Annotated in this window: 47 protein-coding genes and 1 tRNA gene (1 of these 48 only partly in view); 21 read left to right on the top strand and 27 right to left on the bottom strand. The window is 63.9% G+C overall.

Features of this window, described 5'->3' with window-relative positions:
• The first annotated feature begins 54 nt into the window (after nucleotides 1-54).
• Nucleotides 55-570, top strand: a complete 516-nt coding sequence (locus Lysil_RS09985; protein ID WP_103076014.1) for a glycine zipper 2TM domain-containing protein — start codon at nucleotides 55-57, stop codon at nucleotides 568-570.
• An 80-nt stretch (nucleotides 571-650) separates the two neighbouring features.
• Here Lysil_RS09985 and Lysil_RS09980 read toward each other — a convergent pair whose 3' ends face one another.
• Entirely contained in the window at nucleotides 651-860 is a 210-nt protein-coding gene (locus tag Lysil_RS09980; protein WP_103075443.1) for a cold-shock protein, read from the bottom strand.
• A 210-nt stretch (nucleotides 861-1,070) separates the two neighbouring features.
• Between Lysil_RS09980 and Lysil_RS09975 the strand changes: the two genes are divergently transcribed.
• Genes Lysil_RS09975 through Lysil_RS09965 form a run of 3 tightly spaced genes read left to right on the top strand, consistent with a single transcriptional unit; the run spans nucleotide 1,071 to nucleotide 4,023 of the window.
• Nucleotides 1,071-1,580 (top strand): DUF456 domain-containing protein, encoded by a 510-nt coding sequence (locus tag Lysil_RS09975; RefSeq protein ID WP_103076013.1) that lies wholly within the window; start codon nucleotides 1,071-1,073, stop codon nucleotides 1,578-1,580.
• 50 nt (nucleotides 1,581-1,630) lie between these two features.
• Nucleotides 1,631-2,902: a mechanosensitive ion channel family protein gene (locus Lysil_RS09970; protein ID WP_165782464.1), complete on the top strand. Its 1,272-nt coding sequence runs from the start codon at nucleotides 1,631-1,633 to the stop codon at nucleotides 2,900-2,902.
• Nucleotides 2,899-4,023: a phospholipase A gene (locus Lysil_RS09965; RefSeq protein ID WP_103075441.1), complete on the top strand. Its 1,125-nt coding sequence runs from the start codon at nucleotides 2,899-2,901 to the stop codon at nucleotides 4,021-4,023. The genes Lysil_RS09970 and Lysil_RS09965 overlap by 4 nt, the downstream gene beginning before the upstream one ends.
• Nucleotides 4,024-4,035: 12 nt before the next feature.
• Here the strand turns inward: Lysil_RS09965 and Lysil_RS09960 are convergent, their stop codons facing one another.
• The 3 genes from Lysil_RS09960 to Lysil_RS09950 form a co-directional block, all read right to left on the bottom strand.
• Nucleotides 4,036-4,422, bottom strand: coding sequence for a VOC family protein (locus Lysil_RS09960; protein ID WP_103075440.1), 387 nt, complete (start codon nucleotides 4,420-4,422; stop codon nucleotides 4,036-4,038).
• 29 nt (nucleotides 4,423-4,451) lie between these two features.
• Complete coding sequence (locus Lysil_RS09955; protein ID WP_103075439.1) at nucleotides 4,452-6,005, bottom strand: fumarate hydratase; 1,554 nt, start codon at nucleotides 6,003-6,005, stop codon at nucleotides 4,452-4,454.
• A gap of 108 nt (nucleotides 6,006-6,113) precedes the next feature.
• On the bottom strand, nucleotides 6,114-9,362 hold the full coding sequence (locus tag Lysil_RS09950; RefSeq protein ID WP_103075438.1) for a TonB-dependent receptor: 3,249 nt from the start codon (nucleotides 9,360-9,362) through the stop codon (nucleotides 6,114-6,116).
• Between the two features lie 254 nt (nucleotides 9,363-9,616).
• Here Lysil_RS09950 and Lysil_RS09945 point away from each other — a divergent pair, with 254 nt between their 5' ends.
• The 4 genes from Lysil_RS09945 to Lysil_RS09930 all read left to right on the top strand — a co-directional run bounded on the left by Lysil_RS09945 (nucleotide 9,617) and on the right by Lysil_RS09930 (nucleotide 15,154).
• A complete protein-coding gene (locus Lysil_RS09945) occupies nucleotides 9,617-10,150 on the top strand; it encodes an SRPBCC family protein (RefSeq protein ID WP_103075437.1) in 534 nt (177 codons plus the stop codon).
• A 78-nt stretch (nucleotides 10,151-10,228) separates the two neighbouring features.
• Nucleotides 10,229-12,082, top strand: coding sequence for an ABC transporter ATP-binding protein (locus Lysil_RS09940; RefSeq protein WP_103075436.1), 1,854 nt, complete (start codon nucleotides 10,229-10,231; stop codon nucleotides 12,080-12,082).
• 56 nt (nucleotides 12,083-12,138) lie between these two features.
• Entirely contained in the window at nucleotides 12,139-12,939 is an 801-nt protein-coding gene (locus Lysil_RS09935; RefSeq protein ID WP_103075435.1) for a ferredoxin--NADP reductase, read from the top strand.
• A 40-nt stretch (nucleotides 12,940-12,979) separates the two neighbouring features.
• Entirely contained in the window at nucleotides 12,980-15,154 is a 2,175-nt protein-coding gene (locus tag Lysil_RS09930; protein ID WP_103076012.1) for a M3 family metallopeptidase, read from the top strand.
• 72 nt (nucleotides 15,155-15,226) lie between these two features.
• On the opposite strand, the gene Lysil_RS09925 is transcribed toward Lysil_RS09930, so the two are convergent.
• The gene (locus tag Lysil_RS09925) at nucleotides 15,227-16,039 is read right to left on the bottom strand and encodes an RsiV family protein (RefSeq protein WP_103075434.1); all 813 of its coding nucleotides are present in this window, start codon (nucleotides 16,037-16,039) and stop codon (nucleotides 15,227-15,229) included.
• Nucleotide 16,040: 1 nt separating this feature from the next.
• On the bottom strand, nucleotides 16,041-16,313 hold the full coding sequence (locus Lysil_RS09920; protein ID WP_103075433.1) for a GNAT family N-acetyltransferase: 273 nt from the start codon (nucleotides 16,311-16,313) through the stop codon (nucleotides 16,041-16,043).
• 190 nt (nucleotides 16,314-16,503) lie between these two features.
• Between Lysil_RS09920 and Lysil_RS09915 the strand changes: the two genes are divergently transcribed.
• Genes Lysil_RS09915 through Lysil_RS09905 form a run of 3 tightly spaced genes read left to right on the top strand, consistent with a single transcriptional unit; the run spans nucleotide 16,504 to nucleotide 19,179 of the window.
• Nucleotides 16,504-18,273, top strand: coding sequence for a M14 family metallopeptidase (locus Lysil_RS09915; protein WP_103075432.1), 1,770 nt, complete (start codon nucleotides 16,504-16,506; stop codon nucleotides 18,271-18,273).
• Nucleotides 18,274-18,295: 22 nt separating this feature from the next.
• Nucleotides 18,296-18,784 (top strand): guanyl-specific ribonuclease, encoded by a 489-nt coding sequence (locus tag Lysil_RS09910; RefSeq protein WP_103075431.1) that lies wholly within the window; start codon nucleotides 18,296-18,298, stop codon nucleotides 18,782-18,784.
• The gene (locus tag Lysil_RS09905) at nucleotides 18,781-19,179 is read left to right on the top strand and encodes a barstar family protein (RefSeq protein ID WP_103075430.1); all 399 of its coding nucleotides are present in this window, start codon (nucleotides 18,781-18,783) and stop codon (nucleotides 19,177-19,179) included. Before Lysil_RS09910 ends, Lysil_RS09905 begins: the two co-directional genes overlap by 4 nt.
• 15 nt (nucleotides 19,180-19,194) lie before the next feature.
• Here Lysil_RS09905 and Lysil_RS09900 read toward each other — a convergent pair whose 3' ends face one another.
• The gene (locus Lysil_RS09900; RefSeq protein ID WP_103075429.1) at nucleotides 19,195-20,754 is read right to left on the bottom strand and encodes a protein adenylyltransferase SelO; all 1,560 of its coding nucleotides are present in this window, start codon (nucleotides 20,752-20,754) and stop codon (nucleotides 19,195-19,197) included.
• Nucleotides 20,755-20,897: 143 nt separating this feature from the next.
• Between Lysil_RS09900 and Lysil_RS09895 the strand changes: the two genes are divergently transcribed.
• Nucleotides 20,898-22,730 carry a DEAD/DEAH box helicase gene (locus Lysil_RS09895; RefSeq protein ID WP_103075428.1) on the top strand — a complete coding sequence of 611 codons (1,833 nt, stop codon included), beginning with the start codon at nucleotides 20,898-20,900 and terminating at the stop codon, nucleotides 22,728-22,730.
• Between the two features lie 12 nt (nucleotides 22,731-22,742).
• Here Lysil_RS09895 and Lysil_RS09890 read toward each other — a convergent pair whose 3' ends face one another.
• From Lysil_RS09890 to Lysil_RS09875, 4 genes are read right to left on the bottom strand one after another with little or no spacing between them, the layout of a single operon-like run.
• Nucleotides 22,743-22,940, bottom strand: coding sequence for a hypothetical protein (locus tag Lysil_RS09890; protein ID WP_103075427.1), 198 nt, complete (start codon nucleotides 22,938-22,940; stop codon nucleotides 22,743-22,745).
• A complete protein-coding gene (locus Lysil_RS09885; RefSeq protein WP_103075426.1) occupies nucleotides 22,937-23,695 on the bottom strand; it encodes a sulfurtransferase in 759 nt (252 codons plus the stop codon). The genes Lysil_RS09890 and Lysil_RS09885 overlap by 4 nt, the downstream gene beginning before the upstream one ends.
• 27 nt (nucleotides 23,696-23,722) lie before the next feature.
• Nucleotides 23,723-24,085, bottom strand: coding sequence for a DMT family protein (locus Lysil_RS09880; protein ID WP_205756929.1), 363 nt, complete (start codon nucleotides 24,083-24,085; stop codon nucleotides 23,723-23,725).
• Nucleotides 24,082-25,752, bottom strand: coding sequence for a M1 family metallopeptidase (locus Lysil_RS09875; RefSeq protein WP_165782463.1), 1,671 nt, complete (start codon nucleotides 25,750-25,752; stop codon nucleotides 24,082-24,084). Before Lysil_RS09875 ends, Lysil_RS09880 begins: the two co-directional genes overlap by 4 nt.
• Before the next feature lie 176 nt (nucleotides 25,753-25,928).
• Here Lysil_RS09875 and Lysil_RS09870 point away from each other — a divergent pair, with 176 nt between their 5' ends.
• Entirely contained in the window at nucleotides 25,929-26,366 is a 438-nt protein-coding gene (locus tag Lysil_RS09870; RefSeq protein ID WP_103075424.1) for a response regulator, read from the top strand.
• A gap of 10 nt (nucleotides 26,367-26,376) precedes the next feature.
• Nucleotides 26,377-26,742 (top strand): DNA-binding transcriptional response regulator, encoded by a 366-nt coding sequence (locus Lysil_RS09865; RefSeq protein ID WP_165782462.1) that lies wholly within the window; start codon nucleotides 26,377-26,379, stop codon nucleotides 26,740-26,742.
• A gap of 7 nt (nucleotides 26,743-26,749) precedes the next feature.
• On the opposite strand, the gene Lysil_RS09860 is transcribed toward Lysil_RS09865, so the two are convergent.
• Both Lysil_RS09860 and Lysil_RS09855 read right to left on the bottom strand, forming a co-directional pair.
• Complete coding sequence (locus Lysil_RS09860) at nucleotides 26,750-27,661, bottom strand: M48 family metallopeptidase (protein WP_103075422.1); 912 nt, start codon at nucleotides 27,659-27,661, stop codon at nucleotides 26,750-26,752.
• 20 nt (nucleotides 27,662-27,681) lie between these two features.
• Nucleotides 27,682-29,523, bottom strand: coding sequence for a formylglycine-generating enzyme family protein (locus Lysil_RS09855; RefSeq protein ID WP_165782461.1), 1,842 nt, complete (start codon nucleotides 29,521-29,523; stop codon nucleotides 27,682-27,684).
• Nucleotides 29,524-29,577: 54 nt separating this feature from the next.
• Between Lysil_RS09855 and rnd the strand changes: the two genes are divergently transcribed.
• Both rnd and Lysil_RS09845 read left to right on the top strand, forming a co-directional pair.
• Nucleotides 29,578-30,699, top strand: coding sequence for a ribonuclease D (rnd, locus tag Lysil_RS09850; protein ID WP_103075420.1), 1,122 nt, complete (start codon nucleotides 29,578-29,580; stop codon nucleotides 30,697-30,699).
• Nucleotides 30,692-32,056 carry a C40 family peptidase gene (locus Lysil_RS09845; protein ID WP_103075419.1) on the top strand — a complete coding sequence of 455 codons (1,365 nt, stop codon included), beginning with the start codon at nucleotides 30,692-30,694 and terminating at the stop codon, nucleotides 32,054-32,056. Before rnd ends, Lysil_RS09845 begins: the two co-directional genes overlap by 8 nt.
• 9 nt (nucleotides 32,057-32,065) lie before the next feature.
• On the opposite strand, the gene Lysil_RS09840 is transcribed toward Lysil_RS09845, so the two are convergent.
• From Lysil_RS09840 to lexA, 7 genes are all read right to left on the bottom strand, one after another.
• Nucleotides 32,066-32,863 carry a class I SAM-dependent methyltransferase gene (locus tag Lysil_RS09840; RefSeq protein ID WP_103075418.1) on the bottom strand — a complete coding sequence of 266 codons (798 nt, stop codon included), beginning with the start codon at nucleotides 32,861-32,863 and terminating at the stop codon, nucleotides 32,066-32,068.
• A gap of 38 nt (nucleotides 32,864-32,901) precedes the next feature.
• Nucleotides 32,902-32,994 (bottom strand) — tRNA-Ser (locus Lysil_RS09835).
• Nucleotides 32,995-33,079: 85 nt separating this feature from the next.
• A complete protein-coding gene (gene csrA, locus Lysil_RS09830; protein WP_103075417.1) occupies nucleotides 33,080-33,271 on the bottom strand; it encodes a carbon storage regulator CsrA in 192 nt (63 codons plus the stop codon).
• A gap of 159 nt (nucleotides 33,272-33,430) precedes the next feature.
• Nucleotides 33,431-36,064, bottom strand: coding sequence for an alanine--tRNA ligase (gene alaS / locus Lysil_RS09825; RefSeq protein ID WP_103075416.1), 2,634 nt, complete (start codon nucleotides 36,062-36,064; stop codon nucleotides 33,431-33,433).
• 105 nt (nucleotides 36,065-36,169) lie between these two features.
• Nucleotides 36,170-36,691: a regulatory protein RecX gene (locus Lysil_RS09820; protein ID WP_103075415.1), complete on the bottom strand. Its 522-nt coding sequence runs from the start codon at nucleotides 36,689-36,691 to the stop codon at nucleotides 36,170-36,172.
• Complete coding sequence (gene recA / locus Lysil_RS09815; protein WP_103075414.1) at nucleotides 36,691-37,716, bottom strand: recombinase RecA; 1,026 nt, start codon at nucleotides 37,714-37,716, stop codon at nucleotides 36,691-36,693. Before recA ends, Lysil_RS09820 begins: the two co-directional genes overlap by 1 nt.
• Before the next feature lie 163 nt (nucleotides 37,717-37,879).
• Nucleotides 37,880-38,530 (bottom strand): transcriptional repressor LexA, encoded by a 651-nt coding sequence (gene lexA, locus Lysil_RS09810; protein WP_103075413.1) that lies wholly within the window; start codon nucleotides 38,528-38,530, stop codon nucleotides 37,880-37,882.
• Between the two features lie 190 nt (nucleotides 38,531-38,720).
• On the opposite strand from lexA, the gene Lysil_RS13415 reads away from it, so the two are divergent.
• The 3 genes from Lysil_RS13415 to Lysil_RS09795 are packed head-to-tail and all read left to right on the top strand — an operon-like array spanning nucleotide 38,721 to nucleotide 39,462.
• Nucleotides 38,721-38,879 (top strand): hypothetical protein, encoded by a 159-nt coding sequence (locus tag Lysil_RS13415; protein ID WP_165782460.1) that lies wholly within the window; start codon nucleotides 38,721-38,723, stop codon nucleotides 38,877-38,879.
• On the top strand, nucleotides 38,879-39,085 hold the full coding sequence (locus Lysil_RS09800; protein ID WP_103075411.1) for a helix-turn-helix domain-containing protein: 207 nt from the start codon (nucleotides 38,879-38,881) through the stop codon (nucleotides 39,083-39,085). Before Lysil_RS13415 ends, Lysil_RS09800 begins: the two co-directional genes overlap by 1 nt.
• On the top strand, nucleotides 39,082-39,462 hold the full coding sequence (locus Lysil_RS09795; RefSeq protein ID WP_103075410.1) for a YchJ family protein: 381 nt from the start codon (nucleotides 39,082-39,084) through the stop codon (nucleotides 39,460-39,462). Before Lysil_RS09800 ends, Lysil_RS09795 begins: the two co-directional genes overlap by 4 nt.
• Here the strand turns inward: Lysil_RS09795 and Lysil_RS09790 are convergent.
• The 4 genes from Lysil_RS09790 to Lysil_RS13410 all read right to left on the bottom strand — a co-directional run bounded on the left by Lysil_RS09790 (nucleotide 39,459) and on the right by Lysil_RS13410 (nucleotide 52,358).
• A complete protein-coding gene (locus Lysil_RS09790) occupies nucleotides 39,459-39,959 on the bottom strand; it encodes a CinA family protein (RefSeq protein WP_103075409.1) in 501 nt (166 codons plus the stop codon). The genes Lysil_RS09795 and Lysil_RS09790 overlap by 4 nt on opposite strands.
• Nucleotides 39,960-40,019: 60 nt before the next feature.
• Nucleotides 40,020-43,739 (bottom strand): hypothetical protein, encoded by a 3,720-nt coding sequence (locus Lysil_RS09785; RefSeq protein ID WP_240600489.1) that lies wholly within the window; start codon nucleotides 43,737-43,739, stop codon nucleotides 40,020-40,022.
• 12 nt (nucleotides 43,740-43,751) lie between these two features.
• The gene (locus Lysil_RS09780; protein WP_165782459.1) at nucleotides 43,752-50,123 is read right to left on the bottom strand and encodes an OmpA family protein; all 6,372 of its coding nucleotides are present in this window, start codon (nucleotides 50,121-50,123) and stop codon (nucleotides 43,752-43,754) included.
• A gap of 87 nt (nucleotides 50,124-50,210) precedes the next feature.
• Nucleotides 50,211-52,358: a DUF11 domain-containing protein gene (locus Lysil_RS13410; RefSeq protein WP_165782458.1), complete on the bottom strand. Its 2,148-nt coding sequence runs from the start codon at nucleotides 52,356-52,358 to the stop codon at nucleotides 50,211-50,213.
• A gap of 624 nt (nucleotides 52,359-52,982) precedes the next feature.
• Here Lysil_RS13410 and mutS point away from each other — a divergent pair.
• Complete coding sequence (gene mutS / locus Lysil_RS09770) at nucleotides 52,983-55,577, top strand: DNA mismatch repair protein MutS (RefSeq protein WP_103076010.1); 2,595 nt, start codon at nucleotides 52,983-52,985, stop codon at nucleotides 55,575-55,577.
• 28 nt (nucleotides 55,578-55,605) lie between these two features.
• Here mutS and Lysil_RS09765 read toward each other — a convergent pair whose 3' ends face one another.
• The 3 genes from Lysil_RS09765 to Lysil_RS09755 form a co-directional block, all read right to left on the bottom strand.
• Entirely contained in the window at nucleotides 55,606-56,010 is a 405-nt protein-coding gene (locus Lysil_RS09765) for a GFA family protein (RefSeq protein WP_103075406.1), read from the bottom strand.
• 10 nt (nucleotides 56,011-56,020) lie between these two features.
• A complete protein-coding gene (locus Lysil_RS09760) occupies nucleotides 56,021-56,653 on the bottom strand; it encodes a glutathione S-transferase family protein (protein WP_103075405.1) in 633 nt (210 codons plus the stop codon).
• A 67-nt stretch (nucleotides 56,654-56,720) separates the two neighbouring features.
• Nucleotides 56,721-57,413, bottom strand: a complete 693-nt coding sequence (locus Lysil_RS09755) for a helix-turn-helix transcriptional regulator (protein ID WP_103075404.1) — start codon at nucleotides 57,411-57,413, stop codon at nucleotides 56,721-56,723.
• A 158-nt stretch (nucleotides 57,414-57,571) separates the two neighbouring features.
• Between Lysil_RS09755 and Lysil_RS09750 the strand changes: the two genes are divergently transcribed.
• Nucleotides 57,572-57,671 carry the start of a DUF937 domain-containing protein gene (locus Lysil_RS09750; protein WP_103075403.1) on the top strand. 509 nt of this gene lie beyond the right edge of the window, so 100 of the gene's 609 nt are visible here — the first part of the coding sequence; it begins with the start codon at nucleotides 57,572-57,574; its stop codon lies off the right edge, out of view.

The following is a 57,671-nucleotide window of genomic DNA, read 5'->3' as shown; positions in this document are numbered from 1 at the left end:
ATTCATCAACTCGTCCACATGATCGACCACGCCCTCATCCATCTGGAGTTCGACATGAAGCTGCGCAATGCAATGCTTGCCACCGCTGCCGCGATGACGCTTGGCGCCTGCGCCACCACCGGCCCCGGCAATGGCTACGGCGGCGGTTATGGCAATGGTGGCTACAACAATGGCAACGGTGGTTACAACAACAATGGCGGCTACAACAACGGCTATTGCGCCGACTGCGGCGTGGTCACGCGCATCGACATGAACGGCAACGGCAGCAGCGCGCCAAACCCGACGGGCGCCATCATCGGCGGCGTGGTGGGTGCGGTGGCGGGTCGCGAGATCGCCGATCAGAACTCCCGCAGCCAGAGCAAGCGCAACGTGGCGACGGTCGCCGGCGCCGCGGCGGGTGCATTGGTCGGCAACGCGATCCAGCAGAACCGCGCACAGGGCCAGGGCCAGTACCTGCTGACGGTGCGCATGGACGATGGCCGCGTCGTCACGGTATCGCAGTCCGACGTCAACAACATCCAGGAAGGATCGCCGGTACGCGTGTACAACGGCCGTGCCTGGGCGCGTTGATCAGCGGCATCATCCACGCCAGGATCATTCACAAAAAAAGGCCCGCTCGCGCGGGCCTTTTCCTTGCAGCGTCGGATTGCTTACGCGGCTTCGACAGCGTCGGCCTGCAGGCCCTTCTGGCCCTGGACGACGGTGAAGCTGACGCGCTGGCCTTCTTTCAGGCTCTTGAAACCGGGCATCTGGATGGCGCGGAAGTGCACAAACACGTCCTCACCATTTTCGCGGCTGATAAAGCCAAAGCCCTTGGCATCGTTGAACCATTTGACGGTTCCAACTTCGCGGTTCGACATCGGTGTTGCTCCTTGTAACGTTTATTAGCGAGTAATGCTGGTCGCAAGGAGGAACGGGCAACGATGGACAAATCACACGATCTGGCGCACCGGCGGGCCACGATTCACGGTGACCCTTGAAACTCAGCAAGCGCACGGTAACTCCGCTAGTGTTAAAAATCAATCATATTCTTGACATTGGCGCAAAATCGGTCTCCAAACTCCATGAATATCGACAATTCTTTTGTTTTTCAGTTGCTTGCGGCGATACTGGTGCTGGCAGGCCTGATTGGAGTGATGTTGCCGGTCCTTCCGGGGCTGCCACTGGTGTTCGCCGGACTGCTGCTTTCGGCCTGGGCGGACGGTTTCCAGCACGTCGGAGCAGTCCGGCTGACCCTCCTCGCCCTGCTCACCCTGGCCTCGCTCGGGATCGATTTCTGGGCCGCTGCGCATGGCGCCAAGCGGGTCGGCGCCAGCCGCACGGCGCTGATTGGCGCAACCCTCGGCATGCTGATTGGCGCCTTCGTGTTCCCCCCGTTCGGGTTCTTCCTCGGTCCATTCGTCGGCGCGCTGGCTGGGGAATTGCTGCATCGGCGCAGCCTCACCCAGGCGGATCTCGGCGCGGCGACGCGCATCGGCGTCGGCACCTGGCTGGGCATCGCGCTGGGCGTCGCGCTCAAACTCGCCATCGCCGGATTGATGCTGGGACTGTTCGCATCGGGATGGCTGTTCAACCACTGATCCAGCACGGATGTCGCGGTTCAAGCGATTGCCGGCACAATGAGCGGATGATGATCGATCGCCTTCGCACCCTCGCCTTCCTGCTGGCCACCACCTTCGCCGCCATGGCGCCGGCGCTTGCGCAACCGGTTCCCGACGACGCCACCATCCAGCGCAAACTGGCGCATCAACTGCAGGCGCGCGAAGACCTGAAGCAGGTCTCGGCGCAGGTGACGGGCGGCGTCGCGACCCTCAACGGCCAGGTGGTGGACACGCCGCAACGGCAGGCCGCGGCGGAAATCGCCACCAGCGTCGATGGCGTCCGCCAGGTCAACAACCAGATCATGCTGGACCCCGACCTGCCGGTGCGCATTCGCGCCGCCGTCGACGAACTCAAGGGCAAGCTGGTGCGGCTGGTGGTCAATCTGCCGCTGCTGGTGCTCGCGATCCTGGTGATCATGTTCTCCGTGTGGCTGGGTGGATTCATCAGCCGGCGGATGCAATTGGTCAAGCGCCTCAGCAGGCACAACCCCTACATGGATGGCCTGGTCCGCAATATCGTCAAGACGCTGGTGGTGTTGAGCGGCGTGCTGATCGCGCTCAACCTGCTGGGCGCGACGTCACTGGTGGGCGCGGTGCTGGGATCGGCCGGTGTGGTCGGGCTGGCACTCGGCTTCGCCTTCAAGGACATCGCCGAGAACTACATCTCCGGCATCCTGCTGTCGTTCCGGCAACCGTTCTCCCCCGGCGACCTGGTGCGGATCGACAGCAGCGAAGGCCGCGTGGTGGCGCTGACGTCGCGCGTCACCGTGCTGATGACCGCCGACGGCTTGAACCTGCAATTGCCGAATGCGCTGGTGTTCAAATCGGTGATCACCAACTACACGCGCAACTCACGCCGTCGCTTCGATTTCATCACCAACGTCAGCACCAGCAGTTCCTGGAACGACGCGATGGACCTCGGCATCGGCGCGATCCGCGGCGTCGCGGGCGTGCTTGCCGATCCGGCCCCGAGCGCGTGGATCCGCGATCTCTCCGACAGCGGCGCGACCATCCAGTTCGCCGGCTGGATCGACCAGGCCAACAACGACTTGGCGAAGACCCGCAGTGAAGCGATGCGGATGGTCCGTCGCACCTTGCGCGGAGCCGGCATCCTGCCGCCAAGTTCGGTGCAACAGATCCAGTTGGTCCGGAGCGATGGCGACGCGCATCCGCCACCGGTGGCCCAGGAAGTCCAGGAGAAACGCGACACCTCGGTCGATCGCGAGATGGACGCATCGGTGCAGGAGGCGCGCGCCGAGGAGATCGGCAGCAACTTGCTCAACCAGGCGCCACCGAAATGACGGCACGCCTGCCCGCCCTCGCCGTCGTGGCCTTGGCGACCACGCTGGCACACGCGCCAGCACGCGCACAGGCTGCGGCGCAAGCGGACATCACCGCATGCATGGCGATCGAAACCGACAAGGAACGCCTCGCTTGCTACGACGCAGCGACGAAACGCGACACCCCCACGCCCGCAGCTGCCGATGCCGCCGCAACGCAGGCGAAACAGCAGGAGGCCGCGCGCGCTGCGGAGCGCGCGGCACAACCGCATAGCGACCTGTATGCCTCGGAAACCGACGACGCGACCGCGATCGCCAATTCCGGCAAGGGCTCCCTGCTCGATCGTCGCTGGGAATTGGCGAAGGATTCCAAACTCGGCACCTGGAATTTCCGCGCCTACAAGCCGGTCTACCTGTTGCCGGTGTTCTGGACCAACGATGCCAACACCATGCCGCATTCGCCCAATCCGAACAACACGGTGACCACGCCGCAGCCCCTGCAGAACATCGAAGCGAAGTTCCAGCTCAGCTTCAAGACCAAGGCGATCGAGAACCTGTTCGGCGACAACGGCGACGTGTGGATGGGTTATACCCAGAGTTCGCGCTGGCAGGTCTACAACTCGGGCGACTCGCGGCCGTTCCGCGAAACCAATTACGAACCCGAAGTGCTGCTGGTGTTCCGCACCAACTACGCCATCGGCGGATGGAAGGGCCGGCTGGCGGGAATCGGCGTCACCCACCAGTCCAACGGCCGCGCCGATCCGCTATCGCGCAGCTGGAACCGGGTGATGACGAACATCGGCTTCGATCGCGACAACTGGTCGCTGATGTTGCGACCATGGTTCCGCATTCCCGAAAGCCGCGCCAAGGACGACAACCCCGATATCGAGGATTACATGGGCCGCGGCGACATGACCCTGGTGCACACGGTCGGTCGCAACGAGTTCTCGCTCACCGCGCGTCATTCGTTGCGCGGCGGCGATCGCTCGCACGGCGCGCTGCAGTTCGACTGGGGCTTCCCGATCACGCGCCAGCTGCGCGGCCATTTCCAGCTGTTCGACGGCTATGGCGAAAGCATGATCGACTACAACCACCGCGCGGCCTACATCGGCCTCGGCGTGTCGTTGCTGGAGTGGTATTGATCAGGCATCGCGCTAAGGACTGATTCGGTGGAAGCCGCATAGCTTGTTGCCGGAAGGATCGCGCAGATAGGCCAGATACAGCACGCGCCCCTCGGTGGCGTGGCGGACTCCGGGCGGATCCTCGATGCTGGTGCCACCATGGGCAATGCCGGCGGCATGCCAGGCATCGACGGCTGCCGGTGATGCACCCAGGAACCCGATCGTGCTGCCGTTGCCGTGCGTTGCCGGCTGACCGTCGAGCGGTTTGGTGATCAGCAAGCGACCACCACCGTGGTGATAGACCAGTCGCCCCTTCGCATCGATCACGCCTGCCTGAGCGCCCAGCACGCCAAGGATGGCGTCATAGAATTCTTTCGTGGCATCGATGTCGTTGGCACCAAGCGTGATATGGCTGAACATTCAATTGCTCCTTATGCGATAGCGGCGAGTCATGCGACGACGACCGGAATCCTGCCGATCTTCGCCTGCCATTCCTTCGGGCCGGTCTGGTGGACCGAGCTGCCGCGGCTGTCGACCGCGACGGTGACCGGCATGTCCTCGACTTCGAATTCGTAGATCGCTTCCATGCCGAGGTCCTCGAACGCGAGCACGCGCGCGGCCTTGATCGCCTTCGAGACGAGATAGGCCGAGCCGCCGACCGCCATCAGGTAGACCGCGCCGTTGTCGCGGATGGCATCGATCGCGGCGGGACCACGCTCGGCCTTGCCGACCATGCCGATCAGGCCGGTCTGCTCCAGCAATTGACGGGTGAATTTGTCCATGCGCGTGGCGGTAGTGGGACCGGCGGGACCGACCACTTCATCGCGCACCGGATCGACCGGGCCGACGTAGTAGATGAAGCGGCCGTTGAGATCGACCGGCAAGGTTTCACCCTTGTTGAGCATGTCGACCATGCGCTTGTGGGCGGCATCGCGCCCGGTGAGCAGCTTGCCGTTGAGCAGCAGCGTCTCGCCCGGCTGCCACGTCGCGATCTCTTCCTTCGTCACCGTATCGAGATTCACCTTGCGACCCTTGCTGGCGTCGTAAACGATCTGCGGCCAATCGGAGAACGATGGTGGATCGAGCGTCACTGGTCCGCTGCCATCGAGGGTGAAGTGCGCGTGGCGTGTCGCCGCACAATTCGGGATCATCGCCACCGGCAGGTTGGCGGCGTGGGTCGGATAGTCCTTGACCTTGACGTCGAGCACGGTGGTGAGCCCACCCAGGCCTTGCGCGCCGATACCGAGCGCGTTGACCTTGTCGTACAACTCGAGGCGCAGTTCCTCGGCGCGATTGGATGCACCACGCGCCTGCAGGTCGGTGATGTCGATCGCTTCCATCAGTGACTCCTTCGCCAGCAGCATCGCCTTTTCCGCGGTGCCGCCGATGCCGATGCCGAGCATGCCCGGCGGGCACCAGCCGGCGCCCATGGTCGGCACCGTCTTCAACACCCAGTCGACGATGGAATCGGAGGGATTGAGCATCGCGAACTTCGATTTCGCTTCGGAACCACCGCCCTTGGCCGCGACGATCACCTCCACCGTGTTGCCGGGCACGACGCTGACGTTCACCACCGCCGGCGTGTTGTCGCCGGTGTTGCTGCGCTTGCCGGCGGGATCGGCCAGCACCGAGGCGCGCAACTTGTTGTCGGGATCGTTGTAGGCGCGGCGCACGCCTTCGTTGGCCATGTCCTCGACGCCCATGGTGGCGTCATCCCAACGCACGTCCATGCCGATCTTCAGGAACACGGTGACGATGCCGGTGTCCTGGCAGATCGGGCGGTGGCCTTCGTAGCACATGCGCGAATTCACCAGGATCTGCGCCATCGCGTCTTTCGCGGCCGGCGATTCCTCGCGCGCGTAGGCGGCAGTCAGGCCGCGGATGTAGTCGGCCGGATGGAAATAGCTGATGTACTGCAGCGCATCGGCGACCGACTGGATCAGGTCGGCCTGGCGGATGGAAACCGGGCCGGATGCGCGGGAAGCAGAGGATTCGGCGCTCAAGGGGAAGCTCGTGGGGAGGAACGAGCCCGATATTTTACGGGATACGCAAAAAGAACCGGGGGTAGTCGCCCGCCCCCGGTTCGTGTCACTGCGATTGGCGCCGTCCGATCAGAACGTGTAACGCACCGTCGCCATCAGCGACCAGCGCGAAACCACGCGGCTGGGATCGTAGAAGCCGCCGTCATACACCTGCAGCGCCTGCGGCGCGTAGTTGCCGTTCTTGTCGGTCGGCAACGAATACAGGTACTGGCCCTGGGCATTCACGCCGGCGTAGTTGACCAGCGTGCGCGCCGGATAGGTACCGACGGTCGAGGTCTGCCCCCAGTGCTTGTTGAGCAGGTTCAGCAGATTGTGCAAGTCGAGACGGAACTCGCCCTTGTTGCCCTTGAAGATGCCCGGCAATTCCTGGGTGAAGCCGAAGTCCAGCGTGTTGCTCCACGGCGCATGCGCGCCATTGCGATCGGCGATCTGGCCACGGTGCGTGGCGAGGTAATAATCGCCGGCAAGGTAGTCCTGGAACTGGCTGATGGCCTTGGCGCTGGTGCCAGCGGCGTAGGCGACCTTGGGATCGTTCACGCCCGGAATGTAGGCCGGATCCCAACCGGCAACGCTGTCGCCGTTGGCATCATTGCCAAACACCCAGGTGTACGGATTGCCGCTGCGGCCGGAATAGAACAGCGACGCCTGCGTGCGGTAGTTGCCGAAGAATTTATGCTCCCAGTTCAACGCCAGCTTGACCGTACGCGGGATGTTGTAGTTCGACACGGTGGCGATGTCGCTGTTGGGATTGGTGCGGGCGTTGCGGCGGTAGCCGTCGAACGCAACCGTGTCGGCACCCGGATCGACTTCCGTGGCGTGGCTCAGCGTGTAGCTGAAGCTGCCGGAGAAGCCGTGCGACAGCGGCTTGGTGAGTGCCAGCGTCAGGCTGTCCGACTTGCCCTTGTGGGTGTTGCCGAGCAGCGTCGACGCCGTGTTGTACGCACGATTCTGGTTGTACAGCGCGTCGGAGCCGGCAGGCGCCTTGCCCGGCGCGAGATTCGGGTTCCAGTACGACAGGCGCCCATCGGGCAGCGTGCCGGTCGGCGCGCCGAAATTGACAGCTTGGTAGAGGACGCCGTTTTGCACCTGGATATGCAGGTATTCCGCAGAGGCGACCAGGCCCCACACCGGCGTTTCACGATCGATCGCCAGGCTGGCCTTCCACACCGTCGGCAGCTTGAAGTTGGGATCGATCACATCGATCGAACCGGCGGGATTGCTGCCTGTCGGGATCGGCTGGTTCATCGGATCGGCGCTGAACGGTGCCGTGGCCGGAGCGAACGAGGTGTAGCTCGCCAACGTGACGCCGTTGTTCTGGTACGGATTGGTCATCCACACCGTCGGCGGCGAAGTCTGGAACAAGCCGACGCCACCACGCAGCTGTGTCTGGTACTTGGTGTTGAAGGTGTAGTTGAACGAGAAGCGCGGCTCGATCACGTAATTCTTCGCGCCCACCGTCGTGTTGTTGGCATAGCCGAAGGTGTTCGCGAAATTGGCGTTGTACACCGGCTTGGCCGAGGCGCGCGGAACGTCGACGCGAACGCCGTACTGCATCGACAGGCGATCGTTGACTTGCCAGGTGTCCTGGATGAACGGGCTCAGCTGGCTGTATGTCCATGCGCCCGCGATGTCATTGAGCGCATACCCCGGCGCCGGGTGGTACAGGTCGTAACGCTGGTATTGCGCGTTGGCGAAATTGGCCAGGCCATAGAAGCTGTACACGCCGAATTCGGCCTGCCCGAACATGTTGTAGATCTTGTTGCGCTGGTAGTCGAAACCGCCCTTGATCGCATGGCTGCCCACGGTATAGGTGCCGGCCGCGAACAGGGTGAACTTGCGCGTGTCGATGTGGTTGTAGTGGCGATAACGTTCCTCGCCCAGGTTCACCGTCGGGCCCTTGCCAGCCGGATCGAGGTTGACCGACACCGCCGGCTGCTGCCATGGCGCGGTGGTGTCCTGCACGAAATGCTGCAGGCCGATCTTGGTTTCGGTGGTGAAGCTGTCGGTCCAGTCATCGAACAGGTGCACCACGTAGTTGTCGGTGGTGATCGCCTTGGTATAGGTGTAGCTGGTCAGGCCGACACTGTTGGGGCCGTTGCCGCCCACTGCGGGCTGCAGGTTCTTGTTGCGCTGCAGGGCCAGGCTGACGCGATGGTTGTTGTTGATGTTCCAGTCGAACTTGGCGAGGTAGCGCTTGTCGTCATAGGCCAGTGCCGAAGCGCCGCCGAACACGCCCGGCTTCAGGCCGAGCTTCGTGGCGATATCGATCACTTTCTGCAGATCGCCCGGCGACACCTTGCCGCTGGTCGACGCGCCTTGTCCGAGGCTGGGATCGAGACCGTTGAGGGAATCGGCGCCGATGCCGGAGGTCTTCTCATGCTCGGCCGAGAGGAAGAAGAACAGCTTGTCCTCGATGATCGGGCCGCCGAAAGTGAAGCCGTACACACGATCGCGATCGAAGCCGGTGTACTTGTAGCCGCGCGTGTCCGGCTGCAACCAGCCGGCCTTGCCCATCAGCTTGCCGGAATCGCGATAGGAGTAGTAGAGCGAACCGTGGTACTGGTTGCCGCCCGACTTGGTCACCGCATTGACATCGGCGCCGACGGAATCGGAGATCACGTCGTAATTCGACGGCGAGATGTTGTACGCGGCGATGGTTTCCGCCGAGATCGGCGACTTCAGGTACGGCAGGCCGTTGGCATTGAGGCCGAACGGATCGGACTGCGACACGCCGTCCACGCTGACGCTGTTGTAGCGGTTGTTCATCCCCGCGATCGAGATCGTGCCAAGGCCCGGGTCGAGCACGTTGACGCGCGGATCGAGGCGCGCCACGTCATCGATGGAACGGTTGCCCTGCGGCGTGTCGTGCAACTGGCGCGTCGACACCACGGTCGAAAGCCCCTTGTTGTCGGGCTTGAAGATCTGTGCCAGCTTCGAGCCGGTCACCGTGACCGTCCCGAGTTCGCTGCCAGCCGCGGCATTGAGGTTGAAATTGACCGGGGTGGTCTGGCCGAGTTGCAGGAACACGCCTTCCTGGTCCGCAGTGCCCGCGCCGGACTTCACCTTGATGTCGAACGGTCCGCCCACGCGCAAGCCTTGCGCGCCGAAGCGGCCTTCACCATCGGTGCTGACTTCCTTCACCGTGCCCGTGGGTTCATGGGTGATGGTGATGGTGGCGCCCGCGACAGGCTTGCCGCTGGCATCGAGCACGCGACCGGCCACCGCCGAGGTGGTGACGTTCTGGGCCAGCAGCGGCGTTGCCGCCAGCAGTGCCGCGATGGAAAGTGACAGACGGGCAGCCCGCAGACTGTGTGCCATGGATTCGATTCCTTAGTGAAAAACAAATGGGAAACCTGGCTGCGAACGTGACCCGCGCAGCCCAAGCTGGACGAGACATTGCATGGCCATTTCGACAAGCGTGTGACGGGCGCCCGCCGATATTCCCCCGGACGGGGCGCCTGCACAGGATAAAGGAAATCGCCACCGGGACGGGAATTTCGGCCTGCCGCATGAGTCCTCGACGTGCCATCATCGCCGCACGACCGATGGGAATGGATCCCGGGGAGACCGCAATGTTCAAGAAAATCGTGATCGTGCTGGTGGTGGTGATCGCCGCGTTCCTGGCCTATGCCGCTACGCGCCCTGCCACCTTCGAAGTCAGCCGCAGCACCGTGATCGCCGCACCGCCCCAGCGCGTGTACGACTTGATCAACGACTTCCACAATTTTCCACAATGGTCGCCGTGGCAGAAGCTCGATCCCGCCATGCAAGTGACGTATTCCGGCCCGCAGAACGGCGTCGGTTCCAGCTACGCGTGGTCGGGCAACAAGCAGGCCGGCAAAGGCTCGATGAAGATCACCGAGGCGACGGCGCCGGGCAAAATCAAGATGGACCTCGATTTCATCGAACCCTTCGCCGCCAGCAATACCGTCGATTTCGTGCTGGCACCGGAAGGCAGCGGCACCCGCGTGACGTGGACGATGCGCGGCCACAGCAACTTCATGGTCAAGGTGATGAGCATGTTCGTGTCGATGGACCAGACGATCGGCCCCGATTTCGAGCGCGGACTGGCCAATCTCAAGACCGTGGCGGAAACTGCGCATTGACGAGCGCGTGCATCGTTGCGGGCGGTGATCATGGATGTGCTCACCGCCGAATGACCTGCTGACCGGCAGACTGCGACGATGGCGCCGCCCCTGCCCCCGGTCGATCTGTCGTTGCGCGAACGCTTCAAGGCGTTGCGCAACCTGCCGCCGTTCCTGCGCGACATCTGGGCCACCAGTCGCCCGCTGACGCTCGCCAATATCGTGTTGCGGTTGATCCGCGCGGTGCTGCCGGTCGCCCTGCTCTATGTCGGCAAGCTGATCATCGACGAAGCGGTGCACCTGTCGCGCCTGCAGGTGCCGCATTGGCTGGTCGATGCCTGGCACTCCGGCCTGCTCGATCACTTCGCGCTGCTGCTGGCGCTGGAACTCGCGATCGCGGTGCTGTCGGATCTGCTGGGGCGCCTGGTCGGCTACGTCGATGGCCTGCTCTCCGATCTGTTCACCAACCGCATCGGCGCGCGCCTGATGGAGCATGCGGCGACGCTGGATCTGGAGGATTTCGAGGACCCCGACCTGCAGGATCGCCTGCAACGCGCGCGCATCCAGACCATGGGCCGGATGAACCTGATGGGCCAGTTGTTCGGGCAGGCGCAGGATGCCATCACCGTCCTCACCTTCGCCGCCGGACTGGTCGCCTATGCGCCGTGGCTGATGGCGCTGCTGGCGTTGGCGCTGGTGCCGGCCTTCATCGGCGAATCGCACTTCAACACGCTCGGCTACACGCTCAACACGATGTGGACGACCGAGCGCCGCGAACTGGAATACCTCAAGCAACTCGGATCGAGCGTGGAAAGCGCGAAAGAGGTCAAGATCTTCGACCTCAACCGTTTCCTGATCGAGCGTTTCCGCACGCTCTCCGACAAGTTCTACCTGGCCAACAAACGCCTCGCTGCACGCCGCGCGTTCTGGGGCACGATCCTGACCGCACTCGGCAGCATCGCCTACTACAGCGCCTACGGTTACATCGCCTGGCGCACGGTGCGCGGCGACTTCACCATCGGCGACCTGACGTTTCTCTCCGGCAGCTTCCTGCGCCTGCGCAGCCTGCTGGAATCGTTGCTGTCGGGATTCGCGCAGGTGGCGAACCAGTCGCTCTATCTCGACGATCTGTATTCCTTCTTCCGCATCCAGCCGGAAATCACCAGCAAGCCCGGCGCGTTGCCGGTGCCGCATCCGATCCGCGACGGCTTCGTGTTCGAGAACGTCGGCTTCCGCTACGACGGCTCCGAACGCTGGGCGTTGCGTGGTTTGTCATTCCAGTTGCATGCCGGCGAAGTGCTGGCACTGGTCGGCGAGAACGGCGCTGGCAAGACCACGCTGGTGAAGCTGCTGGCGCGACTCTACGATCCCGATGAGGGACGGATCCTGCTCGATGGCATCGACCTCAAGGATTACGACCTCGACGACCTGCGCGCGAACATTGGTGTGATCTTCCAGGACTTCGTGCGCTACCACCTCAGTGCCGGCGAGAACATCGGCGTCGGCCAGATCGATGCCTTGCGCGACCGCGCGCGGATCGTCGAAGCGGCGCGCCGCGGCATGGCCACCGAAGTGATCGAAGCATTGCCGAACGGCTACGACCAATTGGTGGGACGGCGCTGGAAAACCGGCGTCGACCTCAGCGGCGGCCAGTGGCAGAAGATCGCGATCGCGCGCGCCTACATGCGCGATGCCCAGGTCATCATCCTCGACGAACCGACCGCCGCGCTGGACGCCCGCGCCGAATTCGAGGTGTTCGAGCGCTTCAAGGAATTGGGCGCGGGCCGCACCGCGGTGCTGATTTCCCACCGTTTCAGCAGCGTGCGCATGGCCGACCGCATCTTGGTGCTGGCCGACGGCAAGGTCGAGGCGCAGGGCAGCCATGCGGAACTGATGGCGCAGGGCGGCCGCTACGCCGAATTGTTCGAATTGCAGGCCGCCGGCTACCGCTGAACGCAGCGAAACCCCATCGGCCTTAAAATGGCGGGCTTGCCCCTGCCGTGGTCCGAATGTCCAACCCGCTGCCCCATTTCACTGAAACCGTGCTCGATGTCCATCACTGGACCGATGCCTATTTCAGTTTCACCACCACCCGCGACCCCGGCCTGCGCTTCGAGAACGGCCAGTTCGTGATGATCGGGCTGCCGGGCGAAGGCAAGCCGCTCGTGCGCGCCTATTCCGTCGCCAGCGCCAACTGGGCGGAAACGCTGCACTTCTTCAGTATCAAGGTGGAGGACGGCCCGCTCACCTCGAAGCTGCAACACCTCAAACCCGGCGATCCGCTGCTGGTCAGCCGCAAGCCGACCGGCACGCTGCTGATCAGCGACCTCAATCCCGGGCGCAACCTCTATCTGCTCGGCACCGGCACCGGCCTCGCGCCGTGGTTGTCGGTGGCCCAGGACCCGGAAACCTACGAACGTTTCGAGCGCGTGATCGTCTGCCACGGCGTGCGCAGCGCGGACGATCTCGCCTACCGGGAGTTCTTCGAACACGCATTGCCGAACCATGAATTGCTGGGCGAATTGGTCCGCAACAAGCTGCTGTACTTCCCGGCGGTGTCGCGCGAACCCTTTGAGTATCGCGGCCAGGATCACCACGGCCGCATTACCGACATGCTCGCCGATGGCCGTATCGCGCAGTCGCTCGGCATCGAAGCGCTCGATCCGGCGCATGACCGCGCGATGATCTGCGGCAGCCCGTCGATGCTGGCCGATTTCCGCACCTTGCTGGATGCACGCGGCTTCAAGGTCTCGCCGAAGATCGGCCAGGCCGGCGACTACGTGTTCGAACGCGCCTTCGTCGAAAAATGATTCTCTCCGCCTGATCCCAAAGGGGAAACGCTCCATGCCCATGCCCTCCCGCACCCCGCTTGCCGCAGCACTCGCCATCACCCTGCTGTTCGGCGCCACGTTCGATCATCCGGCCAATGCCGCCGCGAAACCCGGAACTTCCATGCCCGCCAACAGCACCAACCCGTTCTTCAGCAGCAGTCCGCTCGAATTCGGCTATCCGCAATTCGACAAGATCAAGGCCGGCGATTTCGCCCCCGCCTTCGACCGCGGCATGGCCGAGCAGAAGAAGGAAGTGGAAGCGATCGCCAACAACAAGGCCGCGCCGACCTTCGACAACACCATCCTGGCGATGGAGAAAAGCGGGCGCATCCTCTCGCGCGCGACCTACGTGTTCTCCAACCTGACAGCCGCCAACACCAACGCCGATCTCGACAAACTCGACGCCGAGTATTCGCCGAAGTTCGCCGCGCATCGCGACAGCACCTATCTCAACGGCAAGCTGTTCCAGCGCATCAAGACGCTGTACGACCACCGCGCCACGCTGGGGCTGGACGCGCAGGGCACGCGCCTGGTCGAACGCTATTACGAGGACTTCAAGCACGCCGGCGCCGACCTGACGGCGCAGCAGAAGGAACGCGTCAAGGCGATCAACGCCGAGATCGCCGGCCTGCAGACCAAGCTGACGCAAAACGTGCTGGCCGAAGCCAATGCCTCGGCGGTGCTGGTCGATTCGCGCGCGGAACTCGCCGGCCTCAGCGACGAACAGATCCAGGGCCTGGCCGACGATGCCAAGGCGAAGGGCATGCCCGGCAAATACCGGATCGCACTGGTCAACACCACCGGCCAGCCGCTCGAAGCGCAGTTGGAAAACCGCGCGTTACGCGAAAAAATCCACAACGCCTCGATCATCCGCGGCAGCCGCGGCGGCGAGTGGGACAACACCGCGCCGATTTCGCGTCTGATGAAGCTGCGCGCCGAACGCGCCGCGATCATGGGCTATCCGGATTACGCCTCGTTCGCGCTGGCCGATGAAACCGCGAAGAACCCGCAGGCGGTGAACGCGATGCTCGACAAGATCGCTCCGATCGCCGTCGCCAATGCCCGCAAGGAAGGCGCGGTGCTGCAGGCGATGATCGACAAGGAACAGAAGGCCAAGGGCCAGCCGACCTTCAAGCTGGAACCGTGGGACTGGGCGTTCTACACCGAGAAGGTGCGGAAGGCCCAATACGACTACGACGAAAACCAGATCAAGCCCTATCTCGATTTCAACAACGTGCTCAACAACGGCGTGTTCTTCGCCGCCAACAAACTGTACGGCCTGACGTTCAAGCGCCGCACCGATCTTCCGGTCTACCAGGAAGACGTGCAGACCTATGACGTCTTCAACGAGGACGGCAGCAAGCTCGCGATCATCATCGTCGATCCCTATGCGCGCGGCTCCAAGCAGGGCGGCGCGTGGATGAGCTCCTACGCCGACCAGGCCGACCTGCTCGGCACCAAGCCGGTGATCGCGTTCCACCTCAACGTCACCAAGCCGACCGCGGGCAAGCCGTCGCTGATGACCTGGGATGACGTCAACGGCGCCTTCCACGAGTTCGGCCACGTGCTGCACGGGATGTTCTCGAACGTGAAGTATCCGTACTTCTCCGGCACCAACGTGCCGCGCGACTTCGTCGAATATCCGTCGCAGGTCAACGAGATGTGGATGGACGATCCGACCGTGCTCGCCAACTATGCGAAGCACTGGCAGACGGGAGAACCGCTGCCGAAGGCCTTGCTCGACAAGGTGATGGCCGCGTCGAAGTTCAATGAGGGCTTCAAGACCACGGAATACCTCGGCGCCGCGATGCTCGACCAGAAGTGGCACCAGATCCCGGCATCGGCGGTGCCGGATGCATCGGGCGTGATGGCCTACGAGGCGAAATCGCTGAAGGACATCGGCCTCGACTACGCGCCGGTGCCGCCGCGTTACCGCACCCCGTATTTCAAGCACATCATGGAAGGCTACGCCGCCGGCTACTACGCCTACATCTGGTCGGAAGTGCTGGACGCCGATACCGCGAAATGGATCCGCGACCACGGTGGCCTGACCCGCGCCAATGGCGATCGTTTCCGTTCGATGTTGCTGTCGCGCGGCGGCAGCGTCGACGCGATGGAATTGTTCGAGAAATTCTACGGCGGCAAGCCGGACATCCAGCCGTTGCTGGAGCGTCGTGGATTGACGAGCAAGTAGCGCTCGCTGCAAGGTTCTGCACAACGAAAGCGCCGGCATTGCCGGCGCTGTTCGTTTCAACGCTGTGGCCAGCTACTGGAACAGGGTGCGATAACGCGGCGCAAGGTACGGCAGCAAGACCGACGCCGGCACATCGGCGCGCTGGATGCCGTCGGAATACCCGGCGACTTGGTACGGCGGGAACACGAAGGTCAGGCCGATCAGCTTGCCCTGCGCATCGATCATCGGTTCGAACTCGCTGAACTCGCTGGCGGCGGGTTCGGTGCCGGATTCCACGATCGGACCCATCAGCTTCAAGGCCTTGTCGACCTCCTCCGGTGTCTGCTTGTCGTCTTCCAGGCGCGCGCGGATCTGTCCCATCAAGGTCTCGCGCACACTGGCCGAGACCGCAGCCCAACCGGCGGGACCGGCAAGCAGATCCTGCGAACGGATCAGGTTTCCAGCCTGCGTGTCCCACACGAAACGCCGGATCAGCGGATCGCCTTGCGCGCCGCCGGTATACAGGCTGCCGTCGGCGGCAATCGCGATCAACCCGCGCGCTGGCGGCGCGATCTGGCGGAATTCGAGGCTCATGTCATAGGGGACGCCGGCATCGCCGGCCTTGTGTGGCTTTGCCGCATCAACCAGGCGCTTGCGGGATGCATCGGCATACGCCTTGATTTCCTGCGCCAATCCCGCCGGCAACGACGCACCCTTGGGATAGGTGATGCCCAGCAGATACACCGGCGTGTGTTCGACCTGATCCTGCAGCGTCACCGGCGCAACGGCAGCCGGCGGCGGCGTGGTTCCATTGGCCGGTTGCGCATCATGCTTGCCGCAACCCGCGAGCGCGACGACGACCAGCAGTGCAATCCCATGTTTCGCGCGAGTGTGGCCTGCGCTCATGTCAGGCCCACGATGCAGCATCAGGATGCCGGCGCATCCAGGCCTCGGCATAGGAACAGGCCGGATGCACTTTCAATCCTTCGGCGCCTGCGTATTCGACGGCCGCCTTGACCAGATCGCCGGCGATGCCGCGTCCACCGATGGCCGGGGGCACGATGGTGTGGTCGATCGACAACACATCGCCATGCCGCGAATATTCGACATATCCCTCATGACCGTCGACGGAAGTGACGAATCTCCGGATCTCCGGCACGTGATGGATCGTGATTGCCATTGCACAGCCCGCCATGTTGCGTTTGAGTGGAACCCCCGCGGCGGTGCCCTGTCGCCACGCGCATATTGTGCGGGAGCACGCCCGTGACTTGTGTGAGCGCGGCGTGAAATCAACCCGATCCAAAGACTTCGAACCCCGCGCCACCACGCCGCGCTAACATCGGCGCGATCCGACCGCGAAGACTCCCGCCATGCGCCGTGTTGTCCTGCCCTCCCTGCTGTTGAGCGCCGCTTTGCCCGTTGCCGCGCTTGCTGCCAATGATCTCTCCACCGTGTCGGAACGCAGCGGCTTTCAGCGCACCGGCCGCTACGACGAAGTGATCGCGTTGTGCCGCGATTTCCAGACGAAATACCCCAAATCGGTACGCTGCTTCGATTTCGGCACCACACCGGAAGGACGACCGATGAAGGCGTTGGCGGTGTCGACGTCGGGCGCACTGACGCCCGCGGCCGCGCGCGCGAAAGGCCTGCCGGTGGTGCTGGCGCAGGGTGGCATCCACGCTGGTGAAATCGATGGCAAGGACGCCGGGTTTCTTGCGATTCGCGAGATGCTGCAAGGCAAGGCCGCCAAGGGTGCGCTCGATCATGCCGTGTTGCTGTTCGTCCCGGTCTTCAACATCGACGGCCACGAGAATTTCCGCGCGTGGAACCGCCCCAACCAGCGCGGCCCGGAGGAAATGGGCTTCCGCGTCACCGCGCAACGCTACAACCTCAACCGCGATTACATGAAGGCCGATGCGCCGGAAATGCAGGCGATGCTGCGTCTCGTCAACGCCTGGGATCCGCTGGTGGAGATCGACCTGCACGTCACCGACGGCGCCAAGTTCCAGCACGATGTCTCGATCACCGGCGAACCGGTGAATTCCGGCGACATGGAATTGCGCAAGGTCGGGCGCGCGGTGAAGGACGGCCTGCTGGAACGATTGGCCACGCAGGGTTCGAAACCGGTCGGCTTCTATCCCTCCTTCGTGAACGATGACGATCCGCAATCCGGTTTCATCGAAGGCCCCTCGACGCCGCGCTTCTCCAATGGCTATTACCCGCTGCGCAACCGCGTCGGCATCCTGCTGGAGACGCATTCCTGGCGCACCTATCCGGAACGCGTGCGCATCACCCGCAACGGCATCGTCGATGTGGTCGAACTCACCGCCGCCCATGGCAGGGAGTGGTTGTCTGCCGCGCATGCCGCCGACCAGCGCGCGCGCAAACTCGGTGGCACGCCGGTGGCGTTGAGCTACCGCAACACCGACGACGTACGCACGATCGATTTCAAGGGTTATGCCTATCAACGGCGGAAGTCCGACATTTCCGGCGGCACGATGACCGAATACGACGAATCGAAGCCGCAGGTCTGGCACATCCCGCTCAAGGATCATGTCGTTGCCGATGTCGAAGTCGTCGCCCCGCGCGGCGGCTATCTGGTGCCAGCGGCGTGGGCGTCGATCGTCGAGCCGAAACTGAAGGCGCACGGCATCGAATATCGCCGCATCGCGCGCGCCATGCCCAACGCTGCGGTGGAGAGCTTCCGCGCCGACACGGCCAAGTTCTCGGCGAATTCATTCGAGGGACACCAGCCGGTGACACTGGCCGGACATTGGTCGCCGGATCATCGCGACCTGGTGGCGGGCGCGCTGTTCGTGCCCATCGCGCAGGCGAAGTCGCGCCTGCTGATGGGACTGCTGGAACCGCAGGCACCCGACGCGCTGGCCGGCTGGGGCGACATGAACAACGCGTTCGAATCCAAGGAATACATGGAGGCCTACGTGACCGAACAGGAAGCGCGCAAGATGCTGGCGCGCGATCCGGCACTGAAGCAGGAATTCGAGCAGCGCTTGAAGAATGACGCCGATTTCGCCAAGTCACCGCAGGCGCGCCTTGATTTCTTCTATCGTCGCCATCCCGCTTACGATCCGGCATTGCGGTTGTACCCGGTGTTCCGTAGCGACACGGTTCCGCACTGATTCATCGACGAATGGAGGCGACATGAACAGCTCACCGAACAATTCGCGCCCGCTGTGGCCGTGGCTGGCGATCATCGCGCTGCTGTTCTTTGCCATCCATTGGCATCGCACGCATGGCAGCACGCCCGCAGTCGCCGCGCCACAAACAACGGCGGAACTTCCCGGTCGTACCACCGCCGACGCGCATCCGCTGCCGCCGCTGTCGGGTCGCCCCGCTCGCGACGCAGGCAGGACCAACACATCATTGCCGCCGGAAGCGCACGACACATTGCGACTGATCCAGAGTGGCGGTCCGTTCCCCTACCGCCAGGACGGCGTGGTCTTCGGCAACCGCGAGGGCCAGCTGCCCGACCGGCCCAACGGCTACTACCACGAGTACACCGTGGTGACCCCCGGCGCACCGACGCGCGGCACCCGCCGCATCATCACCGGTGGCACGCCGCCGCAAGACTGGTACTACACGGACGACCATTACCGCAGCTTCCGCCACATCGAGCCGAACTCGCCATGAGCCTGCATGCCCCGCTGTTTCCGGTCGATCTGGCCGTGCGCATCGACGCCGATGAGTTGTCGCGCCTGCGCGACGATCTCGAACGCAACGGGCTGGCCCGCATGGACGTCGTATTGAAGGGTTGCCATGACAAGGCAGCGTTGATGGCGCGCATGGCGGAAGCGATCCACTACCCCGATCCCGCGCAATTCAGCGACAACTGGGATGCACTCACGGATGCCTTGCGGGATCTCGGCTGGTGGCCGGCCGAAGGTTATGCGCTGGTGATCGATGCCCGCGGATTTTCCGACAACGCACACGCTCCGTTGATCCCCACCCTCATCAGCGTGCTGCGCGATGCGCGCGGCTTCTGGCAGGCGCAGGACACCGCCTTCGTGCCGTTCTGGCTGGATTAGCCGCTCGCGCCCAGTTCAGGAGCTGCACGACAGCATCGAACAACCGGCGCGATGGCGCGCCCATTCCGGGCGTTTTCCCGCGAATTCCTCGCGCCCGGGCTGGTCGTCATAGGGACGGCGCATCACTTCGAGCAGGGTGTGGATGCCGGATGGATCGCCCGCCTGCGCTTGTTCGATCGCGCGTTGCGTCAGCCAGTTGCGCAGGATGTATTTTGGGTTGGCCGCGCGCATCCGCTCGCGTCGCACCGTCGCATCCAGTGGATCATCAGCGAGGCGTTGGCGATAACGCTGCAGCCACGCATCCAATGCATCTGTCGATGCAATGCGCTTGGCATCATCGTAAAACGCATCGGCGAAGGTCTCGACCGTCAACGCGGCGGCGTCGTGGTCGGACAGCGTGCGGAACATGATCGTCATGTCGGCTTCCGCGGCATGCATCCACGCCTGCAGGTCGATCATCAATTGCAGATCGCTGTCTCGGCATTCGGCCAATCCGAGCTTGCCGGCGATCGTGGCGCGTTCGGCTTCGTCATGGGTCGCCGCGAATGCATCGAGCCCAGCTTGCAACGGCGCCGCGTCAGCGAACAACGGCGACAGCGCGCGCGCCAGTTGCACCAGGTTCCAGTACACCACCCGCGGTTGCCAGCTGTAGCGATAACGGCGGCCCTGCGCATCGGTGGTATTGGGGGTGAAATCGGGATCGTAGTCGTCGACCCAGCCGTAGGGACCGTAATCGATGGTCAGCCCGAGGATCGACATGTTGTCGGTATTGAGCACGCCATGCACGAAACCCGTGCGCATCCAGCCCGCCACCATCAGCGCGCTGCGTCGGCATATCTCGGCGAACCACTCGCCGTAACGCTGTTCGCGGCTGCCCTGCAAATGCGGGAAATGGCGATCGATGCAGAAATCCGCGAGCCGTCGCAGCAAGTCGATATCACCGCGCGCGGCCGGCAATTCGAAATGCCCGAAACGCAGGAACGATGGCGCGACCCGGCACACCACCGCGCCGGGTTCGAGCTGCGGATGGCCGTCATAGAACATGTCGCGCAGCACGTCATCGCCGGTCGTGACCAGGCTCAGCGCACGCGTGGTCGGAATGCCGAGATGATGCATCGCCTCGCTGCACAGGAATTCGCGGACGGATGATCGCAGCACCGCGCGGCCATCGGCGTGGCGCGAATACGGGGTCTTCCCGGCGCCCTTGAGTTGCAATTCCCAAGGCTGACGATCGCGCCCGGCGATCGTCCCCAGCGTGATCGCACGACCGTCACCGAGCTGTCCGGCCCATTGCCCGAACTGGTGGCCGCCGTAATTGGTGGCATACGGGCGCATGCCCTCGAGCAAACGGTTGCCGGCGAAGAGTTCGGCGAACCCCGGGCTGGCGATCGCTTCATCGTCGAAACCCAGCATCGCTGCCATCTCGCGCGAATATGCCACCAGCTTCGGCGCAAGCACCGGCGTCGGCATCACCTCCGACCACAGGGCGCCACGCACCTCGCGCACGGCATTGCCGCGGTCGGGGTCACCGGGCAACGCACGCAGGAATGTGTCGTCCAAACGCAGATTCGTCATCAGGTCACGCCGAATACCGTATATTCCATCCAAGGAAATTGGGGATGCCACTCCCCTCGCGCAAGTGCACCTCCGGTCATCAGTCGGCGCCACGCGTACAATATGCGCCCCCATTCCCCGGCGCCCCACGCCCAGAGAGAGCCATGAGCGCCGAACCCGCATCTGCCCCGAAATTCACCGACCTCGGCCTGCCCGAGACCCTGCTCCACGCCCTCAAGGACATCGGCTACGAGACCCCCTCGCCGATCCAGGCCGCAACGATTCCGCCGCTGCTGGCGGGCCGCGACGTGCTCGGAACCGCGCAAACCGGCACCGGCAAGACCGCCGCCTTCGCGCTGCCGGCGCTGTCCCAGCTGGATGCGAAAGCGAGCAAGCCGCAGGTCCTGGTGCTGGCGCCGACCCGCGAGCTGGCGATCCAGGTCGCCGAGGCCTTCCAGAAATACGCGCACCACATACCCGGTTTCCAGGTGTTGCCGATCTATGGCGGCCAGAGCTACCAGCCACAGCTCGCGGCATTGAAGCGCGGCGTGCACGTGGTGGTGGGAACGCCGGGTCGCGTGATCGACCATCTCGAACGCGGCTCGCTCGACCTGTCGCAACTGCGTTGCCTGGTGCTGGACGAAGCCGACGAAATGCTGCGGATGGGCTTCATCGACGATGTCGAGTCGGTGTTGAAGCAGACGCCGCCGACGCGCCAGGTCGCGCTGTTCTCGGCGACGATGCCGGCGCAGATCAAGCGCATCGCCCAGACCTATCTCAAGGATCCGGTCGAGATCGCCATCAAGTCGCAGACCTCCACGGCCGAGAACATCCGCCAGCGCTTCTGGATGGTCAGCGGTACCAACAAGCTCGACGCGCTGACCCGCATCCTCGAAGCCGAACCCTTCGACGGGATGATCGTGTTCGCGCGGACCAAGATCGCCACCGATGAACTGGCCGAAAAGTTGTCCGCACGCGGATTCCGTGCGGCGGCGATCAATGGCGACGTCGAACAGAAGATGCGCGAACGCACCATCCAGCGCCTCAAGGACGGCCAGATCGACGTGCTGGTCGCCACCGACGTGGCCGCGCGCGGCCTCGACGTGGACCGCATCAGCCACGTGGTGAACTACGACATTCCCTACGACACCGAAAGCTACGTGCATCGCATTGGCCGCACCGGTCGTGCTGGACGCAAGGGCGAAGCAATCCTGTTCGTGGCGCCGCGCGAACGCGGCATGCTCGGCGCGATCGAACGCGCGACCCGCCAGAAGATCGAACCGATGCAACTGCCGAGCGTGGCGACCGTCAACGAGCGCCGCGTCGAGCGCTTCTTCGATCGCGTCCAGAAGGAACTGGAAAACACCGGCCTCGGCACCTTCCGCGACCTGCTCGAAAAATTCGAGAACGAGCGCAACGTGCCGATGGCCGATATCGCCGCCGCGCTGGCCAACCTGGTGCAGGGCAAGACGCCATTGCTGCTCGATGCACGCGATATCCCGGACGCGGCGCCACACAAGTTCGAACCGCGTGGCGAGCGTCCGCAACGTGGCGATCGCCCCGAACGTGGAGAACGTTTCGAACGCAGTGAACGGCCGGAACGCGCGCCGCGCGAACGCCAGCCGCATACGCCTTCCAGCGATGCCGGCATGTTGACCTACCGCATCGAGGTCGGCCATTCCCATAACATCAAGCCGGGCAACATCGTCGGTGCGATCGCCAACGAAGCCGAACTGGATGCGCGCCACATCGGCCGCGTCGACATCCGCGACGACTATTCGCTGGTCGACCTGCCGGAAGGCATGCCGGCGGACCTGCTCGCTCATCTCAAGAAGGTGCGCGTGGGTGGCCAGCAACTGCAGATGCGTCCGGCCGGCGATGAAGACCTCCATGCGCCGATGAAGCGCCGTCCGCCGGCGCGCCCGGGTTTCAAGAAGGATGGCGGCAAGCCGCCGTCATTCGCGCCGCGCGGCAAGCCACGCTTCCCGCGCGGATAAGCGGACTTTCGGTCAATGCATCCCCGCATCTGCGGGGATGTAGGCATGCAGATCGGGGAACGGCAGGCCGAATGCCTGCGCGAACAACCAGTACGCCACCAGTGCCATGGCGATGTAGAGGGCGAGCTTCGCCACGAAGCCGACGACCTTCAGCGCCAGCCACACCAGCACGATCAGGATGACGATGCCGACCACCATCGCCGTCGTCATGCTGCCATCTCCACCGCTGCATCGCGCAGTGGCTTGAGCGCGGGGTCGAGCGCGACGCGTTCATCGAAGACGAAGCAGCGACCGTCATAGCCTTCGCCGCCGACTTCGTCGAAATAACGGAGGATGCCGCCTTCGAGCTGGAATACGTGGTCGATGCCGGCCGATTCCAGCCACGGCGCCGCTTTCTCGCAACGCACGCCCCCGGTGCAGAAACTGACCACGGTGGCATCGGTGAGTTGCCCGCGGATCGTGTCGACCGCGACGGGCAGATCATTGAAGTTGTCGATCGGCAGGGTCAGCGCACCACTGAAACTGCCGTATGCGACCTCCTCGCGGTTGCGGGTATCGAGCATCACCACCTTGCGGCCATCATCGTCGTGGCCATCACGCAGCCAGCGCGCGAGATCGACAGGTTCGACCGCAGGTGCACGCTGCACACCGACTCCGGCGGCGCGTCCGGCGAACGCGATGATCTCCTGCTTGCGCTTGATCTTCAGTTTCGCGAACGGCACATGCGCACTCCAGCTGCGCTTGGCCTCGATGGCGGCGAAGCGCGCGTCTTCCTGCAACGTGGCGAGGAAGCCTTCGATGTTGGCGACACCCCCCGCAAGGAACAGGTTGATCCCTTCGGGCGCGACCAGCACGGTGCCGCGCAGGTCGTTGTCCCGCGCCAGCGCGCCGATCTGCGCGACAACGGCATCGACATCGGCGATGGCGACGAAACGGTAGGCGGCGATGTTGAGCACGGCGTCCATGCGGGCGATTTTAGCGCGAGCCGCCCTTCAACCCTGCTTGCCCGCGAATGTGAACGCCACCGCCGCCAGCACGCAGGCGAAAGCCGCGGCATGATTCCAGCGCAGACGTTCGCCGAAGGCCAGCCACGCAAAGACCACGAACACCAGCAGCGTGATGCATTCCTGGAGGATCTTCAGCTGCATCACGCTCATTACGCCGGAGCCGATGCGGTTGCCCGGCACCTGGAAACAGTATTCGAAGAACGCCAGTCCCCAACTGGCGAGGATGACGATCCACAGCGGGCTGCCCTTGAACTTCAGGTGCCCGTACCACGCCATATTCATGAAGACGTTGGAGACGGTCAGCAGCGCGAGGAAGCGCAGCACCGCGGATGATCCCAATACGTTCATTGTTTGCCCTTGTTCTTGTCGGCGGCAGCCTTGGCGCGCGTCGCGGCATCAGCCTTCCACGCAGTGATTTCCGGCGCATCGCGCAGCACCAGGTTGTCGGGATCGATGGTATAGCTCTGGCCGGCGGCGATCGCGACTTCGCCATGTCCACCCGTCATCGCCAGGCGCAGCTTGCGCTCGCCAACGCGCACCTCCACCGGTAGCGGGAACGGACGATCGCCATCGGTGATCCAGCGCAGCTTCAACTTGCCGACACTGCGCTGGACATCAAGTCGCGGCATCACTGCGCTGCGCAGATAGACGTCGAAGAACCAGTTCCAGTCCCTGCCGGTGACCTTGTTCACCGCATCGACGTAATCGCGCGTGGTGGCGTAACGCGGCTTGAAGTTGCCAGGCTTGGGGTCGAGGCGTCCGTATACCAGCAGGCGCATCGTTTCGCGGAAGGCACGATCGCCGATCTGGTGACGCAGCGTATGCAGGATCCACGCGCCCTTGTAGTAGACATCGGTGCCGGGATCGATCGCGTCCGATTCCGGCGTGCCATTCGGGCGACTGTGGCCGGCGACCATCGGGTGCTTGCCGGCGATCAAGCCACGCTGGCGCAGCATCTCGGCGTCGTAATACATGCGTCCGCGCAACCATTCCAGATACAACGGCTGCATGTACATCGCGAAGCCTTCGTGCAACCAGAAATCGTCGAAGTCGGCATTGGTCATCTGGTTGCCGAACCATTCGTGGGCAAACTCGTGCTGCATCAGCCAGTCGTAGCCGTTGATGTCCTTCTTGTAGTCGTTGCCATAGGCGTTGATGGTCTGGTGTTCCATGCCGAGGTGCGGCGTTTCCACCACGCCGACCTTGTCGTCGCTCCACGGATAGGGACCGATCGCTTCCTCGAAGAAATCCAGCATGGTCGGCAGTTCGGCATACAAGCCTTCGGCCTTGGCGCGATTGCCGCGCAGGTAGTAGAAATCCATCGGCATGACGTTGCCATAGCGACTGCGATAGTCGTTGTGCAGCAATTCGTAGGGGCCGATGTTCAACGCGATGGCATAGGTATCGGGCTGGCGCGCCGACCAGTTCCACGTCCACGTCTTGTCGTTCTTGTCGACGCCGAGCAAGCGTCCGTTACTCGCAGCAGTGAGTCCCGCCGGCACCGTGACATGCTGGATCACCCGTTGTGGTTTTCCCATCGGATGATCGATGCACGGCCACAACAGATCGCAGCCCTCGCCTTCCACGGCGGTCGCCACCCACGGCTCGCCGGTGGGCGCGGTCGCCCAGACGATGCCGCCGTCCCACGGCGCGCGCTTCGCCACCAAGGGCTTGCCGTTATAGCTCACATGCACCTTGAACGTTGCACCGGTCGCCACCGCCTTCGGCAACGCGAATTCGATGCGCCCTTCATTGTTCGGACGATCCTTCGCCGCCAACGCAACACCATCGACATCGAACGCCGAGATCGCATAACGCGGATCGAACTCCAGCGCGAAACGCGACAGCGGCGACTTCGCACGGAAGGTCAATACGGCATCGCCATTCAGCGATTTCGCGGCAGGATCAACCACGAAGCCAAGCTCCGCCTGCTCGAACACCACGGCTTGTTGTTCCGGACTCATCCCGAGCCCCGAGGTCATGGTGTGGTCGGCGGCCGCGGCGGCGGCACTCATGAATATGAGGGACACCAACAGCAAGGGCATGCCCATCGATCGGCTGAGAATCATGAACGCATCACACGCGGGGAATTCCATTCATGGTAACGGAGGCATCGGCGAAGCGGCGATCTTCGCCTCACCTTCGCATCGCCTGCGGATAATCGGGGCACGTCCCGTCACAGGATCGAATCATGGACCCGGTTCGCGCCATTCTCCTGGCCGAAGATACCGATGCCGACGCCGAAATGACCATCGGCGCGCTGCAGGAAGCACACATCGCCAATCCCGTGATCCACGTCCGCGACGGTGTCGAGGCGCTCGACTACCTGCATCGCAGCGGTCGTTTCGACCACCGCGCCGCCGGTGATCCCGCGCTGGTGCTGCTCGACATCAACATGCCGCGCATGGATGGTCTCGAAGTGCTGCAGAGCTTGCGTGCCGAAGACGGGTTTCGCAACCTGCCGATCGTGATCCTGTCGTCGTCGCAGGAGGAAGTCGAACTGGCGCGCCACCGCGGTCTCGGCGCAAATGCCTACGTGGTCAAGCCGCACGATCTCGACCGCTATTTCGATACAGTCGCCACCATCGGCAAGCTCTGGGGTACGCTCGACCGCACATCCGACAACTGACCTTCCCCGAATGATGCGCATCCTCCTGGTCGAGGACATGGACAGCGATGCCGAACTGATCCGGCTGGAATTGCTGGGCGAATGGCCGTCGTTGCAATTCGACTGGGCCAACAGTCGTCACACGCTGGCACTGGCGCTGAAGAACCCACCTGCCGATCTGGCACTGATCGACTCGCGCCTGCCGGGCCTGCACGGCTCGGAAACCTTCCAACTCATCGCTGGCGCGTGGCCTGGCGTACCACTGGTGTTCTGCGTCGGCTCGCCCGATCTCGATCCGCTGCTGCAAGAGGTGGTGCCGCGCGCAGCGGCGCTGGTCGACAAGAACCGACTGGAAACGCTGGTGCCGACGCTGCGACGACTGGCAACGTCGCGCTGATCGCGCCTTACTGCGTCGAAACGCTGGCGCCACCGTTGTTGCCGCCGCAGAACGCTGCGCGATACTGCATCGCCTTCGGCATCAACCGTTGCAGGTCGGCGATGCGCGTGCCCGCGCTCGGGTGGGTGGATGCGTATTCCGGCGGAGCGTGCCCTTGCTCGCCCTGCGCCATGCGCTGCCACAGCGGGATTGCCTGCTGCGGATCGAAACAAGCCGCCGCCGCCAGCATCAGGCCCATTTCGTCCGCCTGGGTCTCCTGCTTGCGCGCATACGGCAATTGCGAAGTGACGCCATAGGCCGAAAACACCGCGTTCTGCAGGTTGGGATCAACGCCACTGACGGCAGCGGCTGTCGACGCCAGCTTCTCCAGGTTCTCCCGCGTCATGCGTTGCGCACCATGGCGCAACAGCGCGTGGGTGATCTCGTGGCCGAGCACCACCGCGATCGCATCGGCGTTCTGTGCCACCGGGATCAGGCCGGTGTAGACCGCGATCTTGCCGCCGGGCAGGCAGAACGCGTTCACTTCATCCGACTTCAGCAGGTTGACATCCCAACTGAAGCCTTGCTCGACATGTTGCGAGGTGCCGCCGTGTTCCTTCGCCAACTGGTCTTCCACCGCGGGAATCACCTTGATCAGACGCTCCGCCACCTGGCGCACCTGCTGTGCAAGCTGCGAGTTGGGATCGACCGGTTGTTCCTTCTGCATCACTTCCTGATAGGCCTGCAGGCCCATCGCCGATTCCTGCTGCGGGGTGATGCTGGCGTCGATGTGGACCTTCTCGCCGGTCTCGGGCTGGATCTGCGCCGAGGAGAACCATTTGTATGCGCCATACAGCGCGATCAACAGCACGATGATCAGTCGCGGGCTGAATCCGAATCCGCGTCGCTGCGGATACTGGCTGTCGGGATCGTTCTGCATGGATGGTTCTCCTGGAATCCTCAAAGATCACGCGCCACGCGGAAGCCGGTGCGCGCATTGGTGGTATCGCCGGTCTGGGCGACGCGCCATGCGGAGCGTACCTGATCCGGCGCCCCCGCCCATGATCCACCCCGCACCACGCGACTGCGGCAACCCGGGTTGAACCACGCCACGCCATCGGACGGCGCGCGATGATACCCCTGGTGCCAGCAATCGGCGACCCACTCGCTGACATTGCCGGCAAGGTCGTGAAGACCGAATGCATTCGCGGCATCACGCCCGACCGGTGCCGGGCCCCAGTATCCGTCCCCGTAATCACGGAAGGCATTGGCCCAGTGATGCCCGCTCGGCGAGACGTCGCGTGCGCCGGTGAGGTTGCCCGCGCCCACTGGCGGCGCACCATCGCCCCATGGGTACCGCCCTTCCCCGCCGGCACGCAAGGCGTATTCGAACTCGGCTTCGGTCGGCAGATGGTAGGCACGTCCGGTCTGCGTGCGCAGCCATTCGACATAGGCTTCGGCATCGCGCACATCCAGATGCAACACCGGCAAGTCGCCACGCGCGGGTTGCCCGGCGTAATCGTCGCGCCAACTCACGCCGCTGCGGCGGGCGAAATTGCCGCTGCGTTCGTCGTAGACGATGGAATTGCCGCGGCGATCGGCGCGCGTGAGATAGCCCGTGGCGACGACGAAGCGCGCGTAATCGGCCACCGTCACTTCGGTCGCACCCAACGCGAAGCCGCGCGCGAACGTCACCAGGTGCGAGGGCGACTCCGCCTTGCTCGGCCCCGGTTCGCGTGGATCGGCGCCCATCATGAACTGTCCTGCCGGCACCACCCGCATCGGCGGTGCGGCACCGCCGGCGCGCAACGACTCGCTGAATTGCTGGCCCGGCACGAACTGCCCGTATTGCGTCGCAAGGGCAATACGACGCGCGAGATCGGCCACCGATCCATCATCCGTCACCGCGATCCGGCGCATTTCCAGCAGCAGCGCGCGCGCGGCATCGAGCGCACCGCGTTGCGACGGATCCTGCAGATGGATGCGCGCGTCCCCGTACATCGATTGCACCTGGCCGATGCGTTGCCGTTCGATGCGTCGCCAAGCCGCTGCGACCACGCGCGGGTCGGCAGTGACCGCCTGCGCATGTTGCATCCATCTCAGCACGCCGGCGTAATCACGAGCATCGGCGGCGACCTGCGCCTGCGCGATCATCGCGTCCTGCGTGCGTTGCAAGCCGGCGATCGCGCGCGCATCGCCAGGCCGGCTGCGCAACACTTCGCCGAAGTCGATGCGCGCACCGACGCCGGTTTCACCCAATCGTCCATCCTCCAGATCGCGCTGCCCGAGCAGCAGCAAGGCATCGAGTCCGTCGGACGCATCGAGCCTGCCCAGGTAATGCTGGACATCGGAATCGTTGGCGTTCGCGACCCGCAAGACGGCGGCGATCCGGTGTGCTTCGGCGGCGGCGCCCGGCCAGTCGGCGGCATTGTCGCGGATCGCGGCATCGCCACGCGCGATCAACTGGCGAAGCACGCGCTGGCGCAATTCCAGCGCCGTGGTGTTGGCGGGATCGATCCGCAATACCGCGAACAGCAGCGGCAGCGTCGAATCGGCATCCTGATAGAGATGTCCGCGTTGCAGCTGACGTTGCGCGTCGCGCAGGGCAACCGGCACGCCATTCGCATCGACCTGCGCGAGCGGCGGCGTCCAGTTCAAGCCGTAACGTGAATGTTCATCCGCGCCGATGGTGACGATGCCGCGCCGCAATGCCTCGGCGGAATCCGCATCAGGCGACGACGGGCCGCGCGTACAGGCAGCCAGCGCCGCCACGACCAGCAGCGCCATCGACCGTCCCGTCATGCCCTTCATCCGCCGCATTCGCGCCTCGTGCCGCATTTCGGCTATTGTCGCGCAATGATCGATGCAACACCCCAACAGACTGCGGAATGGATCCGGGATCCCGTGGTCCTGCGCGGATACCGCGCCAACGCCGGCCCGCGCATCGGCCTCGACACCGAATTCATCCGCGAACGCACCTATTGGCCGGTGCTGGCACTGGTGCAGATCGCCACGTCGGAACACATCCTGCTGGTCGATCCGCGCGTGCCCGGCATTCCCGAAGCATTGCGCGACTGGCTGGACGATGACTCGATCCTCAAGATCATGCACAGTGCCGGCGAAGACCTGATCGCGTTGCGCCAGGCCTGCGGATCGCTGCCATCACCGTTGTTCGACACCCAGACCGCAGCGGCGCTCGCTGGCAAGGGCGCGGGGCTCGGCTACCAGGCGCTGGTGCGTGACATCACCGGCGTGGAACTGGCCAAGGGAGAAACCCGCACCGACTGGCTGCAACGTCCTCTCACTCCCGCCCAGCACGAATACGCCGCCGACGATGTGCGTCATCTGTTCGCGTTGCATGACGCGCTGGATGCACGCCTGCAGGAACTCGGTCGCGACGATTGGCTGCGGCAGGATTGCGCGCTGGCAGTGGAACTCGCGCGCGAACATCGCCCCGAGCGCTGGCCGCATCTTGGCGTGCGCGCCGCGCAGGTGCTGGAACGTCCCGCGCAAACGCGCTTGCTGCGCCTGCTGCGGTGGCGCGACCAGCGCGCAGTGGAACGCGACCTGCCGCGCAACTGGGTGATCGCGCCGGAACTGGCGATCGAACTCGCGCGCATCGATCCGGTCGACCGCACAACCATCGCGAACGTGCTGGCGCGCACGCCGCAAGCGCCGCAATCGCTGGCTGCCGTCATCGCGGAGGCACTGGACGCGCCCGTCGCGGACGAGGCCGAGATGCCATTGGTGATCGACGATCGCGATCGCGACCGTCGCCAACTGCAGTCGCTGCAAGCTGCTGTGGCGAAACGCAGCGCTGAACTCGGCTTGCCCGATGGCGTGCTGGCATCACGGCGCATCCTGCAGGCGTGGCAGGACAACGGCGATTGGCCGGAAACGGTCAGCGCGTGGCGTCGTCGCGAACTCGACGCCCTGCTAGACGAGCGACACACGCCGACCGAGGCGGCCGATGCGTAATCGCCACCTCATCGCTGGATTGTTCGCGGCGATGCTGGTCGCCTATGCGACACCCGCGCCCGCACCGACGCCAGCAGTGTCGCAAGCCGTTGCTGCCACCGCGCCCCGCAACGGCAGCGCGGGCTTGCAGGTGCCTGGCATCGCGCCGGAACAACTGCACGCCGATTACTGGCTCGCACGCAGTGCGGCCGCCGACCGCATCCGCCTCGATGTCGCACAGGTCGCTGCGCTCGACGCCGAACAATTCCAGCGTGATCCCACCTTCAATCGCCTCGACGCATTTCCGGACACACTCGATGGCACGCGCATTCGCGCACTGATCGAACAGCTGGCCAAACGTCCGTCCGCATTGCTGGCAAAGAACGGCAACGCGATCACGTCCGCGCAGATTGACGGCTGGATGGCCGATCGCGCACTCGACAACATTCCCGCACAGGTGAAGACGCGTTGGGCGATCGTCACCCGTCGCGCCGACCTGCGCACTTTCCCCACCGACACCCGCGTCTTCCGCAATGCGCAAGGCATCCGCGAACGCATCGATCGTTTCCAGGAAAGCGCGCTGTTCCCCGGCACGCCGGTCGCGGTGCTGCACGCCAGCCGCGATGGCGAATGGCTGTTCGTCGTCAGCCCGACCTACAAGGCGTGGATGCGTCGCGAACCGCTGGCCTATGCCTCACGCGCTGAAGTGCTGGCGTTCGCGCGCGATGCCACACAGCGAGTGATCGCGCCGAATCTGGTTGTCGACGGTCGCCAGCTCGACATGAGCACGCCCGTCGCGCTCGACGCCAATGGCAAGGCGATACTGCCGGTGCGCGGCAACGATGGCGGCTTGGCGCAGCGCACGGTAACGCTTCCCACGGGCAGCAGCGTCAACGGTGCACTGCCCTACAGCGAGCGCAACCTGCTCACGCAGGCCTTCCGCCTGCTCGGCGAGCCCTATGGTTGGGGCCATGCCGATGGCACCCGCGATTGCAGTGGCTTCGTTTCCGACGTCTATCGCAGCGTCGGCGTGCAACTGGCGCGCAACACCGGCGACCAGCGCGATTCGCCGGTGCTGCAGACGCAGCGGTTCGACGGACATTCCACCCGCGCGCAACGCTTGGCCGCGCTGGCGCAAGCACAAGTCGGCGACCTGATCTTCATTCCCGGGCACGTGATGATGGTGATCGGCCATCTCGATGGGCGCACCTTCGTCATCCACGACACGCCGGGCGTGCGCATCAGCGATGCCAACGGCAAGCCGCAGTCCTACCCGCTCGATGGCGTCTCGGTGACACCGCTGGAACCGCTGCGCGCCGACGCGCAACGCGACTTCATCGACATCATGCTGGCGTTGCAGCACGTCATGCCGAAGTGAGGCTGGGCGTCAGCGCTTGACCGCGCGCGTCATCAGGAACGGTTGGCAGATGATGTTGTGGGCAAAAGACTGCGTCGCCAGTTCCTGCAATTCGCGGCGGAATTGCACAAGACGCGCGGGATCGTCGGACAGCGTCGCCACGACCTTGGCCACCGGCCCGATGGTCTGCTCCATCGTCGCGACATAGTGGCGTGGACTCAGCGTGGGGAAACGCATTTCGTCGCGCTGGAACTCGATGTCGATGACGGCATCGCCGAGGCGTTCGCGGATGATGTCGGGGCTGCCCCACTGCGGCGGAGGCGCGGCACCCGGCGGTGGCGGCAGGTAACGACCCACCAGTGCGAATACCCTGCCGACAATCAGTTCCGGCGGCCAGGTCGAGAACGCGATGCGCCCGCCCGGCTTCAACACGCGCAGCATTTCCGCGATGGTGACATCCGGTCGCGGCGCGAACATGTGTCCGAACTGGCTGAGCACGACATCGAACGCGGCATCGGGATACGGCAATGCTTCGGCATCACCCTCGATGAATTCGATTTCGCCATCGAGCAACGATGCGTTGTGGCGCGCGAATTCCAGCAGCGCAGGCGACAGATCAAGCCCTTTCACGTGCGCACCGGCACAGGCCGCGGTGATCGCGACCACGCCAGTCCCGCAGCCGACATCGAGTACGGACTCGCCGCGGTTGATTCCGGCGAAGTCGACGAGCGCGGCGGCACATGGGGTGGTGAAAGCGGCAGTCGGGGCGAAGATCGCCCAAGCCTCGCGCTGGACGGCCTTGAACTGCGCGAACGGATCAGTCGTCATTCCGAATCCTTCCGGACAAAGACTGATGTTAGCGGAACTGGCGGAGAGTGAGGGATTCGAACCCTCGATGGAGCTTTTGACCCCATACTCCCTTAGCAGGGGAGCCCCTTCGGCCTCTCGGGCAACTCTCCGGAACCGCCGGCGAATCAATTCGCCGGACGACAAGGATACCGGCGGCGGCGCTGCACGTAAACCACGCAGGCAAATCCGCTCGGATTACGCGTCCTGTTCGACAGGCGCGTCGTCGTCCTTCTGGATCTTCTGGTAGATCTCTTCGCGATGCACCGCGACGTCTTTCGGCGCCGTGATGCCAATTCGCACCTGATTTCCCTTGACGCCCAGGACCGTCACGGTCACCGAGTCTCCAATCATCAGGGTTTCCCCGACGCGGCGGGTCAAAATCAACATCGAGACAACTCTCCAATCATTCGGTCGGGGGGTACCGGCTGAGTCTTAGGGATTCAGCAATGTGCACATTCTAATCACATAACTCGCGGCAAATCAGCCCCCATTTGGCAAATCCCCCGCAGATTTGCTTTTTGTCGGTACTGAATTGCCGGTCGAGCTTCAGGTCGCCTTCAGAGCAGCCCATTCGGCGAGACTTCCGAGGATTGCCGGCAAGCCCGGGACATCATCGCCACCGCCCTGCGCCATGTCCGGACGACCACCACCACGGCCACTGATCTGCTTCGCGACCTGCGACAACAGATCGCCCGCCTTGATGCGACCCTGCAGGCCACCGCTGACACCTGCGATCAACGCGACCTTGCCCTGCCCGTCGGCACCGGCAAGCAGGATCGCGGCATCACCCAACTGTTGCTTGAGATGATCGACGGCATCGCGCAACGCCTTGGCATCGAAGCCTTCGACACGCACCGCCAGCAGTTTGCCGCCGGGGATGGCGACCGCCTGCGCGGCGAGATCGCCGGCCGCACCGGACGCGGCCTTGGCCTTGAGCGATTCCAGTTCGCGCTCGGCCTTGCGTTGGCGATCCATCAGCACCCGGATCTTGTCGGCGACATCGCCGGCGGTTCCGCCCAACAGTTGCGCGGCTTCGGCAAGGCGATGTTCTTCTTCAGCGACATGATCGAGCGCGCCCTGCCCCGTGACCGCTTCAATGCGACGCACGCCGGCAGAGACGCCGCCTTCCGACACGATCTTGAACAGGCCGATATCGCCGGTGCGTCGCACATGCGTGCCACCGCACAGTTCGATCGAGCCGTCACCGAACTTGAGCACGCGGACGTTGTCGCCGTATTTCTCGCCAAACAGCGCCATCGCCCCGAAATCGAGCGCGTCCTGCATCGCCATCTGGTGCGTTTCACCTTCGTGGTTGGCGCGCACCTCGACATTGACGCGGCGCTCGATCTCCGCAAGTTCATCGGCGGTGAGCGGCTGGAAATGCGAGAAATCGAAGCGCAGGCGATCCGGCGCGACCAGCGAACCCTTCTGCTGGACATGCGTGCCCAGCACTTGCCGCAACGCCGCGTGCAACAGATGCGTCGCGGTGTGGTTGAGCACGGTCGAGGTACGACGTCCGATATCGACTTGTCCGCGCAGGCGATCGCCGAGTTTCAGTTCACCCGACTTCAAGCTGCCGACATGCGCATGGAACTGGCCGGCGAGTTTGCGCGTCTCCATCACCGTCATGTTCGCGTTCGCAGTGGACAGCGTTCCGGTATCGCCGACCTGGCCGCCGGATTCCGCATAGAACGGCGTGCGATCGAGGATGACCACGACGTCGCCCGGCACTGCGCGATCGACCGGCTTGCCCTCCTGCAGCAAGCCGACAACCTGCAGCGCATCGCCATCGAGCTGGTCGTAGCCGAGGAACACCGTCGGCGCGAGTTGCGAGGCCAGTTCCGCCGGCAACACCAGTCCGCCACCGAACTTGCCAGCCGCACGCGCGGTTTCCTTCTGCTGCGTCATCGCGACATTGAAGCCATCGACGTCGACCGACATGCCGCGTTCGCGCGCCATGTCCTGGGTGAGATCGAGCGGGAAGCCGTAGGTGTCGTAGAGGCGGAAGGCGTCCTCGCCGCGAATCGTGCCCTCGGCGCGTCCGGCGACATCGCCGAAGATGCGCATGCCGGAATCGAGTGTCTCGGCGAAGCGTTCTTCCTCGGCGCGCAAGGCGCGTTCGATCGTCGAAACGTTGTCGCGCAGCACCGGATAGGCCTCGCCCATCAAGGCATCGAGCGTTGGCACCAGTTTGTAGAAGAACGACTCGCGCATGCCCAGCATCCAGCCATGGCGCAATGCCCGGCGGATGATCCGGCGCAGTACGTAGCCGCGCCCTTCGTTCGATGGCAACACGCCATCGGCGATCAGGAAGCTGGATGCGCGGATGTGATCGGCGATGACGCGCAGCGATTTGTTGTCGAGATCCGCGGTGCCGGTGAGTTCGGCGGCGTGCTTGATCAACGCCTGGAACAGGTCGATTTCGTAATTGCTGTGGACGTGCTGGAGTACGGCCGTCAAGCGTTCGAGACCCATCCCGGTATCGACGCAGGGCGCCGGCAGCGTTACCAGCGTGCCGTCGGGCTGGCGATCGAACTGCATGAACACCAAGTTCCAGATTTCGATGAAACGATCGCCGTCCTCATCGGGCGATCCCGGCGGGCCACCGGCGATGTGCTCGCCGTGATCGTAGAAAATCTCGGTGCAGGGACCGCAAGGGCCGGTGTCGGCCATCTGCCAGAAATTGTCGGAGGCGTACGGCGCGCCCTTGTTGTCGCCGATGCGGACGATACGCGACTCCGGCAGGCCGATCACGTCGCGCCAGATGCCGAAGGCTTCATCGTCGTTTTGATAGACGGTGACCAGCAGGCGCTCGGCCGGCAGGCCCCAGACCTTGGTCAGGAGTTCCCATGCCCACTCGATGGCTTCCTTCTTGAAGTAGTCGCCGAACGACCAGTTGCCGAGCATCTCGAAGAAAGTGTGGTGGCGCGCGGTGTAGCCGACGGCGTCGAGATCGTTGTGCTTGCCGCCCGCGCGCAGGCAGCGCTGCACGTCGGCGCAACGCGTATAGCTGCGCTTTTCCGCACCGAGGAACACGTCCTTGAACTGCACCATCCCGGAGTTGGTGAACAGCAGGGTGGGATCGTTGGCGGGCACCAGCGGCGCCGAGGGCACGATGGTGTGGCCCTTGGAGGCGAAGAATTCGAGAAAATCGCGGCGGATGTCGGCGGTGGTCTTCATGGCATCTGGATCGGGACGAATGGCCCGCGATGCCAACAGAATGTGGGCTGGAAACACGCGGACAACGGGCCGACTAGGGTATCAGTACCGCCCCGTGCGGGCCATTCAGGACTCGTCGGGACCGGAGCGGATCGCTGCCCGGATCTGGTCCATGGAAAAGCCGCGCCGGAACAGGAAATCCGCAGCCTTGCGCTGCGCCGCACGATCGCCGTCCAGTGCTGCAGGGTGGCGTCGACGGATCAGGTCGCGAGCCTGCGCTGTCCAGTCCATCTCCAAGCTGTCCAGTGCCGCCATCGAGTGATCGCCATCGAGATCGTGGGTCCCAAGCTCGGCGCGGATCCGCCGTGGCCCATAGCCGGACGATGCACGACTGCGCACCAATGACTCGGCGAAGCGGGTGTCATCCTGCCAGCCTGCGCTGACCATCTTCGCCACTGCGGCGTCGGCCTCGGCCACCGGGACGCCGCGGATCGTCAGTTTCTGCAACAACTCCTTGCGGGAATGCTCGCGCCGAACCAGCAGCCCGAGCGCACGTTGCGCCGGGCTCGGTTCAGGCCGGGTACGACGGCGGGGGCGCGAGGAAGCTCCGTCCGCCGTCGTCCCGAAAGCGTCATCCCGTTCGGACATCAGTCCTCGGCGTCCTCATTGCGTTTGGCTTCCTGCGGCACGAACTTTTCGCGCAATGCGGCTTCCAGCTGCGCGGCCACTGCCGGGTTTTCCTTCAGATACTGGCGGGCGTTCTCCTTGCCCTGTCCGATGCGCTCGCTACCGCAGCTGTACCAGGCACCGGACTTCTCGACCAGCTTGGCCTCGACGCCCATGTCGATCAGTTCGCCTTCGCGGCTGATGCCCTCGCCGTAGAGGATTTCGGTGATGACCTGCTTGAACGGCGGCGCCAGCTTGTTCTTGACCACCTTGATGCGGGTCTGGTTGCCAATGATTTCCTCGCCCTTCTTGATCGCACCGATGCGACGGATGTCGAGGCGTATCGAAGCATAGAACTTGAGCGCGTTGCCGCCTGTGGTCACTTCATTGCTCTGCCCGGGCATCATGATGCCGATCTTCTGGCGCAACTGGTTGATGAAGACCACCATGCAATTGCTGCGCTTGATGTTGCCGGTGAGCTTGCGCAGCGCCTGGCTCATCAGTCGCGCCTGCAGGCCCGGCAACACGTCGCCCATCTCGCCTTCGATTTCTGCCTTGGGCGTGAGCGCGGCGACCGAGTCGATCACCACGATGTCGACGGCGTTGGAACGCACCAGCATGTCGGCGATTTCCAGCGCCTGCTCGCCGGTATCCGGCTGCGACAGCAGCAGGTCGTCGAGATTGACGCCGAGCTTCTGCGCGTAGATCGGATCAAGCGCGTGTTCGGCGTCGATGAAGGCCGCGGTGCCGCCGGCTTTCTGGCATTGGGCGATCGCCTGCAGGGTGAGCGTGGTCTTGCCCGAGGATTCCGGCCCGTAGATTTCCACCACGCGGCCCTTGGGCAAGCCACCGATGCCAAGCGCGATGTCGAGCATCAACGAACCTGTGCCGATGGTTTCCACTACCTCCACGGCGCGTTCGCCCATGCGCATCACCGAGCCCTTGCCGAACTGCTTCTCGATCTGGCTCAGGGCCGCTGCCAGTGCGCGCTGCTTGTTCTCGTCCATCGTGGTCGTCCTCTTCAAGATTGAATGTATGTTCGTGTGTTGCAGGCAGTCTGCGGGGCCGTGATCGCACAGGCTGCGACGACTGCTGCTCGATCCAGACTGCAGGCTGAATCGATCGCGCTACAGCGGCACGTTGCCCGCGGTGATGTCGGAAAACGCCGCGTCATGCGCTGGGCCGGATCAGGCCGCAGTACAAGCCTTCGATGGCGAAGTCCTGGCCGGGCTGCACCTCGATGGGTGCGTAATCGGGATTGCGCGGCAACAGGCGGATGCCGTCGCGACCGTTGCGGAACAGCTTGACGGTGATTTCCTCGTCGATGCGGGCCACCACGATCTGGCCGCTGCGGGCGTCGTTGGTGCGGTGCACGCCGATGAGGTCGCCATCGAAGATGCCTTCATCGCGCATGGAGTCGCCTTTCACGCGCAGCAGATAGTCGGGCTTTGGCGAGAAGAACACGCGATCCAGCACCACATAACTGTCGGAACCGATGTCGGCACCGATCGGAGCGCCGGCCGCGACCTGGCCGAGGATCGGCAGGCGCACCGCGTCTTCGCTGAGTTGCGTGAGTTCCAGCGACTCCTGGACCCGGCTCGGCGGGCGCAGCAGCTTGAGGCTGCGGGCCTTGCCGGGCGAGCGAGCAATCGCCCCGGCGACTTCCAGCGCCTCCAGGTGATATTGCGCGGAACGCACGCCCTTGAAGCCGAAGGCGCGGGCGATCTCGGTCTGGGCGGGGGCGACACCATCGACTTCAATGCGCTCGGCAATGAAGTCGAGGATCGCCTGCTGGGTCGCGCTGAGGTCTGACTGGCTCATGTGGGTAGTAATACTGCTAATAAATGCAAATTGCAAGGCAGAGATTGAAATTCAAATATATTTATGTTTTAAGTAAATTAATCGCTGCGAATCAACATATTGACCGAGGCAAGTATGAAACTCCTCCCCCGCCATCACTCTGACGATTCTGTCCACCGTGCTCCTCGGGTTCTACGCGCTGACTTGGCTTGTGGCGCCAACCGCCCCAATCGGCAGCGATGCACTCCATGTCTTCATCACCGCCATCGGCATCGCTGGCCTGGCATTGGCGATCATGGCGATCCGTGAATTGCATCTACAGAAAAAAATCGCCATGCAACTGAAGAAGGAAAACGAGGGCTTCGTCTGATGACCATCGTCGTGAATCTCGATGTGATGCTGGCGCGACGCAAGACGAAGTCCAAGGATTTGGCCGAACGCATCGGCATCAGCGAAACCAATCTGTCGCTGCTCAAGCAAAGCCATGTCAAAGGTGTTCGCTTCGAAACATTGAATGCGATTTGCCGCGAGCTGGATTGCCAGCCCGGCGACCTGCTGGAATATCAGGTCGAATGAGCGATCTTCCCTGCCCCTGCGACCCCGCCCACCGCTACGCCAACTGCTGCGGCCCGCTCCACACCGGCATCCCGGCCGCCGATGCCGAAGCCCTGATGCGGTCGCGCTACAGCGCTTACGTGCTCGGATTGGAGGACTACCTGCTGGCGAGCTGGCATCCATCGACGCGACCGCAACCACCATTGCTGGAACCCGGCGCCCGCACGAAATGGCTGCGCTTGAAGGTGACGGAACATCGCGCCATCGACGATATCCACGCCGAAGTCCGCTTCGAAGCGCGCTATCTGGAGAATGGTGCCCGCCGCGACCTGCGCGAACTCAGCCGATTCGTCCGCGAAGAGGGTCGCTGGTTCTACGTCGACGGCGTGATCGACTAAACCGTTTCGGTCATCAATCCGCGCAAGGCCATCGCCACGGTCTGGCGGCGCACGGCGTCGCGATCGCCATCGAAATGGAAGACTTCGGCACGTGCGTAACCGCCGCGGCGCTTCCATCCGATCCACACCGTGCCCACCGGCTTGTCGGTGCCACCGCCGCCGGGGCCGGCGATGCCGGTCACCGCGACGGCGATATTCGCGCCGGAATGGATCAGCGCACCGGACACCATCTCCGTCACGCATTCGCGACTGACCGCACCCTGCTGCTCCAGCGTCTGCGGACGTACGCCGAGCAGGGCCTGCTTGGCTTCGTAGCTATAGGCGACCATGCCGCAGTCGAACCACGCCGACGACCCGGCGACATCGGTGGCGAGCTTGGCGATCCAGCCACCGGTGCAGCTTTCCGCCGTCACCAGCGTGAGTCGCCGCGCCTGCAGCCATGCGGCGACTTCGTGGATCAGTGCCTGGAGTTCGTAGTCGGAAAGAGTGGCCGCCATCGGTGATCACAATCGTGGGGGGACGATAGATTGATCATCATGCCTATGGCGGCCACTCCGTCAATAGTGGCCGGTCACGTTGAGGAACCAGCCACGGTAGCGGTAATCGAGTTGGGTCAGGTCGCCACTGAAGGTCGTGAAGTTGTAGCCGACGCCAACCTTGAAGTTCTCGCTGACCTGCCGGTCCAGCCCGACCAGCCAGCCGCCGAGGGCGCCGCCATCGCGCACCTTGAGCACGCGATATTCGGCCAGCCCGTCCCAATGGGCGATCAGGTGATAACGGATCTGCAGCGAGGCGAAATCCGCGCGACTGTCGAGCCACTGGCCGACTCCACGTCCCATGCGGTAATCGCCCCAGCGACTGGCCAGCTTGCCCGCCAGCTGCCAGTGGTCATCCAGCTGGACGATGCCTTCGAGCGACACCACGTGCGAACGCTGGTCGTACTGGTTGGTATCCACCTGCCCCAGCGAGGCGCGATCGTACAGATAGGTGTACTTGCCGAATGCCGCCCAGCGCGTGCTGTCATGTGGACGCCAGGCGAAACCGGCATTCACTTCCGCCAGGCGCGCACCGGCGATCGGATTCAGATCATCCTTGGTATCGGCGTAATTGGCCCGCAGCGCCAAGCGCCAGTCTTCATTGATGCGATACGACAGGCGATTGGTGGTCACCCATTGTTCGCGCTGTTCGGCACCGCGATCGCGGCGGTATTCCAGCTTGCTCGACCAGTCCAGTCGCGGATCGGTGCGTCCGCCGGTGATGCTGTAGGCGTGGCGATCGACGCGCCCGACGGTGCTGTCCAGTCGGCCATCCATCAAGGTGAAACCGAGGTTCCAACCCGGCACGGGGCGGAAATCCAGCCCGAAGGTGTGGACGATGCCGCTGTCGGCAGTCGAGTTGCTCTTCAGGTATTGGCTTTCGTTGTAGACATTGACGCGGTTGTTCAGGCGCCAGCGTTGGCCGAGCGTCCAGCCTGACTGCAGTGCGGTGTTGAACAGGCCGTCGCGCTCGGTATGGTCGGTGCTGTAGTTGTAGGCGCCATAGACGGAGTGATCCGGACTCAACTGGTACTCGCCGTCCAGCTTGCCGCCGTGGCCGCGACTTCCGCCACTGACTTCCGCGCCGACACTGGAACGATTCCCGAACAGGTATTTGCCGCCCAGGGTCAGCAGGTTGTTGGGCTTGTAGAGGCCGCCATCATCCACGGTGTATTGGCCGATGCCATACAACTCAAGCGATGTCCCGAGGCGCTGGCGATAGCTGAGCGCCAACAGCGTGGCATCCGCCGCATAACCGACATCGCGTTCGTTGCGATGGGTCAACTCGCCGCCCAACCGGCCGTTTTTCGTGATCTGCCAATCGGCAGTCAGCTGTGCCTGCTCGAGTTCCTGCGTACCGCGCCCGGCGTGGCTGTAACGCCCGTACAGGCTGAAGTGGTCGGTGAAATAGCCGAGGAATTCGCCGCCGTATTCCTTCGTCGGCAGGCCAGTGTCGTCGCGGCTGATGGAGAATCCGCTGTCGACATCGCGCCACCAGGCACCGAACGACCATTCGCGCTTGGTCCAGCCCAGCTCCTGCAGGTTGGCGCGCGCCTCGACGCTGCGTGCCGTGCCGGAACGCGCGCCACTCATGTCCGCCGGATTGCGCTGGATGAAACTCAAGCCACCGTTGTCGGAATAGAAGATCGGTGCCACCGTGGATTGCGTGTGCGTGGTTTCGACCTTGAGATAGGTCCCCCGCCCCGCCTGCAGCGTGAGATCAACCCCTTTCAGGGAATAGTCGTCGCCACTGCGGTTTTCATCGACGTACGTGGCACCGACAGCCAGATGGTTGCCGAACCATTGCTTGCCACGCAGGCCGACGGTGGCGTTGCCGCCATTGAAGCCGGAAGGCACGTATTCGTAGTCCACCAGCAACATCTGCCGGTAACCATCGAGTGGCGTGTCGCGGGTCAGCGTGCGCACCGACTCACGGGTGATTTGCGCCAATGGCCGCGTCAGGATCAGGCGTCCCTGCAAGTTGTCCATCTCGTAGTCCACGCCCGATTGCAAGCCGACGCGTGTCTCGACGCTTCCGGTGGCGGGATCGCGCACCTCCAGCACCACCTGTTCGGAACCGGGCAGCACATCGGTATGGCGCAGGTAGTAGAGGCTGCCGCCGGTGCCGAGGAATTCGCTGTGGCCCGCCGCCGTGTGCGTTTCGGCACCGAAGATTTTCAGCAGGCTGCGGGGATCGCCCAACGCGGTGGACGCCTGCGAGCGCCAGCTCAACGCCGCGCCGTACAACGCACGCTGGTATTGCGCGTACTGCGTGCCGGTGAACCCGGTGATGAAGTTGCCCCACAGCGCCTGATTCTGATTCCAATCCACGCGCAGGTAGAACTTGCCCTGGGTGTCGACATCACGCCAGGTGCGCGAGTCATCGCCGTAGACCGGATAGTACTGGTCCGGATCGAGACGACGGAAGATATCGTTGGGCGTGGCATCGAAGAAGCCGTCGAACAGGTTGCCCAGCTTGTTTTCCCCGGTGTCTGCTTGCGCCGTGATCAGGTACTTGCCGCGCCATTTTCCCTTGGCATAGAACGCCAGCCGGCCTTCGCTGAGGAAGCCGCTGGCATCGCGCGCATCACCACTCAATGCATCGGTGCTGCCACTGGCAGTGTTGTGGGAGAACGTCAGGTCGGCAATCGCGGCGACGAAGGCATAACGGCCCGTCACCTGCATGTCCAACACGGCATCCGCAACCGGCCCGGTGGATGGCTTCGCCTGGATCTTGTACTGATGCATGCCGATTGGCTGGAGGAATTCGGCGACGAATTTGCGTTCCAGGTCGATGGGGAAATTCTGCCCATCGATATAAACCTGCATGCCTTCGGGAATGTCACGTCCCATGATGCGCACGCGTGAACCGTAGACCGGGATGTTGTGCAGGCGCAGATCGCTCTTGCCGTAGATGGAATCGACGACCTGCAACGATTCGGCGGTGGATGTGTCCAGCGTTTCGGTGCGCGTGCGCTGGACCTGGTCGCGCAAACCCTGCGCCCCGCGCGCATGTTCGGCCGGCGTCACCAACTGGATGGTGCGCGGATTGGTTTCGTCAAAGCTGCCGTCCTGCGCATAGGCGCGGGCGACGTATTGCAAGCTATCGCCGGCTTGCAGGTTCAATCCAGCAGGAAGTTCACCGTCCCATTGCGCATCCGTCACCGCGCCGACCGGCATGATGATCGTCGCCAACGGCCTCACGCGATCGCTGTCGGTTCCCCTGTAGATCAACACCTCAAGGCGCTGGTAGAACGCGGCGTAATTGCTGTAGGCATGGAAGCGCAGCGGCTCGGTGACCCGACCATCGTTGAATGGCGCCAACGATCCCGTCGCGACGTTGAGAATCGCCTGCCCGAGCGTGGGATCTTCGGTCGCCCACAATGTCCCGCCTTGCGGCAAGTCCACGCTGAAACGTCCGCTGATGACGGCCTGGTTGGCCGACAACACCTTGCTTTCGCCCTTGTAATACTGCCCGGCCACGGTTTCCACGCGTCGGTTCTGCTGCAGCGAATCGGGGTCGTTGCCGAGCGCTTTCGACTGGGTTTCGCCATAAGCCCTGATCTGGAACAGCGGGCCGCCCTTGCCGACACATCCCTGCATGTCGCATTTCAGCGGCGTGGCAGGCGTGGTGGTATCGCTACTGCCATTCGATGCTTGCTGCGCAATGGCGATGCCCGGAAGGAACAATGCCGCGCACAGGGCCAAGGTGAAGCCGAAGGAGAATCTTCTGGTGTCCATGCTCATCTCCCCTCAGCGTCCACCAGGACAGGTTGCGATCTGACCGTCAGGTCGCGGTTCCACTCGCAGGCACTGTCGCGTGGTACGGGTGAGATGCGCGGCGATTTCGTTGGCCACCGCATCGGCGCGCTGTTGGCTCAAGCGCATGTTGTGTTTCGCCGTGCCGCGCATATCGGCATAGCCGGAAATCGCCACGACCGTGCCGGGCGTGGCATCCACCTGCTGTGCGATGGCGGCAAGCAATGGCAGGTACTGCGGACGAATCGTCGACTTGTCGGTATCGAACAACAGCACGCCGAGACCGATGTCCTTGCCCAGGGTCACCAGCGTTTGCCCGCCATCGATTTGCGCGCGAAGCTCGATGCGGGTGGCGTGCTGCAACTCCGGTGACAAGCGTTGATCCAGCGCATTGCGTATGGCCTCGGATCGACGGAACGCCAGGACCAGGTTGTCGGCATTGGCGGTGATGGCGACGCTGCCGCCGCCGGCATCACGCAGGCGCCCGGCGATGCGATCGACCACGGGCAGGTGCTCCGCGGGGACCACCGAACTGTTGCCTTCGAAGAACACTTCGCCCAGATCGATGTCGACTTCGGACTTGCCGCCGCCGAGTGGCGTGTTTGGAACCTGCACGCCGAAGTCGAAGCGCACCGGAACACCGGGAGTGATGCGCAGCACGCGCGGATTCTCGGTGGTGAAGCGGCTCCCCGGAGGCAATGTCGCCGTATCCACCTTGACCAGGAAGTTGCGACCACGCGCCCAGCGACCGCCATCGATGCCGTCGATGTGGAATCGGCCATAACGATCGGTTTCGATCAACAACCCTTCGACGGTTCCCAGGCGAACACCAGGCAGGCCACGTTCGCCCGGGTCCTGCCGGCCATTGCCGTTGGTGTCGTTGAAGACGCTGCCGACGATCAGGCTGTCATTCAACATGGGATCACCGACGATTTCGACATCGGCACTGGCCTCGTTGCTGACCGCGACGCCGTTGGAGTCGTTGATGATTCCGCGATTGACGTGGATGCCGAGGCTCACGCCTGCAGCCACGCGCACCGCATAGGTGATCGTGGCGCTCTTGCCGACCGCGACATCCAGCGCACCGACGCGGAGCGGACGGGCACCGAGCAAGGTTCCGGCCGCATCGTCATCGGCCACCACCAAGGATTTCGTGACGACATCGAAGCCTGCCGGCAAGGTGTCATGCAGGACTTCACTGCGGGCATCGACCTGGCCGACGTTGTCGACGCGCAAGGTATAGCGCACCAGGTCACCTATGCGCGCGGTGCGCACAGCCGCGGTCATCGTCATCCGCAAGACCACCGGAGCCGCACGCACGAGGACCGAAATGATTGCACTGGAGCAATTGGCTGGATTGGCACGCTCGCAAATCGTGTACGTCGTGGTGTAGGTGCCCGCCGTCGTTCCGGGCAACACACTCACGCTGCCATTCGGATCGACTGTCAATGCGGCATTGTTGACGGGCGTCAATGTCACCGCCGATGTCGTCGCCGTCACGCCGGCCAGCGTGTCATTGGCCAGCACGTTCGGCACCGCCACGCCACCCGCCGTCGTCGCCGTGCCACTGTCCGGGTTGGCGATGATCGGCGCGGTCACCGGGATCGTCGGCGTTGTGCTGGTGTTGTTCCCGGGATTCGGATCGGACGATCCTGGCGGTATCGTCACTGTCGCCGTGTTTGCAGCGATGGTGCCACTCGCCGGCGCTGTGCCGCTCACCGTCACCGTGATCGCGTTCGCTGCACCCTGGCCCAGATTTGCCGTCAGGTTGACATTGCCGGTACCGCTCGCGGACCCGCAGGTCGATGTGCCCGATGCCACGCAGGTCCAGCTCACGTTCGTCAGCTGCGGGGGCACCGTGTCACTGATGGTCGCGCCCACCGCATCGGCAGGACCGACGTTGTTCACCACCAACTTGTAGGTCACCGTCGAGCCCGCCAACGCCGGACTCGCGCTTGTCACCGTCTTCACCAGCGACAGATCCGATGTCGCCGCCGTCACGGTAACCGTCGCTGGCGCTGTTGCGCAATTCGTCGGATTCGCGATTTCGCAGATCTTGTAGATCAACGTGCTGTTGCCGACGGCTGCACCGGCTGCCACGTTCACCGCACCCGTCGCAGTGTTCAGAGTCACCAGCGGACTACTGCTGCTCACTGCGCTCAGCGTCACCGTCGCTGTCGTCGCTGTCGTACCTCGCAAGGTGTCGTTCGCGAGCACGTTCGCGACCGCCACGCCACCCGCCGCCGTCACCGTGCCGCTGTCCGGATTGGCCACGATTGCTGCAGTGACCGGGATCGTCGGCGTTGTGCTTGTGTTGTTGCCCGGGTTCGGATCGCTCGTTCCCGCTGGCACCGTCACCGTCGCCGTGTTCGCAGCGATGGTGCCGCTCGTCGGCGCCGTGCCGCTCACCGTGATCGTCAGGTCGTTCGCCGCGCCAACGGCAACATTCGCCGTCAGATTGACATTGCTCGTGCCGCTCGCGGAACCGCAAGTCGATGTACCGGTCGCGACGCACGTCCAGCTCACGTTCGTCAGCTGTACCGGCACCGCGTCACTGATGGCGGCGCCCACCGCATCGGCAGGACCGGCGTTGTTGACCACCAACTTGTAGGTCACCGTCGATCCCGCCAACGCCGGACTCGCGCTTGTCACCGTCTTCACCAGCGACAGATCCGACTGCACTGCCGTCACGGTGATCGTCGCTGGCGCCGTTGTGCAATTCGTCGGATTCGCGATTTCGCAGATCTTGTAGATCAACGTGCTGTTGCCGACCGCCGCGCCGGCTGCCACGTTTACTGCGCCAGTTGCCGGGTTCAGGCTCACCGACGGATTGCTGCTGCTCACCTCGCTTAGCGTCACCGTCGCCGTCGTCGCTGTTGCACCTCGCAAGCTGTCGTTCGCGAGCACGTTCGCCACCGCCACGCCACCCGCCGTCGTCACCGTGCCGTTGTCCGGATTGGCCACGATCGCGGCCGTGACCGGGATCGTCGGCGTCGTGCTCGTGTTGTTGCCCGGGCTCGGATCGGTCGTTCCCGCTGGCACCGTCACCGTCGCCGTGTTCGCACCGATGGTGCCGCTCGTCGGCGCCGTGCCGCTCACCGTGATCGTCAGGTCGTTCGCTGCACCTTGGCCCAGGTTCGCAGTCAGGTTGACATTGCCGGTACCGCTCGCGGAGCCGCAAGTCGATGTCCCGGTCGCGACGCAGGTCCAGCTCACGTTCGTCAGCTGCACCGGCACCGTGTCACTGATCGTCGCGCCCGCCGCATCCGCAGGACCGGCGTTGTTGACCACCAACTTGTAGGTCACCGTCGAGCCCGCTGCTGCGGGACTCGCACTCGTCACCGTCTTCACCACCGACAGATCCGATGTCGCCGCCATCACGGTGACCGTCGCTGGCGCTGTTGCGCAATTCGTCGGATTCGCGATTTCGCAGATCTTGTAGATCAACGTGCTGTTGCCGACGGCTGCACCGGCTGCCACGTTCACCGCACCCGTCGCAGTGTTCAGAGTCACCAGTGGACTACTGCTGCTCACTGCGCTCAGCGTGACGGTCGCCGTCGTCGCTGTCGTACCTCTCAAGCTGTCGTTCGCGAGCACGTTCGCTACCGCCACGCCACCTGCCGCCGTCACCGTGCCGCTGTCCGGATTGGCCACGATCGCTGCCGTGACCGGAATCGTTGGCGTTGTCGATGTGTTGTTGCCCGGGTTCGGATCGCTCGTTCCCGCTGGCACCGTCACCGTCGCCGTGTTCGCACCGATGGTGCCGCTCGCCGGCGCCGTGCCGCTCACCGTGATCGTCAGGTCGTTCGCTGCACCCTGGCCCAGGTTCGCCGTCAGGTTGACATTGCCGGTACCGCTCGCGGACCCGCAGGTCGATGTCCCGGTCGCGACGCAGGTCCAGCTCACGTTCGTCAGCTGCACCGGAACCGCGTCACTGATGGCGGCGCCCACCGCATCGGCAGGACCGGCGTTGTTGATCACCAACTTGTAGGTCACCGTCGAGCCCGCTGCTGCGGGACTCGCACTCGTCACCGTCTTCACCACCGACAAGTCCGACGAAAGCACCGTCGCTGCTACCGTCACTGTCACCGTCGCCTGCGCACAGTTACCCGGGTTCGCGGTCTCGCAGATCCTGTAGACCAACGTGTCCGTACCGACCGCCGCTCCAGGCGCGACGTTCACCGCGCCGGTTGCCGGGTTCAGGCTCACCGACGGATTGCTGCTGCTCACTTGACTCAGCGTCACTGTCGCGGCTGTCGCCGTCACACCGGCCAACGTGTCATTCCAAAGCACGTTCGGCACCGCTACACCGCCGGCCGCCGTCACCGTGCCGCTGTCCGGATTGGCCACGATTGCTGCCGTGACCGGGATTGTCGGTGTCGTCGATGTGTTGTTGCCGGGATTCGGGTCGCTCGTTCCCGCTGGCACTGTCACCGTCGCCGTGTTCGCACCGATGGTGCCGCTCGCCGGCGCCGTGCCGCTCACCGTGATCGTCAGGTCGTTCGCTGCACCCTGGCCCAGATTTGCCGTCAGGTTGACATTGCCGGTACCGCTCGCGGACCCGCAGGTCGATGTCCCGGTCGCGACGCAGGTCCAGCTCACGTTCGTCAGCTGCGCCGGCACCGCGTCACTGATGGTCGCGCCCGCCGCATCCGCTGGGCCCGCATTGTTCACCACCAACTTGTAGGTCACCGTCGAGCCCGCCAACGCAGGACTCGCGCTTGTCACCGTCTTCACCAGCGACAGATCCGACTGCACTGCCGTCACGGTGATCGTCACGGTCGCTGTTGCGCAGTTGCTCGGGTTCGCGATCTCGCAAATCTTGTAGACGAGTGCGCTGTTGCCGATGGCCGCGCCAGCCGCCACGTTCACCGCACCCGTCGCAGTGTTCAGCGTCACCGACGGATTGCTGCTGCTCACCTCGCTCAGCGTCACCGTCGCCGTCGTCGCTGTCGCACCTCGCAAGCTGTCGTTCGCGAGCACGTTCGCCACCGCCACGCCGCCTGCCGTCGTCACCGTGCCGCTGTCCGGGTTGGCCACGATCGCCGCAGTCACCGGGATCGTCGGCGTCGTCGACGTGTTGTTTCCCGGATTCGGATCGCTCGTTCCCGCTGGCACCGTCACCGTCGCCGTGTTCGCATCAATCGTCCCCGATGCTGGCGCCGTTCCATTGACCGTGATGGTCAGGTCGTTCCCCGCGCCAACGGCAACATTCGCCGTCAGATTGACATTGCCCGTGCCGCTCGCGGAACCGCAAGTCGATGTACCGGTCGCGACGCACGTCCAGCTCACGTTCGTCAGCTGTACCGGCACCGCGTCACTGATGGCGGCGCCCACCGCATCGGCAGGACCGGCGTTGTTGACCACCAACTTGTAGGTCACCGTCGAGCCCGCTGCTGCGGGACTCGCACTCGTCACCGTCTTCACCAGCGACAGATCGGACAGCACTGCCGTCACGGTGACCGTCACTGGCGCAGTTGCACAGTTGCTCGGGTTCGCGGTCCCGCAGATCTTGTAGACCAGCGTGCTGTTGCCGACCGCCGCGCCGGCTGCCACGTTCACCGCACCCGTCGCAGTGTTCAGCGTCACCGAGGGATTGCTGCTGCTCACCTCGCTCAGCGTCACCGTCGCCGTCGTCGCTGTTGCACCTCGCAAGCTGTCGTTTGCGAGCACGTTCGCCACCGCCACGCCACCCGCCGTCGTCACCGTGCCGTTGTCCGGGTTGGCCACGATCTGAGCAGTCACCGGGATTGTTGGCGTCGTCGATGTGTTGTTGCCCGGATTCGGGTCGGTCGTTCCTGTCGGCGCCGCCACCGTCGCCGTGTTCGCAGCGATGGTGCCACTCGCCGGCGCCGTGCCGCTCACCGTCACCGTGATCGCATTCGCTGCACCCTGGCCCACGTTCGCCGCCAGGTTGACGTTGCCCGTGCCACTCGCCACGCCGCAGGTCGATGTCCCGGCTGCCACGCACGTCCAGCTCACGTTCGTCAGCTGCGCCGGCATCGTGTCCGCGATCGTTGCGCCGACTGCATCCAACGGGCCCGCGTTGCTCACGACAAACTTGTAGGTCACCGTCGAGCCCGCCGCGGCTGGACTCGCGCTTGTCACCGTCTTGATCACCGACAGATCCGAGGTCGCCGCCAATGCATTGGTGTCGGTTGCGGAGTTGTTGGCAGGCGCCGGATCACTGATGTTGGCCGGCAGCGTCACCGTTGCCGTGTTGCTCAATGTTGCCGGGAAACTTTGCGCCATCGCCTGGCCACACGACAACGCGCAAAACAGCATCGCCGCCACCCATGCCGGACGCCATTTGCGCCCCGGAATGACCGGTGCCAGATGATCGAGGCTCGAGGTGTCGGTATCCATATCGCTGCCCTGTGAATTGGGTGGAGCTGCCATCGAGCGTGGGCAAGGTCGCATCGGCGTCATTGCCCGTGTCATGTCGTCGCTGCGCTAGTACGCCGCCGGATTGGTGCTGAAAGTCACGGGCACGCTGATCGTCGCCTGCCCTCCGGCAGTGAGATCGACGTTCAAGGTGACGGTTTTCCCGCCGGCGCTGCCTCCGCTGGCTGCACTGCATGCGCCAGCGGTCGCACTGCATGTCCATGGCCCCGACAGACTCATGCCATTCGGCAGGCTGTCGTTCACCGTCGCGCCGGTGACCGCATCGGGTCCCGCGTTGGACACGGTGATGACATAGGTGGCGTTGCCGCCGGGCGTGTAGGTCCCCGAACCGTCGCTCTTGCTGATCTGCAGATCCGCCTGCAACGCGCGGTTGGTGATGCGACAGGTGACCGTCAATGGTGACGTCCCCACTGGTGGCGCGGTGTAGTTGAACGATGTCCCGCTGCCCGAACTGACCACGGTGTTGTTCTGGTCCTTGCACGACCACGTGGTGACATACGGCGCCAATGTCGTGCCATTGCCTGCCGTTTCGGCGAGCGCGTACACGGCGCCTGGCGTGGTGACAACGGTTCCGGTGATGCCGCCATTGCCGATGTTCGCCGCCGATGTAACGACGGTTGCGCCCTGGCTGATCGACAGGTTGAACAATCCGGGATTGCCGGCGGGCAGGAGTTCCTTGGTCAGCGCGAGTACCGCCGAGCACGCCTGGATGATGCCTTCCACCGTGAACACTGCCTGGCCGATGCGGATGCCGAGCAAGCCCAGCAGGTTGTCGACCACGCCGCCGAGCACCGTGTTGAGCACCGGCGTCAGCAACGGGACCACGGCCGCCTGCAATGTCGTTTGCACTACCCCGACGATGCTGTTGACGATCGGCAGCAGCGCTGCCGGTACCGCGATTGGAAGTCCCAGCACCGTGACATCGATCGTGCCGCTGCCAACGCTGAGATTCAGATGGTTGAGCAAATCGGTGACCAGCGTTCCGGCACTCACCGTGCCTGCGGTGGCAGTGATCGTCTTCGGGAACGGTCCGTTGACCGTAAGCGTTTGCAGGCTCGGCGCGCCGGTTCCCACGGCGAGTGCGGAAACACTCAAGGGAACGTGCACGGCAAGCACCGAGGGCAACGGAAGCCCAAGGTTGAGGCTGACGTTGAACTTGAGATCGAGGTTGTTGATCACCAGCGGAGTGAAGTCCGAGCTGCTCACCACGTGCGTGCGATTGAAAAACAGGCTGTCGGGAACCGATCCGATGTACACCCCCACCAGTCCCGGCCGCGCCTGGAACGTCACCGCATTGCCGACGTAATTGACCGTTGCCAATGTGCCTTCGGCGCGCGCGACGTCGGCGTACACTTGGAGCTTCAACACATCCGCTGTCAGCGTGGCATTGGCGAGACCGAGACCGAGGCCATTGATCGCAGAGAGGAGCTGCCCGGTGTCGAACCCCTGCAGCACATCGAGGTTGAGCTTGATGCGGATCGCGCTGGAGTGGAACGACGATCCAGCCGGACCGCAAACGTAGACCGGCGGCTCCACCACCTGCAGCCACAGTTGCACGTTGGCGACACCCGTCAATCCCAGCGCTGCGGTGTTGATCGCCAAGGGCGTCGGCGTGGTCACGACGTTCTTGAAGTTGTACAGCTGCGCCGAACCGGTGATGAGATCCAGCACGTCGAGATTGATGTTTGCCAGCGATCCTTGCGGCAACGCGATCTGCAACAGGTCAGCGAGCTTGATCGTCCCCGTCAATCCGCCGATGGTCGGCGTGATGAGGTTCAACGCGTTGACCGCCGCCGTCTTGCCGTCGGCTTGCAACACCTGGACCATCGCCGCCTGCAGCTGCGCGAGCGTGATGTTGGCGTTCAGCACCTGGCTCGGGTCGCTCAGGCTGAGGTTCGTCCCCAGCTGGGTGATGAGCGCGTTGAGGTTGATGTTGGCAGTGGTGAGCGCGTTCCAGTCGAGCACGCTCAGGTTGATCGAGGTGCCGGGCAAAATCGACTGCAGCAGCGGATTGAGCAGCGCCGCCTGCGTGGTATCGACCGACACCAGCCTGGGCCCTGCAGAGACACAGGCGCCACTGGCGCAGCCGGCCTGCGCTTGTGCGCGCGACGGGATCACCGATGCAAGCATGACCACCACCAGCAACAGCCCGGACATGCAACTCAGGCTGCGCGACCACAGACGCTTGATCCCCATCATTTCCCCCATGGCAACCCCCTGCCATCGTTTTTGATGCGTCCTATTGATATCCCCAGTCGTACAGCTTCATGAACGGACGCAAACCATGGGTATCACGTGAATTTTTTTTAATCAACCTGATAAAAGTCGCAGGGAGCGGAAAAATAAGTGATTTCTGTCACATTTATTGATTTATGTTGATAAGTAATACCTATGAGATGCATGGGATGGCCCTTTGACTCGCGATGCTGAATGGTCGAACCGAGAAACTTCGCTTATAGCGGCGCAAGCCATCAGGGTGCATTGGAGGCATTGCCATACGCGTCGGAATGGCCGATACCGAGCGAATTTCCGCACCACATGAATGGCAGCCGCCGGCGCTGGCGAATTGCCGATCCAACTCACGACCACGCGCCAGCCTGGATAGGAATTTTCAATCACAGAGCGGAAATGACGAATCGAGCATTCGCGCACAGATCGCTCCGTCACCAAAGCGCATTCCACGATTTTCGGGTCCAGCCAGAGCGCGCGTTGCGCGAAATCCATGGCGATGCGACACCAACGCAGGATCGAATCACCGATACGTGCGGCGAAGGCGCTGTCCTGCCGATCGATCGCGACCGCTTCCCTATACTTTCCACCATGAGTACCGACAAGCAGCCCGAACACACGCCCCTGATGAAGCAATTTTTCGCCGCCAAGGCGGAACACCCGGATGTGCTGCTGCTGTTCCGGATGGGCGATTTCTACGAATTGTTCTACGACGACGCGCGCCGTGCGGCGAAATTGCTCGACATCACCCTGACCCAGCGCGGACAGAGCGCAGGCCAGCCGATCCCGATGGCCGGCGTGCCGGTGCATGCCTACGAGGGCTACCTGGCGCGACTGGTCGCGCTCGGCGAATCGGTGGCGATCTGCGAACAGATCGGCGATCCCGCCACGTCAAAGGGGCTGGTCGAACGCAAGGTGGTGCGCATCGTCACGCCCGGCACGGTGACCGACGAAGCACTGCTGCAGGATCGCCGCGACACTTTGCTGATGGCGGTGGCACGCGGACGCGACGGTTACGGACTGGCATGGGCCGATCTTGCTGGTGGCCGGATGATGGCGGCGCAGTTGCGCGATGGCGATGCACTGGAAGCCGAACTGGCGCGGCTCGACCCCGCGGAACTGCTGATCGCCGACGAGGACGGTTGGCCCGACTACGTGACGCAGCGTGGCGGCGTGCGCAAACGCGCACCGTGGCTGTTCGATGTCGACAGCGGTCGCCGCAAGCTGATCGATTTCTTCAATGTGCATGATCTCGGCGCCTACGGCATCGAGGATGCGCCGCACGCCATCGCCGCCGCCGGCGCGTTGCTCGGTTATGTCGAGGAGACGCAGAAACAGCGCCTGCCGCACCTCACGTCGATTGCCGTCGAATCCGGCGACGATGCCATCGCGATGAACGCGGCGACACGCCGTCATCTCGAACTCGACACCCGCATCGATGGCGACACCAGGCACACGCTGCTGGGCGTGCTCGACTCCACCATCTCGCCGATGGGTGGCCGCCTGCTGCGACGCTGGCTGCATCGCCCGTTGCGCAACCACGACATCGTGCGCGGACGCCAGCACGCGGTCACGACATTGCTGGCCTCGGGCCAACTCGATGATCTGCGCGAAACCTTCCGCGGGCTGGGCGATCTCGAACGCATCCTCACCCGCATTGCATTGCGCAGCGCCCGTCCGCGCGATCTCTCGACGTTGCGCGATGGCCTCGCGCTGACGCCGCGCATTGCCGCCCTGCTCGACACACTCGATTCACCGCGCTTGCAAACGCTCGCCAACGAACTCGGCCAGCACGACGACATCGCACGCCTGCTGACGCTCGCGGTGGTGGCGCAACCGCCGCTGCTTGCCCGCGATGGCGGCGTGATCGCCGAAGGCTACGACGCCGAACTCGACGAACTGCGCATGTTGTCGACGCACGCCGACCAGTTCCTGATCGACCTCGAACAACGCGAACGCGCGGCGACCGGCATCGCCACGCTCAAGGTCGGCTACAACCGCGTGCACGGCTATTACATCGAACTCGGCAAGGCCCAGGCCGAAAAGGCGCCGGTGCATTACACGCGCCGGCAAACCCTGACGAACGCCGAGCGCTACATTACCGAAGAACTAAAATCCTTCGAGGACAAGGTGCTGTCCGCGCGCGAACGCGCATTGGCGCGCGAGAAGCTGCTCTACGACGGCTTGCTCGATGCCCTCAACGTCGATCTCGAACCGTTGAAGCATTGCGCCGCCGCACTGTCGGAACTCGATGTGCTGGCCTGCTTCGGTGATCGTGCCGATGCGCTCGATTGGCGTGCACCGGAATTGGTCGCTGCGCCGCAGCTGCAGATCGAGCGCGGACGCCATCCGGTGGTGGAAGCGGTGCGCGACGATCCGTTCACGCCCAACGATCTCGATCTCTCGCCGGAACGCCGGATGCTCGTCATCACCGGCCCCAACATGGGCGGCAAGAGCACCTACATGCGCCAGATCGCGCTGATCGTGCTGCTGGCGAACATCGGCAGTTTCGTGCCGGCGACGTCCGCGCGGATCGGTCCGGTCGATCGCATCCTCACCCGCATCGGTGCCGGCGACGATCTCGCGAAAGGCCAATCGACCTTCATGGTCGAGATGAGCGAGACCAGCTACATCCTCCATCACGCCACCGAACAGTCACTGGTATTGATGGATGAAATCGGTCGCGGCACCTCGACCTACGATGGCCTGGCGCTGGCCGAAGCCTGCGCGCGCCATCTCGCCGAAACCAATCGCAGCTACACCTTGTTCGCCACCCACTATTTCGAATTGACCGCATTGGCGCAGCCGGGCAGCGGCATCGCGAACGTGCATCTCGACGCGGTCGAGCATGTCGACAAGAACGGCGGCGACACGCTGGTGTTCATGCATGCAGTGAAGGATGGCCCGGCCAATCGCAGTTTTGGCCTGCAGGTGGCCGCGCTGGCTGGCTTGCCGAAATCGGTGGTGCGCGATGCCCGCGCGCGGCTGGCGGAACTGGAGCAGCATGGTCGCGATGAAACATCTGCGCAGGCACCGATGACTGCCGCGGCACTCGACAACCCGCAGCAGTTCGGCTTGTTCATGCCGCAGTCCGCGGCGCTGGACGCGCTCGCCGGGATCGATCCCGACGAGCTCACGCCGAAACAGGCATTGGAAGCGTTGTATCGGTTGAAGACGTTGGGCTGAGAAGCCCGCGCGCGGGCTTCTTTCCCCATCAAAGATGCCGCGTTTCCGCCGGCGGGTTCATCCAGTTGTCGTTGCGGCCATCGGCGTGACGCATCGGCCCGGACAGCAAATCATCGATGCTGGCATCGTCCAGCGTGTTGACCTGCACCGAGAGAAAATCGCCGCCCGCTTCCGGGATATGGCCGTTCGCGTACAGCGTGACGCCACATTTGCTGCAGAAGCGATGGTGGAGATTGCCGCCCGGCCATTCCTTGCTGTAATCGCCCAGCACATCTTCGCCTTGCAGCAATTCGAGACCACTCGCCTGTGCGCTCCAGTTGCGGATCTTCATGCAATACGTGCAGTTGCACTTGCCGGTGCCCTTCGCGAGATCGAGTGACGCGCTGTACTTCACCGCGCCGCAATGGCAACTGCCGTGGTAGGTCTTTTCCATCACATGTCTCCTAGGCTGCGGAAGGAAGAGGATGATCCGCCAGCAGCGCAGTGTCGATCCCGGTTGCGCGGGCGAAGGCCGGTCGCGCGGCATGCAATCCCGCAAAACGGGTGAACTCCGGGCGCGGTTCGATCACGCCGGTACGCAGATAGAAGCCGAGCAGCGCCGCGGCATAGAGATCGGCTGCAGTGAAATGATCGCCCGCCAGATGGTCCTTCCCGACCAATGCGCTTTCCAGCACGTCCAGCACTTCGCCATCGTTGCCGTAACCAGCGTACGTGGCTGGTGCGAAGTGACCCGTCTGCTTGGCGGTCAGCATCGACTCGACAGGGCCAGTCAGGAAACTGAGCCAGCGGTAATAGCTGCCACGTTCCTTCGATCCGACCGGCGGCGCCAGTTTCTTTTCCGGCACGAGATCGGCGAGGTAGGTGCAGATCGCCGCGTTCTCGGTGATCACGGTATCGCCATGCTTCAGCGCCGGCACCTTGCCCATCGGATTGATGGCGAGGTAATCCGGCGATTTCATGCTGGTGCCGTACTCGAGGATCACCGCTTCGTATGGCAGCCCGGTTTCTTCCAGCATCCAGCGCGCCACGCGACCGCGCGACATCGGGTGGGTGTAGAGGGTCAATGCATCGCTCATCTCGAAGATCTCCGGTTGGGGTGCGGACACGATATCGACCCATGCTGACAGAATATGTCAGCAGTGATCATTCCCTCGATCCATAGGCGTTCTGGTCGCGCCAGCGCCGCATCAATGTGGGCCGGCGCACTCCGTAGCGTTGGCCGCTATCCACCAGCGACAACACGCGGTCGGCGCGGAAGTGGCGAAAATCCTGGCGCAGTTCGCACCACGCCGCCATCAACCGCACATGGGAGAAGAACGCCATCGCGAACGGCCATACCCGTCGTTCGCTGGAGTTGCCATGAAGATCGACATAGTGCATCGCCACCACATGTTCATCGCGGATGGCGCGCCGCAGCGTTGGCAACCACGGTTCGTCCGGAACCTGTTGGCGATGGTTCGGCACCAGCAGTCCGCTGGTTTCGATTTCCAGTCGCAACGCATCCGGCAACACCGACGCCAATCGCTGCAGGGCGTCATTCGCCGCCTGCGCCAGCTCGCGATCGGCCTGCAACGACACCCAGCGCGCGCCCAGGGTCAGCGCTTCCAGTTCATCGCGATCGAACATCAACGACGGCAACAGATAGCCGTGGCGCAGCATGTAGCCGGTGCCGGGATCACCCTCGATGTCCGCGCCCTGCTCGCGCAACAGGGCGATGTCGCGATAGACAGTGCGCAGGCTGACACCGAGGCGCTCGGACAGGCGCGCGCCGGTGAGCGGGCGACGGCGGCTGCGCAGCAGATCGAGCAGACGCAACAGGCGGGAGGCGCGAGTCATCGGCACAGCCTACACGGGCCGCGCGGATCGCCGGATCCGTGGATAGTTCCACAATCGACCGCGAATCGCTCTGCCCCGAAACACACCGCCGTAACAATCACCCCTTTAATTTGACAGCACTAATCAGGGGCTACGCCCATTTCGAGGACATCCGCACTATGAGCATGATCGAAGACATTCTTTCCCAGATGCAGGGCGCGCCGATGCAGCAGGTCGCCAGCCAGTTGGGCGTGGATCCGGCGCAGGCACAACAAGCGG

Origin of the sequence: Solilutibacter silvestris, from assembly GCF_002895945.1 — a bacterium.
GTDB classification, from domain to species: Bacteria; Pseudomonadota; Gammaproteobacteria; order Xanthomonadales; family Xanthomonadaceae; genus Solilutibacter; species Solilutibacter silvestris.
The sequence above is the reverse complement of the archived record's forward strand: the minus strand, read 5'-3'. Positions and strand labels throughout refer to the sequence as shown.

Excerpts from the sequence above, each read along its gene's own strand:
- Lysil_RS09985 (WP_103076014.1), top strand. The coding sequence starts at position 55 with ATGAAGCTGCGCAATGCAATGCTTGCCACCGCTGCCGCGATGACGCTT.
- Lysil_RS09980 (WP_103075443.1), bottom strand. The coding sequence starts at position 860 with ATGTCGAACCGCGAAGTTGGAACCGTCAAATGGTTCAACGATGCCAAG.
- Lysil_RS09970 (WP_165782464.1), top strand. The coding sequence starts at position 1,631 with ATGATCGATCGCCTTCGCACCCTCGCCTTCCTGCTGGCCACCACCTTC.
- Lysil_RS09965 (WP_103075441.1), top strand. The coding sequence starts at position 2,899 with ATGACGGCACGCCTGCCCGCCCTCGCCGTCGTGGCCTTGGCGACCACG.
- Lysil_RS09960 (WP_103075440.1), bottom strand. The coding sequence starts at position 4,422 with ATGTTCAGCCATATCACGCTTGGTGCCAACGACATCGATGCCACGAAA.
- Lysil_RS09950 (WP_103075438.1), bottom strand. The coding sequence starts at position 9,362 with ATGGCACACAGTCTGCGGGCTGCCCGTCTGTCACTTTCCATCGCGGCA.
- Lysil_RS09945 (WP_103075437.1), top strand. The coding sequence starts at position 9,617 with ATGTTCAAGAAAATCGTGATCGTGCTGGTGGTGGTGATCGCCGCGTTC.
- Lysil_RS09940 (WP_103075436.1), top strand. The coding sequence starts at position 10,229 with ATGGCGCCGCCCCTGCCCCCGGTCGATCTGTCGTTGCGCGAACGCTTC.
- Lysil_RS09935 (WP_103075435.1), top strand. The coding sequence starts at position 12,139 with ATGTCCAACCCGCTGCCCCATTTCACTGAAACCGTGCTCGATGTCCAT.
- Lysil_RS09930 (WP_103076012.1), top strand. The coding sequence starts at position 12,980 with ATGCCCTCCCGCACCCCGCTTGCCGCAGCACTCGCCATCACCCTGCTG.
- Lysil_RS09925 (WP_103075434.1), bottom strand. The coding sequence starts at position 16,039 with ATGAGCGCAGGCCACACTCGCGCGAAACATGGGATTGCACTGCTGGTC.
- Lysil_RS09920 (WP_103075433.1), bottom strand. The coding sequence starts at position 16,313 with ATGGCAATCACGATCCATCACGTGCCGGAGATCCGGAGATTCGTCACT.
- Lysil_RS09915 (WP_103075432.1), top strand. The coding sequence starts at position 16,504 with ATGCGCCGTGTTGTCCTGCCCTCCCTGCTGTTGAGCGCCGCTTTGCCC.
- Lysil_RS09910 (WP_103075431.1), top strand. The coding sequence starts at position 18,296 with ATGAACAGCTCACCGAACAATTCGCGCCCGCTGTGGCCGTGGCTGGCG.
- Lysil_RS09905 (WP_103075430.1), top strand. The coding sequence starts at position 18,781 with ATGAGCCTGCATGCCCCGCTGTTTCCGGTCGATCTGGCCGTGCGCATC.
- Lysil_RS09900 (WP_103075429.1), bottom strand. The coding sequence starts at position 20,754 with ATGACGAATCTGCGTTTGGACGACACATTCCTGCGTGCGTTGCCCGGT.
- Lysil_RS09895 (WP_103075428.1), top strand. The coding sequence starts at position 20,898 with ATGAGCGCCGAACCCGCATCTGCCCCGAAATTCACCGACCTCGGCCTG.
- Lysil_RS09890 (WP_103075427.1), bottom strand. The coding sequence starts at position 22,940 with ATGACGACGGCGATGGTGGTCGGCATCGTCATCCTGATCGTGCTGGTG.
- Lysil_RS09885 (WP_103075426.1), bottom strand. The coding sequence starts at position 23,695 with ATGGACGCCGTGCTCAACATCGCCGCCTACCGTTTCGTCGCCATCGCC.
- Lysil_RS09880 (WP_205756929.1), bottom strand. The coding sequence starts at position 24,085 with ATGAACGTATTGGGATCATCCGCGGTGCTGCGCTTCCTCGCGCTGCTG.
- Lysil_RS09875 (WP_165782463.1), bottom strand. The coding sequence starts at position 25,752 with ATGAGTGCCGCCGCCGCGGCCGCCGACCACACCATGACCTCGGGGCTC.
- Lysil_RS09870 (WP_103075424.1), top strand. The coding sequence starts at position 25,929 with ATGGACCCGGTTCGCGCCATTCTCCTGGCCGAAGATACCGATGCCGAC.
- Lysil_RS09865 (WP_165782462.1), top strand. The coding sequence starts at position 26,377 with ATGATGCGCATCCTCCTGGTCGAGGACATGGACAGCGATGCCGAACTG.
- Lysil_RS09860 (WP_103075422.1), bottom strand. The coding sequence starts at position 27,661 with ATGCAGAACGATCCCGACAGCCAGTATCCGCAGCGACGCGGATTCGGA.
- Lysil_RS09855 (WP_165782461.1), bottom strand. The coding sequence starts at position 29,523 with ATGACGGGACGGTCGATGGCGCTGCTGGTCGTGGCGGCGCTGGCTGCC.
- rnd (WP_103075420.1), top strand. The coding sequence starts at position 29,578 with ATGATCGATGCAACACCCCAACAGACTGCGGAATGGATCCGGGATCCC.
- Lysil_RS09845 (WP_103075419.1), top strand. The coding sequence starts at position 30,692 with ATGCGTAATCGCCACCTCATCGCTGGATTGTTCGCGGCGATGCTGGTC.
- Lysil_RS09840 (WP_103075418.1), bottom strand. The coding sequence starts at position 32,863 with ATGACGACTGATCCGTTCGCGCAGTTCAAGGCCGTCCAGCGCGAGGCT.
- csrA (WP_103075417.1), bottom strand. The coding sequence starts at position 33,271 with ATGTTGATTTTGACCCGCCGCGTCGGGGAAACCCTGATGATTGGAGAC.
- alaS (WP_103075416.1), bottom strand. The coding sequence starts at position 36,064 with ATGAAGACCACCGCCGACATCCGCCGCGATTTTCTCGAATTCTTCGCC.
- Lysil_RS09820 (WP_103075415.1), bottom strand. The coding sequence starts at position 36,691 with ATGTCCGAACGGGATGACGCTTTCGGGACGACGGCGGACGGAGCTTCC.
- recA (WP_103075414.1), bottom strand. The coding sequence starts at position 37,716 with ATGGACGAGAACAAGCAGCGCGCACTGGCAGCGGCCCTGAGCCAGATC.
- lexA (WP_103075413.1), bottom strand. The coding sequence starts at position 38,530 with ATGAGCCAGTCAGACCTCAGCGCGACCCAGCAGGCGATCCTCGACTTC.
- Lysil_RS09800 (WP_103075411.1), top strand. The coding sequence starts at position 38,879 with ATGACCATCGTCGTGAATCTCGATGTGATGCTGGCGCGACGCAAGACG.
- Lysil_RS09795 (WP_103075410.1), top strand. The coding sequence starts at position 39,082 with ATGAGCGATCTTCCCTGCCCCTGCGACCCCGCCCACCGCTACGCCAAC.
- Lysil_RS09790 (WP_103075409.1), bottom strand. The coding sequence starts at position 39,959 with ATGGCGGCCACTCTTTCCGACTACGAACTCCAGGCACTGATCCACGAA.
- Lysil_RS09785 (WP_240600489.1), bottom strand. The coding sequence starts at position 43,739 with ATGGACACCAGAAGATTCTCCTTCGGCTTCACCTTGGCCCTGTGCGCG.
- Lysil_RS09780 (WP_165782459.1), bottom strand. The coding sequence starts at position 50,123 with ATGGATACCGACACCTCGAGCCTCGATCATCTGGCACCGGTCATTCCG.
- Lysil_RS13410 (WP_165782458.1), bottom strand. The coding sequence starts at position 52,358 with ATGGGGATCAAGCGTCTGTGGTCGCGCAGCCTGAGTTGCATGTCCGGG.
- mutS (WP_103076010.1), top strand. The coding sequence starts at position 52,983 with ATGAGTACCGACAAGCAGCCCGAACACACGCCCCTGATGAAGCAATTT.
- Lysil_RS09765 (WP_103075406.1), bottom strand. The coding sequence starts at position 56,010 with ATGGAAAAGACCTACCACGGCAGTTGCCATTGCGGCGCGGTGAAGTAC.
- Lysil_RS09760 (WP_103075405.1), bottom strand. The coding sequence starts at position 56,653 with ATGAGCGATGCATTGACCCTCTACACCCACCCGATGTCGCGCGGTCGC.
- Lysil_RS09755 (WP_103075404.1), bottom strand. The coding sequence starts at position 57,413 with ATGACTCGCGCCTCCCGCCTGTTGCGTCTGCTCGATCTGCTGCGCAGC.